The organism is Streptomyces sp. KLMMK, assembly GCF_036961605.1.
Lineage (GTDB): Bacteria > Actinomycetota > Actinomycetes > Streptomycetales > Streptomycetaceae > Streptomyces > Streptomyces telluris.
Genome location: NZ_JBAMDC010000020.1, coordinates 1 through 53,400, shown reverse-complemented (window position 1 = coordinate 53,400; position 53,400 = coordinate 1). Strand labels below are relative to the sequence as shown.

Here is a 53,400-nt window from a genome sequence, read left to right as displayed (position 1 = left end):
AAGGAGTGGCCGTCCGGTTCCCCGGGCCTGTCCGGCACGTCCTCCGCGCTGCTGCCGCCCCTGGTCTCCGGTGAGACCCAGCAGCCGGAGACTCAGCTCTGTGTGTCAGCTGACCTGCAGTGTCAGGTTGGGCCAGTGGTTCTCCAGGCGGGAGAACAGGTCCTTGATGTGGTCGGGGTGCAGCTTGACGCAGCCGTTGGACCTGTAGTCGCCGTCGCCGTCCCACCGGGTGGACTCGGTGGAGCCGCGGCCGCCGCCCTTGGTCATCTCACTGTGGATGAACAGGGCACTGCGGGTGACGGCCTCCTTACCCGGCCCGGGATGACACTTCTTGTCGGAGAGCTGAATGGCGTAGCCCTTGATCTTGCTGTCGCGGTGGGTCTGGTGCCCCGTCACCTGATAGGTGCCGTCGGGCAGCCATCCCTTGTTGCTGCGGCAGTCGTCCGTGACCCCCAGGCCGGATCCGGCGCGCCAGGTCTTGACCGGGATGCCGTTGTGAACCAGGGCGAGGGTCGAGTGGTCCGGGTGGTTGCGGTTCTTGGTGAACGCCAGGGAGTACCCGTCCGAGGCGTGCTCGGCGCCGACGGACGCCCGTGAGGCGGGGGAGGCCTGCGCGGGCCCGTCCTGAGCGGTGGCGTGGCCGGGAGCCGCCAGGCCGATCACCGTGAGGGGTGCGAGGCAGGCCGCTGCGATGACAGCTTCACGGAGCCGAGAGCGAGTTGCGGTGTTCACGAGGTTTCATCCTTTTCGTGTCGTGCCGCCGAGGTCATCCGGACCGCCAGGGTATGGCGATGTCACGGGGTCCGGAGGCGGAACCGGTCGGGGACAGCGCAGGGTGAAATGAGACCGAGCGGGTGTGCGATGTCAGGGGCAGCCGAGTGCCTCGCGGGTCAGGGCTGCCACCTGTTCCAGGGTCGGCTCGCCCGCGATACGGGTCAGTTGCGCGACGAATGCCTTTTCCTGTTCCGGGGCCAGCAACTCTTGGCAGACGGCCCCGGCCATGGCGAGCAGCGAGAGCGAATCCCCGCCCAAGCGGTGGAAGTCGGCCTGGGCGTCCAGCCGGGAGCGTTCCACCCCGAGGGTGCGGGCCCAGATGTCCGCCACCGCTTCCTCGACTGGATCCGTCGCGTCCATCGGATCCGTCGCTTCGGCCCCGCGCCTGTCCGAATTGGCCGACTCGCCGTCGAACGGGTCCGGCAGTGCCTTCGTGTCCACCTTGCCGCTCACTGTGTAGGGCAGTTGCGGCACCGCCATGGTGGCGGCCGGGATCATGTAGGAGGGCAGCAATTCGGCCAGGTGCCCGGCCAGCTCCGCTTCCGTCACGGGGGAGGCGGTCAGTACGTAGCCGTACAGGGCTTTGCCCGGGTGGCCGGGCCGCGCCCTGGTGACCACGACGGCCCGTTCCACCGCGGGGTGCTGCTCCAGGGCCTGGGCCACCTCGGCGGGCTCCACGCGGTGCCCGCGTACCTTGACCTGGTCGTCGATGCGTCCCACGTACTCGATCTCGCCCGACGGCAGGATCCGGGCGAGGTCGCCGGTGCGGTAGACGCGGCTCTCGTCGGCGAGGTGGACGAACCGCTCCCGGTCGAGATCGGGGCGGCCCAGGTAGCCACGGGCGAGCTGCGCCCCGCCGAGGTACATCTCGCCGGTCTCGCCGGGGGCGACGAACCGGCGCTCGGAGTCCAGCAGGAACACGGTCGTGTTGTCCGCGGGGAGCCCGATCGGTACCACGGAGCCCGCGCCGTCCACTTCGGGGTCGAAGGTGTGGGCGGTGCACCCGATGGTGGCCTCGGTCGGACCGTAGAGGTTGATGATGCGGCACTCCGGCCCGAACATCTCCTGGGCCCGTGCGGCCACTTCCACCCGCAGCTGCTCACCGACCACGACCACCGTCCGGTATCCGGTGGGCGACAGGTCGAGCCGTCCGATCAGGTCGAGGTGGGCCGGAGTGAGGTTCAGAGTGTTGGCGCCCGAGTGCTGCAACAGCTCGCGCAGCGAGAGGTGGTTGGGGTCGTCCGGCATCAGCACCACGCGACCGCCGGCCAGCAGCGGCAGGAAGACGGACGTACCCGAGACGTCGAAGGAGGGTGAGGTGAGCAGGGGCATCCGGGTGTCCGTGTCCACGTCGAACGCGCGGGTCGCCCAGTGGACGTAGTTGAGCAGGTTCCGGTGCTCGATCTGCACACCCTTCGGCCGGCCGGTGGAGCCCGAGGTGTAGATGACGTAGGCCAGGTCCTCGGGACTGACGGCAGCGTCCTCGTGGGGCCCGGAAGCGGGATCGGGGTCCGGATCGGGATCCGGATCGAGGCCGGGATAGGGGCCGGGATCGGGATCGCTCACCACGAGGTCGTCCAGAATCAGCGCCTTGCGGCCTGATCGGACACATTCGCGCTGGTCATAGGGTCGTTCCACCAGGCAGAAGGTGACGTCGGCGTCGTCCAGCAGGTCGGTGAGGCGGGCGTCCGGGTGCCGGACGTCCAGCGGGAGGTAGCACGCCCCTGCTCGGAGCACGCCCCACAGCCCGGCCAGTGCGGCCACGGTGCGGCCCGCCAGCAGTCCCACCACGCTGCCGGAGCCGACGCCTTGACGGCGCAGTTCGGCGGCGACGGAATCCGCACGGATGCTCAACTCCCGGTAACTTACGTCGCCTTCGGGGCCGCTGACCGCGATGCGGTCCGGCGTGCGCTCGACCTGCGCACGGAAGAGTTCGACGACCGAGCGGTCGGACGGCAGCGGGCGTTCGGTGCGGTTGCCCTCCCACTGCCGGTACTTTCCAGGGGACAGGGCCTCCTCGATGGTGTCCAGCACGGCGTCCGCGCGCTCCGCCATGCCGGGGCCGTCATGCCAGGCCACGGTCAGCTCCGTGTGCCCGCCGGTTTCCACCAGGTTGACCTCCAGGGGGCTGCCGGGGCTGGTGGTGCCCAGCGTGTAGACCGTGCGGGCGTGGAACTCCCCGGCACAGTAGTCGGCCAGGTCGACGCTGCCCATGTGGGAGAGGTAGGCCAGGCTGTTGTAACGGTTCTTCCGGGTCGCGAAGTGGTCGATCCCGGTGTTGACGGCCCGCAGCAGCGGCAGTGGCATGCGCAGCGTCGATTTGGCGAACGGCGGGGCCAGTTCGGCGTTTTCGGCCAGGGCGGTGAGTATCCGCTGGTGTACCTCCTGCCAGGTGTCACCATCGCTGACGTCCAGCCGCAGCGCGCGGACGAGTGAGGCGGTGGAGCGCGGTTCCGGGAGGTGGCGACGCAGGTCCACCGGTACGAAGAACCGTCCGCGCCCGGACCCGTACGTGCCGGCCAGCACCGCGGCGATCCTGGCCGTCGCCGCCGGGTGGCGGCCGTCCACGGTGCGGCGGCGCCAGAGCAGGCCGGGTGAGGCAGCCGGACGGCGGCCGAGCAGCGACGGCCACTCCATCTTGGGGGTGGGCAGGGCCGTCGGCGGGCCGCCGGGCCGGACGATCTGCTCGATCAGCTCCTCGTCGTTGAGCCGGGACGGCGCGCCGAGCGGATCCTCGCCGCGCAGCGCCCGGAACACGTCCGCGGCCCAGAGCAGGAGGCCGCGCCCGTCGGTGACGCCGTGGAAGGCGCGGAACACCACGGTGGAAGGCGTTCCGGGTATCAGTACCACTTCGCAGGTGGCACCGGAGCCGTCCAGCGTGCGGTGCAGGTAGGGCGCGCCGAGGCGGTCGTGGTCGCCAGGCGTACGGTCATGGTCGTCGGGCGTACCGGCAGCCACGGTGACGGTGGGAGGTGTTCCGCTGTCCACCCAGCGGCGGCCCCGGCGCATCAGCCGCATCCCGGGCGATGCCGCGGCGGCGACGGCCACCGCCTTGGCGAGGGCTTCGGCAGGCAGGTCGCCGTTGCCCTCCACCACGTGGACCACGCAGTGCCCCGGTCTCATGCCCAGGAACACCCATTCCATAGGGGATACGGCGCGGGTGTAGGGCCGGGAGCCGGCGGGGCCGGTGTGAGCGGTGACGTCGAGCGGCCCGGATGCGGAGCCGCTGTTGCGTTGATTTCTCAAGATTGATCGCAATCGTTGTGGCGTTACATCGACTCTCGCCGTGGGAGTCGCCGGCTTTCCGGCGGGCTCTCCGCCCGGCGAGTTCCGCACCGGTGGTGCGGCCGGGATTTCGGCGCGGTTCACCGCGCATGGTGCGGGGCGGGCTGGGCAGTGGGCCGGGCCCTGCCGCGGAATGGCTGCCCTGGTTCTTCGGCTGAGCTCGGTGGCCACCCCTCTGACCGGGAAGGCCGCCCGTCCGCCCCGGTGCGAGCCGTCAGCTCTGGCCGGCGCTCCGGCCGTTGCTCCGATCGCTGCTCCGATGGCTGCTCCGGCCCTGCGCGGGCGCGGCCGCCAGGACAGTGGCCTCCCGGGGCCCGGCGCCGGTGCTGGCGGCGGCCGTGGCCGGGGTGTCGTTCGGCGCGGCGTCAATGACCGGGACCTCGGATGAGCAACCGTCGGCGGACGGAGAGCCGACGACGTCCTGGGCGTCGGCCTCAGCCCGGTCCGGCTTCGCCTCCAGGGACGGGGGAGGGGCGCTTGCCGGGAGGTGGCGCATCAGGCGACCCCCCAGCAGTGCCGCGCCGACCATGAAGACCAGGCCGGCCAGCGCCGCCAGATGCATCCCGTCCGCGAACGCCGCCCGGGAGGCGGCGGCCAGCTCGTTGCGGGCCAGGTCCGGCAGCCGTGCTGCCACGGCGACCGCGCCGCCGAGCGTGTCACGCGCGGCGTCCGCCGCCTCCCTCGGCAGTCCGGACGGCATCGAGCCGGTCAACTGCGACCTGTAGACCGCCGCGCCGACCGCGCCGAGCACGGCGATCCCCAGCGAACTGCCCAGCTCGGTGGCGGTCTCCGAGGTCGCGGCGGCGGCACCGGCCCGCTCGGCCGGAGCAGCCGAGATCGCCAGGTCGGCGGTGAGCGTCATGGTCCCGACCGTGCCCGCGCACAGCACACCGGCCGCGGTGAGCACCAGCGCCACCGGGGAGCCGGGTCCCACCAGGGTCATCAGCCCGAAGCCGAGCGCACCCACCAGCAGTCCGCCGGCCATCTGATGGGCAGGGCGGACCCTGCCGGAGAGCACCGAGGACAGGCCGACCGCCACCCCCACCCCGGCACTCGGCACCAGAGACCAGAGCGACGCCGCGAGCGGGCTCATGCCCTTGATCAGTTGCAGGTACTGCGAGGTGAAGAGGGTGAAACCCATCATGGCGAACATGGCGACCGTATTGACGGTGAGCGCACCGCTGAAGGTCCTGATCCTGAAGAGGCCCAGGTCGATGAGCGGATGTGCCGCCGTACGCTGGCGCCGGACGAAGAGGGCACCCAGCACCAGGCCGGCGACCAGGATCAGCGCCGGAGCCGGGCTCCAGCCCTCGATCGCCAGCGTCTTGACGCCGTAGACGACGGGCAGGACCGTCGCCAGCGAGAGCCCGGCGCCCAGCAGGTCGAAGCGGCCGTCGCGGGGGGCGCGGTACTCGGGGAGCAGGAACGGGCCCGCGAGCAGCAGCAGCGCCATGACCGGTATGGAGAGCAGGAATGTCGATCCCCACCAGAAGTGGTTCAGCAGCAGCCCGCCGGCCACCGGCCCCAGTGTGGCACCGGCGGTGCTCGCGGCGGTCCAGGCGGTGATGGCGGTCTGCCGTTGCCTGGGGTCGTGGAACATGTTGCGGATCAGCGCGAGCGTGGAGGGCATCAGGGTGGCGCCGGTGATGCCCAGCAGCGCGCGGGCCGCGATCAGCTGGGTAACCCCGTGGGAGTACGCGCCCAGCAGGGAGGCCGCGGCGAACCCGGCCGCGCCGTAGAGCAGGAGCCGTCGGCGGCCGATGCGGTCTCCGAAGGCCCCCATCGGGATCAGCAGCCCGGCCAGCAGGAACGAGTAGCTGTCCATGATCCACAGCTGCTGGGTGCCGCTGGGCTGCAGGTCGCTGCTGATGAACGGCACGGCGAAGAACAGCACACCCATGTCCATCGAAAGGACCAGGGTGGGAAGCAGGAGGACGAAGAGCCCCGTCCAGGTACGACGATCGGCGAGGCCGTTTGGGGCGGCGGTCATGGAGGCGACGGTACGTATGTTCCATATGGCTGCATAGGAAGAACGTCCAACTCCATGGCGTAGGAGCATCGTTTAGGGGGGATTAGGGGGGCCGGTTACGGCTTGGTGCGTTCGTGCGGCTACGCAGCGTTGGCCGACTGGCCAGTTCCGTCTTGCTGCCCGTCGCCAACCTTGAGCACACATCACGCCCCCCCCAGCCGGTCCCAGCCGGTCCCGGTCGTGCCTGCCGTCGGCCTGGCCGGACTACCCCCGCGGGCGCGGGGGTGGCCTCCGGATGACGGGGAGCTCGCTCGCGCTGTGGCGCTGTTCCTTGTTTCAGAACGGCGGGTTGATCGCCGAGGAGTGGTTCACTGATGTCTCCTCCACTCCGAGCTTGTCCAGCCGTGACCGGATCGCGCTCGGCTGTCGCGCGAACCGCTCAGCGAGAGCCTCGATGCTGTCGCCGGCGGCACGTCTTTCCAGGAGGAGTTTTTCGTCCTCCTCCGACCAGCGCTGATAGGCGTTCCCGTATTGCTTCCTGATCTCCTCGACCGCATAGGCGCGAGAATCCGGTGGGGAGGCCGAGGGAAGCTCAACTGCACTGAGGTAACCGACCGGGAAGGTGCCGACCTCGGTTCCCTCGAGCCAGAGCGTGACCGCGCCTTCTGCGAAGGTCAGTACGTCTGCCCTGAGTTCCACGACCTTGCGCATGACATCCGGGTCCGCCGGGTCGAGCACGAAATCGGTGAACGTTAAACGGACTTGATGGTTGGGTATGGCGGTCATGAGCCGATCATGCCCAGCATGCGGCAGCAGAACAAGCGCAATCGATTCTACGTGCGCGACCCCTTGAGGCAGGCAACTGCGGGACCTGCGGATGCCCACTGGCGTGGTCGGCCACGGTTGCCTGTTGCGGGGGAGGGTCCCGCGATCAGATGTGGAGTTCGGGCGGGAAGCCGGTCCAGCGTAGTTCTGCGGGTAGGTGCCGCATGTCGTTGTAGAACAGCACGGAGGACGGCTTGCCGGGTGCGTAGCGGATGACCGTCAGAGCTGCGTTGCCGTGGTTGAGACCCATCCAGCGCCACTCGGGCGCGTCGAGGGCGGCTCGGATCAGCCAGCCGATGAGAAAGTTGTGTGTGACGACCAGTTCATGGCGGGGGCGATCCCCGTCGACCGGACCGGTGAATTCTGCGAGTGCTTCCCGGGCCAGCGCTGGACCACGGTTACGCTCCTCTTCCGGAACCTGAGCGAGGAAGCTGAGCATGGCGTCGGCTGAATCCGGCGGCAGCTCCGTCTCCGTAGGCAGGTAGGGGATGTAGTCGCCGGCCGGTTCCGACTGGTGCAGGGGGACGGCGTCAAGCTGTGTGCTGATCAGCCGGGCCGTCTGCTGCGCCCGGGGCAGTGGCCCGTGGTGCACAGCCGAAAGCGGGGTGTTCCGGAGTCGTTCGCCGAGCAGAACGGCTTGGCGCCGGCCGCGTTCCGTCAGGGTCGTCTCATCCGCAGACGCTTCACCGTGCCGAGCGAGGTAGAGGAATCGAGCGGCTGTGTTGGTCATGGTCCGGGTCTCCGTCGCCATCCGTGATCTTGTATGCCAGGGATGGACGCTGAGCTCTATGTGCGTAGTTCCGCCGCGGCTGCTCTGTTTCGGAGCGGCGTCGGTTCGGATGTCTGGGGTCTCCGGGGCTGTCCGGCTGCCGGTACTGTCCGGACACGGAGACAGGGCAAGTCCGTGCACCTCGCTTGTGCGTGGCGACCGGGACCGGGACCGGGACCGGGGCCCGGACGGCGATGCGCGGTCCCTCGAAAGGGTTAATGTGAAGGTTAAATCCATTCCCCGTGGTGAGGGTAAAGGTTGATAGGGTCCGGGGTGGAGGATGGAGGGACATGGCAACCGAGGAAGAGCTGTTCGCGTCCGTCGACGCCCTGCTGGCGGAGGAGCCGCAGCTGCCGCCCCCGGCGGAGCGGGCCCGGCTGCGCGAGGCCGCCGGTATCACCCAGGCCCGCCTTGCGCAGGCTTTGCGGTCGACGACGCAGACGGTGAAGAACTGGGAGAACGGCCGGAGCGAGCCGAAGCCGCCGCGCCTGGAGGCGTACCAGCGGCTGCTTCAGGGCTGGGCGGAGAAGTACCCGAAGCACGGCACCACCCCGACCTCAACCCCTGCCTCTGTGCCTGCCCCGGCGGCGGCGCCGAACCCGCGGCCGGTCCCCGGGACGTCCACCGCCCCGGCTACCCCTGCTACTCCCGCTACCCCCGCTACCCCCGAGACCGAGACAGCACCACAGTCTCCCGGCAACGGCAACGGCAACGGGAGCGGCACCGGTATCACCCCCGTCACCCCGCCCGCGCCGGAACCGGAACGCCCGGCCACCGCCCGCCCGGAGACGTCGCGCCGTCCGGTGAGAAAGCCTGCTGCCCAGGCCGCCGGCACTGACCCGCGCTTCCCGCACGGTCCCCTCGCTGTCCTGGACGGCGACGGTCGCGCCTACGGTGTGGACGGCCTCGTGCTGGACTGCCCGGCGTCCACTGTCCCGCAGTTGGTGGAGTGGGCACTGGCCGAGTCGGGTCTCGGGGCCCCGCGCCTGCACCGCAACGGCAAGGATGCCGACCCGCTGATCGTTCTCACTGCGGCCGCCGCGGTGAAACTCGGGCTCCCGGAGCGGCTGGAGGGCCCTGAGCAGCGCCGCTCCCTGCGCCTGGACGACGAGCATCCCGTGGTCAGGCAGATCACCCGGGCGAAGTGGAAGCTCACCCAGCGCGGGTTCGGTCCCTGGGCCCGGATCTACCGCCCCGCCCAGGCCGGGCAGCGCCAGTGCGTACAGCTCGCCATCCTCTCCTGGGACGCACTCGACACCCGATCGTGGCCGGGCATCACACAGAGGGAAGCGGCCGACATCGCCCACGCCCTCGGCATCTACGCAAACCGGGTCATCACCCCGCGCGGCAGCACAGCCGTCTCCGGGCTGGAACTCATGACAGCACTGCGCCCACCGACCCGGGCCGTGCAGGACCGCAGCACCGGCAACTGGGTCGCGGGCCACAACCCCGGCAGTCTCGGGACCGAGCCGGTGGACCCGGCGCCGCCGGAGGCCACCCCCGAGCACCCCGTGGTCGTGGGCAGCGGCTGGACCGGTGGCTTCCTGGACGAGGAGGCGTACCAGTGGGTGCGCAACATCGATCTGCTCTCGGATGAGGAGTGCCTGCTGCCGTTCGCGGTCGGCCTGGACCTGAACACGGCCTTCCTCGCCGCGGCCGCCCGGCTCACCGTGGGCCTGTCCGGCCCCGAGCACTTCGTGAACCCGCCCTTCAATCCGAAGATCCCCGGATCCTGGCTGGTGGACCTGTCCCGCATCGAGCTGGACCCCCGCCTGCCCAGCCCGTTCACGCCGACCGGGGAACGACCGACGGGCCCGGCCTGGTACCAGACGCACACCGTCGCCTACGCCCAGGAGCTCGGCTGCAACGTCGCCCCGATCGAGGCGTACCTGCGGCGGGAGACCGGCGCCTACCTCGACCCCTGGCACGACCGCCTCAAGACCGCCTACATCGACACCCTCGCCGATCTCGGCGTCACCAAGGACCTGGACGACCAAGCGTTCCTGGCCGCGATGGAGCGGCACAAGCAGAACGACCCGGGCCTGGTAGCCGTCCTCTCCGCCATCAAGGCCACGATCAAGGGCGGCGTGGGCAAGCTGCGCGAGCGCCCGCAGGGCCGTCACTACAGGGAAGGCGAGAGGTGGCCGGCCTTGGAGCGTCCGACCTGGCGCCCGGACATCCGCGCCGCCGTCATCTCCAAGGCGCGGGTCAACATGCACCGCAAGCTGCTCAACATGGCCCGGATGACGGGCTTGTATCCGCTGGCCGTGCTGTCCGACTGCGTCGTCTACCCCAGCCCGGGCCGCTCGCCGCTGGACTTCCTGCCGTACAGCGCCTCCGGCAAGCCGCAGCCCGGCGCGTTCCGCCTCGGGCCGACCCCGGGTCTGGCGAAGGTGGAGGGCGTGCAGGAGATGTCCTGGGCGGTCGACCTGATGGAGCAGGGCTTCAACCCGGCCCGCCACATCAAGGGCGACGGCCACGACGCATCGCTGGACGAGGGGGAGTAGGCCGTGGGAGACATCGATGAGGCCATCGAGCGCGCCGACCAGGAGGCGTTCACCCGCGAGCCGCCCAAATCCGTCCAGGCTCGCGTGAATTTCCTGATCAGGCAGCTCAAGACGACCAAGGCCGTCGCCCGGGAGCTCGGGGTCACCCAGCGGTCGGTGGAGCGCTACCGCACCGGCGAGCGCAAGAATCCGCCGAAGCCCATCGTCGACCGCATGGACGCGGCCGTCCGCGCCCGCTGGCAGCCGCAGGTCCGCAAACGGCGCCGCCGCAAGGCCGCCACCGCCACCGGCATCACGGTCGAGACCCGGGCGCAGTTCGGCTACACCGCACCGATCGGCACGACCGACGACGGCCGCTTCCGCCGCCTGACCGTCCACCTTCCCCCGGCCTATGCGCAGCGCCTCTTCGACGCCAAGCAGCAAGGAGCAGGCGACCAGCGGTTGCGCGAGATCGTCGCCGAGGGACTGCAAGAGGTGTACTTCAAGGACGGCGGTCGCCGCGCCGGCGACCTTGAAGTCGCGTTCACGAATATCGACTATTTCGACGTCTCGTTCTGACCGCACCGGGCCTTTGCAGCTGGTCTTTGACCCTTGAGGCATCGATGCCGGATCGGATTCAGCGAGGCGTGGAACACCGGACCTGTCTGATCGAGCTTGTCGCAACCGGTTGAACCGGTCGAACCGGGCGGACGGCTCGCCTGTCCCGAGCACCTGATTCGACGATCTGTACCACAGTGCCCCGATAGGTCGGGGGCGATTCCTCGTCTTGGCCCATGGGGACAGGGCCAGGGACCAGGGGCCAGGATGAGGACACCTTCGCGGTCGCTCAGTCGAGACAGAACTCGTTGCCCTCGATGTCCTGCATCACGAGGCACGACTCGTCGTACTCATCGGCAAGCAGTAGCCGTACGCGTACAGCGCCGAGCGCGACCAGCCGTGCGCATTCGGCCTCAAGTGCGGCGAGGCGCTCTTCACCCACGAGCCCGGTGCCGACCCGCACGTCGAGGTGCAGCCGATTCTTGACGACTTTGCCTTCGGGAACGTGCTGGAAGAACAGTCGCGGGCCCACACCTGAGGGATCGATGCATGCGAACGCTGAACCCTGACGTTCAGGCGGCAGTGCGCGATTGAAATCGTCCCAGGTGGCAAACCCCTCCGGTGGCGGCGGTACGACGTACCCCAACACCTCGCACCAGAAACGAGCGACGCGCTCAGGTTCTGCGCAGTCGAAGGTGACTTGGAACTGCTTGATCGACGCCATCGTTCCACCATAGTGGCGCGTGCTGTTCGCCGGGACCCGTGGGTGTCATCGCCGCGGCGGGAACCCGGTCACACGTCGCCGAGGAACCCGGGATCAGACGGCCCCACCTGCTGGGCGAAGTCCGCTGCGATTCCGATGACCTCGCCCATCGGCACAGGGCGTCGGCTCGTCGCCGCGAGATCGCCATGGGCCTCCTCGGACCACAGGAACGGATGTAGGGAAATGCCCTGTGAGAAGGCCAGGGCTGCAGCCTCCTCACGCCAGCCGGACCCATCCTGCCTCCAGGGTCTTACTTGTCCATGTTCAGCCCGATCGCCACCATCACGCCGAGCACCACGATGACGAGGCCCACGATCCAGGCCAGGCAGCCGGCGGTCGTCTTCACCGTCTTTCGTGCTTCCGCCCGACGGCCCAGTTCCTCCGGTGTCACGGCCGGCCCGAAGGCCCGCCACAGTGCGCGGACGGACCAGAAGGGGCTCATGGCGATTCCGTAGACCAGCAGGCAGAGGTAGTAGAGCAGCTCCAGGAACTGGGCGATGAACGCAACGGCCGCCAGAAAGGGAAGCAGCAGCAGGCCGACCAGCAGGCCCTTGTCGTCGAGGACCCTGCCGAGCTGCGGCTTGGGTATACGACGTCGAGGTCGGTGCACACCAGTCCTCGCGTCAGTGGCTGAGGGGAGGTCCGTGGTTGGTGCGGTGGCTGGTGGTGCTGGGTACATGTGCTGCTGATCCATAGCGGGCGAGCCTACCCGGCCGTCCGCTCCGCTCCTTGACCATCACAAGGACCCTGGGGGCAGCGCTGACCTGCCTGGTCCGGGTGGCGGCGGTCTCGGCGCCCTGGTGGGCGATTTGCAGTGTGCCGACGCCGACCGAGGCACTGGAGGCGCTCGTGGCAGTCAGCTATGACCGGACGCAGCCCGGTAGACGAGAGCGTGGCGGACGTCGCACGTCGCAAAGGCTGGGCGGAGTGATCACTGGCTGTGCTCCAGGACGACCCTTTGGAGCTCAGCTGCGGAGTCAGCGGCGAGCCGGTAGATGCCCTGGAGGCTCGCCGACCTCATGAGTCGTCCTTCATCAACATGCTTGAGCTTGCGCTCGCCCCGGCGCGAGGTGAAGGTCAGACGCTCCAGGACGTCGGCAGGGACGACTGCACTGAAAGTCAGGGGAGAGCCTGGCGGCCCGAGAAGCACTTCCGTCACACAGCCGGCCTTCAGCAGCCGCCAGTCCAGAAGCTTCGTGTAGTCGTCATCATGGAGCTCCGACCCGGCATGCTCGTACGGGATGATCCGCGACACTTCCATCGCTCCCAGGACGTGGAGACGTGTGCGGAAAGCCCGGACGGGATAGATCGTGTCACCGGGCTGAACACCTGCACGCTGGAAGCTCGGGAGCGACTGGTGCGGACCGCCGAACAGCATCGTCAGGCGCTGTCCGGCGTACCCGGATCGCTCAAGCTCTCGGCAGAGATCGTTGGTCCACAGGGCCGTGTAGGAGTTTGGCATGGCAGAACCGTAGACGCCCCCGCTGACAGTGCCCCTGTGCCCGCGGATGGCCGGGGTCGGGGGACACCGGCTCCTCGTCATCCGAGGCCGGCTCGACCGGGCCTCATCGCGCTGACCACCGGGGATGACCGGCCTGAGGACCTCGTCGCCGATCCCCGGGACACGGGCGCCGGGAACTACTTGGCCGCCCCGGAGCAGTTGGACGCCTGGTACCGGACCCACTGGACCTTCCGAGCAGAGGGCGAACCCTTCGACGCCGCCGGGACGGTGGACGGCTGGATCAAGGGCATCTACACGGGCAACAGCTATGGCTTCATCGCACACAGCGGCATTCTGTCCGAGGAGAAGAGCCCCGGCGGGGTGCACCTGTACACGGTCAAGGCAGGCATCGACGGTGTCACCGACCTCGAACAACACCGCACCGACCTGCTGCCCAAGCCGTAGCCGAGACCCTGGGGCCGGGCTCGTGGGCTCAAGCCGCAGCGGGGGAGGAGGCCTCCGCGCAGCGCGCTCGCAGACAGCCGGCACGGGTTCCGGCACTGAAGGACACGGCGTCGACGAGCGTCACAACAGAGGACTTGGCGAATGGCGCCGGCAGCGTCATGTCCAGCAACGTGCCGCCCGTCCGCGGTTGCTGCCGCTTGGCCGGCGGTAGACCGCCGATTGTTGCTGCGCCCCCTCCATCGCTGCCCGGGCCGGGTCGATGCCGGCTGTACCGGGCGTGGTTGGGGGCGCCGACCGTCAGCGGCAGGGCCGCAGCCCGCGGCAGCGGGAGTCCGACCAGCGTCCAACGCACGTAATCTCTTCCCGTGTCTGCACCCCGCCTGCATCGTGTCGCCGTCCTTGTACTCGAGGGTGCGAAGCCGCTCGATGTCGGAATTCCTGCGCAGGTTTTCCCGACCCGCGCGAGCATGCCGTACGAAGTGCGGGTGTGCGGGGCGACACCCGGTCCCGTGGCCGGCGGCGACGGCCTCGCGTACTACGTCGCCCACGGCCTCGACGCACTTGCGTGGGCCGACATCGTCTTCGTCCCCGGCTACCGGTTCCCGGACCGCGACGACCCGCCGCAGGCTGTCGTCGAAGCGCTGATCGCCGCTCACGACCGGGGCGCGCGGCTCGCCGCCATCTCGACGGGCGCCTTCGCGCTCGCCGCCACGGGTCTGCTCGACGGCAGGCGCGCCACGACGCACTGGCACTACACGCGGGCACTCGTGGCCAGGCATCCGCTCGTCCAGGTCGACGAGAACGTGCTGTTCGTCGACGAGGGCAGCGTGCTCACCTCGGCCGGCGCCGCCTCCGGCATCGACTTGTGCCTGCACATCCTGCGCGGCGACATGGGAGTGGCCGCGTCCAACCATGCGGCCCGGCGTCTGGTTGCGGCGCCCTATCGCAGCGGCGGCCAGGCCCAGTACGTGCCGCGCAGCGTCCCCGAACCGCTCGGCGAGCGGTTCGCCGCCACCCGCGAGTGGGCGCTGCACCGGCTCGGCGAGCCCCTCACCCTCGACACACTGGCGCGGCAGGCGGGAGTCTCGCCGCGCACGTTCTCCCGGCGCTTCGTCGAGGAGACCGGCTACACGCCGATGCAGTGGGTGATGCGCGCCCGCATCGACCTGGCCCGCGAACTGCTCGAGCGTTCGCAGCGCGGCGTCGAACAGATCGCCGCCGACATCGGGCTCGGCACCGGCGCGAACCTGCGCCTGCACTTCCAGCGCATCCTCGGCACCACACCGAGCGAGTACCGGCGCACCTTCACCCGGGGCGAATAACACGCCCGGCACCGCGTGGCGAGATCCTTTTGAACCGTGGCGATACCGCCACTGTCAGCGGCGCCGGCCGCGGACGAGCATGGTGGCGAAGGGAAGGGACATCACTCATGACTCGCATCGCCATCAACGGATTCGGCCGCATCGGACGCAATGTGCTGCGCGCACTGCTGGAGCGCGACAGCGCCCTCGAGGTCGTCGCCGTCAACGACCTGACGGAGCCCGCCACTCTCGCCCGGCTGCTCGCCTACGACAGCACGGCCGGCCGGCTGGGGCGCCCGGTGACCGTCGACGGGGACGCTCTCGTCGTCGACGGCCGCCGGATCAGGGTGCTGGCCGAGCGCGAACCGGCTCAGCTGCCGTGGGCCGAACTCGGTATCGACGTCGTCCTGGAAGCCACCGGCCGCTTCACCTCGGCCAAGGCCGCCCGGGCCCACCTCGACGCGGGCGCGAAGAAGGTACTCGTCAGCGCGCCGTCGGACGGCGCCGACGTCACGCTCGCGTTCGGGGTCAACACCGACGCCTACGACCCGGCCGTGCACACGATCGTCTCGAACGCCTCCTGCACCACCAACGCGCTCGCGCCGCTGGCCGCGGTCCTCGACGAACTCGCCGGTATCGAGCACGGGTTCATGACGACGGTGCACGCCTACACGCAGGAGCAGAACCTGCAGGACGGTCCGCACCGCGACGCCCGTCGCGCCCGGGCCGCCGGCGTCAACATCGTGCCGACCACGACCGGCGCCGCCAAGGCGATCGGCCTGGTGCTGCCGAACCTCGACGGCAAGCTGTCGGGCGACTCGATCCGTGTGCCGGTGCCGGTGGGCTCGATCGTCGAACTCAACACGACCGTCGCCCGCGACGTGACGCGCGACGACGTGCTGGCGGCGTACCGCGCCGCAGCGGAGGGGCCGCTCGCCGGCGTCCTCGAGTACTCGGACGACCCGCTCGTGTCGTCCGACATCACGGGCAATCCCGCCTCGTCGATCTTCGACTCGGCCCTCACCCGCGTCGAAGGCCGCCATGTCAAGGTGGTCGCGTGGTACGACAACGAGTGGGGCTTCTCGAACCGCGTGATCGACACGCTCGAACTCCTCGCCACCCGCTGACCGGACGCCGGGGGTGATGTCCCGCCTCCGGCGACCGCACCGGCCAGCACTACCTTTGAAATTTAATGAAATGGATCAGCTGGGAAGCCGCGGGTAGGCTGAAATGCTTTTCAGGGGTTCGTAACCCAGGATTTGACTGCAAAAACCTGGAAGTCTCCCTCGAGGCTGTTGGCGACCAATTCGGTCATCTTGAGCAGGGTATGGAAGTATCTGCACGCCTCGGGAAAGTTCGACGGGTAGCTCAGCTGGGACAGATGCCGGCGCAGTTGAGGCACCCCCTCGGTGACAACGCGTCGACGGTGAGCGTCGAGGCTCCCGTCGTTTGAGAGGTACGTCGAGATGCACCCGGCCAGCCACGTGTCCAGCTCGGCCAGGACGCTCTTGTCCTCGCGCGGCATGTCGGGAAACGGTGCCCGGGCGAATTCGGTCCACAGCCGCCCGACCTCTCCGAGCATCACGGCCCTGCCCTGGGGGCCGGGCCACCGGGGCCCGTACACGTAACGCACCTGCGCCCGTGGCGGGGTGCGCCGGTGCCGGGCCTTCTCCCCGCGTCGGTGCTCAGCGAACGCCTCGGTCTCCCGAATCCATACTGCCCGGCTGGCCTCCAGTATCTCCAGAGCGCGCAGCAGCGCCCCTTCGTCGTTGCGCAGGTCCCCCGCCGTGCCGAGGTGGGCCCAGGTGCCGTGGAAGCCGAGCGGGCAGTAGAGCCCCACAACGTCCCGCAGGGCACGGTGGCGGCGGACGAGAGGGAGACTGCGGTCACGGACGCGCTTGGCATGTACGGAGAAGCTCACACGCTGATCATCCCCCAGGTCCTGGGCATAGCTTTACCCGGGAGTATCCGGAAGGCGGCATTCGTCTGATCCTGTGCTCCGGTGTGCGTCGGCGCCGGCGCGATATCGACGTCAGCCTCGCCTGCCGCGCCTCCACTGACCCAGCGAAAGGAACTGCCCGATGAAGGTCCTCGGTTTCCACGAAGAGACCTGGCCGGCAACCCCTGGCTCCGTGGGCAGCACCACGTATCACCTTGCTCTGCCGGACGAGTTCGTAGGCCGGGCCCGTGCAGCGGGCTTCCAGGTGCCCGCAGTCGGGCAGGAGCGCCTCGTGGAGCTTACGGACGAGGTGCAGGCACTCCGGTCGACGACGTAGGCGCGGTAGATGCGATGCGGCGCCCCTAATGCGTCCTACCGTGGGAGGCTGAGGAGTGCGTCGGCAGTCACCACACCACGCGCATCGAGTGAGGCACGTCGCCGTCGGTGGTGGATCCGTCGGGAGCGGCGCCCAGTGAACCGGTCGTTCATCCGAGAGTAACGGCCCGGCGGGCTGGTTGATTTCCGGGCAGAAGGCAGCGTTGAAGAGGCGACCGACCCCGTACGCCCGCCCGCCCGGCCGAGTCGTTGTGGCGGCGACCGGGTGTTCAGTGGCCCAGCGCGGCGCGCAGGGTGATCCCGTGGCGGATGCGCAGGCGGCGCACCTCCCAGACCGAGAGCGCGGTCACGGACAGGGGGCCGCCGAGCATGAACGTGTAGAGCACTTCCGGTGGCGCGGCGACGTCGGGACCGTTGAACATCTGGAATGCGAAGAGCGACCAGACCAGCAGCGGTGAGATGAGCGCCGGGAGCAGTTGGTGCACGTCCCTGGCCAGGAAGCATGTGAAGACGCAGAGGTAGGTGGCCAGGAGTGTGTAGACGCTCGAGCCGAGGAGTACGGCGAGGGCCGCGAGCCAGCCGATGGCCAGGGTCAGGAAGGCCAGCACGGTGCAGATGATTCCGGGGCCGGTGACAGTGGAGAAGATGTCCTTCAGGTCCTCCCCGTCGATGAGGTCACCCTTGAGGGTCTCGACGGACAGCCAGATGCAGAGGGGGCCCGCGGCCAGCAGGAGGGCGGCCGAGATCGGCCCGCGCAGGCGCCCGGCGAAGTCACGCCGCCTGTCAGGGGTGCTCGCGACGAGGAAGGCGGTGATGCCGATGATGCTTCCCACCGCCAGGATGCCGCAGGAGAAGGCCAGTTCGAGGAGCTTGCCGAGGACGAATTTCTGCCCGCCACCGCTCAGCGGATAGGCCGCGACCAGCCAGACGGCGGCGGCCAGGCCGAGTATCGTACGCGCGAGCTGCATCCCGACGATGAGCTTGTCCTCTACGCGATCGGCCGTGGGGGTATGCGCGCGACCTGCCCAGGAGCGGAAGAACACCTTCAGCGCACCGCTGGGGGCCGCACCGTTGCCGTATGTCGTTCTGGACCCGCTCACTTACTCTCTCCCCGTGACGCGTGCGTTCCCTGCGTTCCGTGGGTCACGCGCATGCCGCCACGAACGTCGAACACTTTATCGGGTCGCGTCAGGGGCTCTGCGCTGCAAGGCTCCCGAGGTTCTGCCTCGCCGACGTCTTCGACTCCGTCCCCGGCTACCGTCGGACCGCTCCCGAACGACCCGTAGGCTCCTGCGTAGTGGCGGTATGAGGGCGCCACGGGGTGGGCGGCTGGGCCGGGGCGTCACTCGAATCCGTGGCCGACCGTCCTTGGGGGAGCTGAGCTCAGGGCAGGCTGGCAGGAGGGGAGGGGGCGTGACCGGCCAGGAACTGTCGACGCAGTTGTGCAGAACCCACTCACTCCGCTCCGCGGCAGCGGCTCAGCCCGGCTGCCCGGGACGCTGCCGAGGGCGGCGGAGGCGGGGATTGGCAGCCGCCGACAATCACCGAGCTCTCTGTGGAGGGATTTCGCCCCCGGCCGGAGCTTGGGAGCGGGCGAGTGTCCCGCTCGTCGGTGGGCCGGAGTGGGGATCGGCCTCGCCGACGGGTCGTCCTGCCCGCCGCGCTCGGCCTCGGCTGTTGGCTCCGGGGTCATGCGGTGACGGGCAGGCAGACAGGCAGGCAGACGGACAGGCCGGCAGACTGGGGAGGAAGGACGCTGGGTTATCTGCGGGTTGCGGTGTCGGAGGGCAGTTCGGCGAAGCGGTCGCGGTAGTCGCCGGCGAAGCGGCCGAGGTGGGAGATGCCCCACCGGTAGGCGATCGTGCCGATGGGGTCGCTGGAGGCGAGGATGTCTTCCCGGATCCGGTCGAGTCGCAGGTTGCGGACGTACGACATGGGCGGGAGGCCGAGCCGGTCGCGGAATACGGAGGTGAGGGTCCGCGGGCTGCAGCCTGCGGCACCGGCGATGCCGTCGAGGGTGATGTGCTCGGCGAGGTTCGCTTCGACGAACGCGAGGGCTGCCCGTAAGTGGGGCGGGTAACCGGGTTGCGGATTGTCGTGGAGCTCGCTGGTGTGTGAGTGCGGCTGGGCCAGGAGCAGGGCAGTGACGAGGCAACGCAGCTGGCTGCGCTGCAACTCCGCGTGCTGGAACAGGGGGTCCGGTGAGTCCAGCTGTTCGAGGAGGGAACGGATCAGCAGCTGCACCGTCCGGCCCTTGGGGTCGGCCAGGTCGAGGGCGAAATCGAAGCGCACGGTGGACACCGGCGGATGTCCGGTCAGCGTGGCGAATTCCTGGTCGACCAGGGCGGCGTCGATCCGCAGGCCCAGGAACCGTGTCCTGCGGCCGGGCAGGGGCCGCAGTTCCTGGGTGTCTCCGGGGTTGGCGACTCCGGCCGTCGCTTCGTCGAGGGTTGCCTGCAGGTCGCCGCGCGATGCCGTGATGGCTCCGGAGAGGCCGACGTTGATGAAGTAGGAGCCGCGGTTGCGGCCCTGGGCCGAGGTGACGCTTACATCGAGTGGTGAGGCGAAGTAGCCCACCGCGAAGTCGCGTGCGGCGATGCCGCGCAGTTCGTGGTCGCCACCGCGCAGTTCGTCCAGGGGCGATGTGGCGATGGAGCCGCCGAACAGGCGGGTGGTGGCGTTGAGCAGGTCGGCGGGGTTCTGGGACCTGGTGATGAGGTGGTTGCGCAGCGGTGTCGGCACGATGGTGGGGTCACCTCCTCAGGGGCCCATTGTCAGCCAGGGCGGGTCTCGGCGGGTTGCGTCGCGGGCGTACACATCAGGCTGTACGCCGTGGCGCCGCGGATTTCTCCTACGGACTGCCGCCGCCGGGCGAGGCGTCGGTGAAGCGCGCTTGGCCCGTCAGCGTCAGGCGGGTGCTCATCACCCCTGCTGGGGTGTAGGTGAGCGGGCCGGTGCAGAGCGCAGGCCGCGGTGAAGGCCTGTCCATCGGGCCGGCGGGCCTTGCCCAGGCGGCCGCAGCTGGCAGCCGGCGCCTGGGGGGGCCTTGCCCCCAGTCGGCCCCCGGCTGATGACAAGCCGGGTGCGCAGAGGCTCCACGCGGTCTTCCGCTCACATCGGCGGGGCCGTGAACAGCCCCGGGTCGACGTCGTTGTGTGACTCGGCGGCGATGAACTCGTCCATCTCCTCGGCCGTGCCCCACTGGTCCGCGTTCGCGGGATCGCGCAGGTCGTAGAGGTGAGGGCGCCAGGTGTCCTCGTCCAGGATTTCCAGCTCGGTGGTGTACTCGACGGTGTTACCGGCCTGGTCGAGAAAGTAGCTGAAGGAGTTGTCACCGGCCCGGTGCCGCCCCGGCCCCCACAGCCGCTCGACGCCCAGGCGCCGCATCCGGCCCGTGCCGCGCATGAACTCATCGATTCCGCGCATCTCGAAGGAGGCGTGGTGGAAGGCCGCGTGCGGCCCGCGCACGATCCCGAAGCTGTGGTGAAAGGTGTTGCACCGCAGAAACCACATGATCTCGCCGCGGTCGCCCAGGCACATCGTGTCCGAGAGACGGAACCCCAGGTGCCTGATGTACCAGGCGACCGTGGCCTCGGGGGTGGGAGAGTTCACCAGCACGTGGGAGAGGCGTACGGGGATCGGCTCGCGGGCCTCGATCTTGCGGTGCCGGCGGGCGGAGACGTTGGCGGAGACCTCGACCACGCGGCCCTCGTTGTCGAAGAAGCGGACCGCGTAGCCGCCCCCTGGGGTGTCCAGCATTGTCGGCTCGTGGACCAGCCGCACGCCCTGAGTGATCAGCTGTGCCGCCAGGGTGTCGACGTCGTCAGCGCCGGCGGCGCCGAAGGCGATGAGGTCGGTGCGCTTGTGGGCGTCCTCGCGCAACCGCACCACGTACTGCTCCGGGGAGCCTTCGGCCGCCAGGAACGAGACACCGGTGTCGCCGGCGGCCTCTGTCAGCCCCCACAGCTCGGTGTAGAACCGGCGCTGCTCGGCGAAGTTGGGCATGGCGATATCGATGTGCCGCAGGTGGGTGATCAGACTGCTGTTGCTCATGGTGCACTCCCTTAAGCAGCGCAGCTGCGCAGCTGCTCTGCTGCACGGCTGCGTTGGCCAGCTCAGTCGTTCGGCCAGCCCAGTCGTTCGGTCGGCTCAGTCGTTCTGTCAGCCAGTCGAGGACGGTGGGCAGTACGGGTCCCTCGCCCATGTGGCCGCCGGGGAACATCCGGGCCGTCTTGGGGTCCCGTGGTCAAGGGCCAGGCAGAGGCCGGCCGAGGCGTTCTGCTGGTCGTCCTTGCCGTTGACCAGCAGCAGCGGGCAGCACGGCGTGTCCAGGATGCCCTGGTCGAGCAGGGACAGCTCAGGGCAGCGCTCGACGTAGTCCTCGAAGGTGCTGCCGCCGAAGATGCGGGCCCTGGCCGGCATCAGGTCCGTCAGGTAGGACGGCGGGCGCACCGCTCCCGCGGGCGGGCGTGCCACGAAGAACCGCAGCACTTTCCCCTCTACCGCACGCCCGAAGAAGGGCACCGCCACGTGCTGGATGGGCACGCGCTCCAGCGCGGACACTCGCCGAAGTACTCCACAGCCGGTCATACGCGCGGACCTTTGCCGGCTGCATTGGGGAGGGGTAACGGCCCAGGAACGCGAACTGGTACGCCTGCCACCAGTTCTCCAGGGCTTCCTCGCGGTCGCCGCTCTCCTCGGCCCGGCGCGCCCGGGTCGCGAAGTCTTCCGCCCCCGCCAGCCAGTGCCCGGCCCAGGACCGGGGATCGGTGCCCGGAAGCGTTTCGATGTGCCGCGCGGCGGCGTCGTGACCGATGGCGTTGAAAGGGTTCTTACGCTGCTCCAGGTGCTCGCGCAGCGCAGCCACGGCTGCGCCTCAGGAAGAGTTCGTGTCCGGGAACTTGCAGCGGGCATCTGTCTCTCCTCGTCCTCTCCTCGTCCGTTGCGCGATCGGCAGGCCGGACCGCCCTTCGCACCGGGTGGTTACGCGGGCCCGGCCATGAGCCAGTGGCAGGAATCGACCAGCGCATACGCCTCGTGGTGGCGCTGCGCCTGCTCCAGGCCGGCGATCACCATCGAGGTCTCCACGAGCGTCCGGCACCGCTGCGCGCGCCGGCTGACGAACGCCTGGAGCCCCGCGCCGACAGACTCGTGCCGCCCGATTTCCTGGGCCAGTACGAGCCCGTCCTCGATGGCCAGGGCGGCGCCACTGGCCATCTGCGGTGCGGGGGCATGCGCGGCGTCACCGATGACCACGCCGCTGCCCCGCCTCCAGGCGCCCTCCAGAAGCGCCGTCAGCACCGGGCGGCGCACGACCGATTCCGACTCGGCTACCAGGGGGCGGATCTCCGCCACCCGCCCCGGGAAGGCCTCCAGGAGTTGCTGCAGACGCGGGGCGAGTTCGGCATCGGGCAGGACACTCTGCTCCACGCCGTTCTCCGTCAGGAACACGTACGCCTGCCTGCCCGAGAGGGGCACGAGGCCGGCCGTGCCGGTCTTCCCTGCGAACTGATGGATCCCGGTGGCCCACGACGGGCGGGGCACCAGAGCCCGCCAGACCATCTGCCCGTGAAAGCCGAGCGAGGCCTCAAGCCTCAGCAGCCCCCGCACCGACGAACGGATCCCGTCCGCGCCCACCAGCAGCGCGACCCTTCGGACCGCCCCGTCCGACATCCGGACGCGGACCAGCTCCCCCTCCTGGTCCACCGCGGCAACGGTCACTTGGTGGCGTACCGCTACGCCGCACCGCTCGGCTTCCGCATAGAGGATGCGGTGCAGTACAGGACGCGCGATACCGACCACCGCCGGCCGCCGCGTACCGATCAGGCGCGGCAAGCGGACCTCCTCCGCGGGCACGCCGTTCACGTCCACGTGCGTGATCGTGCTCATGCCGTAACCCTCGGCTAGACATGCGGCCGCAAGCCCGAGCTCGTCCAGCGCGCGCAGCGAAGGGCCGGTCAGGCACAACCCCCATCCGGAAGGCGCCTCCGCCGGGCCGGCCTCGGCGATCTCAACCTGCCATCCGCCGCGCGCCAGGGCAGTGGCCGCTGTCAGACCCGCCACGCCTGCACCCACGATCACGGCCGTCCGCGCACCGCGATAGCTTCCCATGTACGCCTCCAGAGCGCCGATTTCTCCGAAACCGTAGGACGCGCCGGCGCTCCGCCCTATCCGGATCCGGCGACGGCTATCCGCTGTCGGCAAGCGGTCATCCGAGAAGACTCCGAGGGGAACTCCGAGAAGAACTCCGAGAAGAACACCGGAGCCGAACCTGCACCACCTCGTCACCGGGCAGTCCCGCCCGTGCCTGCTCCGGGAGCGCCGCGCGCACTGGTTCCCGCACTGACCTCGACCTGCCCGGATTGCCCGTATGGAATTCGTGCAGTGCGTATACCTGCGCGTGGCTGCCCGGTTGCGGCGTGGCCACTACTGGTCGAACGTGGCTGTACCGTTGCGCCCAGAGCGGCTTGCCATCACGCGCCGACCGACGCCCCGCGGTCACTCATCACAGCCTGACCAGCGACGAAACATGGTCAGCCATGCGTCACGGCTGACCATGCACGAGTCCGTTAGTGCACCCGGTACACCTGCCCCGTCTGTGCCCCCTCGATCGAGCGGACGTACGCCGTCGCGATGCGTGCCGCCGGGACGGGCTCCATGCCTGCGAAGAACGGACCGTAGGCGGGCAGGGATTCCTCTGCCACCGTCGGGCTGACGGCGTTGATCCGCTGCGGCGGGAGCTCGATCGCGGCAGCGCGCACGAACGCCTCGACCGCGCCGTTGGCGGCGGACGCGGCGGCCCCGGCCACGATCGGCTCCTGCGTGAGGATCCCGCTGACCAGCGTGAACGAGCCGGTCGCGGTCACGTGCCGGGCGCCCTGGCGGACGAGCTCCAACTGGCCGAGGGCCTTGCCGCGGAACGTCGCCGCGAAGTCGTCCGCGGCCAGTTCGGCCAGCGGCTTGAACACGGCGTCGCCCGCCGCGACGGCCACCGCGTCCAGCGGACCGGCCTGCGCGTACATCCGGGCGACGGCCTGCGGATCGGTGACGTCGCAGAGCAGGTCGCCGCCCGTGCGGCCCACGCCGATCACCTCGTGGCCGCGCTCCGCGAGCGTCTTGTGTACCGCGGAGCCCAGCGTGCCGCCCGCGCCGACCATAAGAATCCTCACAGCTCACCATCCAATGCCTGAAATAACCGATGCCCCGGGAAATACCGGGCGATCCCTGGGAGTGATTGCCCCAGGGAAGGAAGCCGGGCGAATCACCCGGCGCATCCGACGCTACGGATCGCGCTCCGCACCCGGAAATGCCATCTGGGCAGCGACTATGCTTCCCATGCATGGATGTGGAGCTGCGTCATCTCAAGGCCCTGGCCGCCATCGCCGAGGCGGGTACTGTCACCGCTGCGGCCGCTCTGCTGCACATGACGCAGCCCGCCCTCTCCCGCACGCTCGCCCAGCTGGAGGCCCGCGTGGGGGTAAGGCTGGTCGACCGCTCCTCCCGGCATCTGCACCTCACCCCGGCCGGGACCACCCTCCTCGGGCACGGGCGCGCCATCCTCGCCCACCTCGACGCGGCACTCGCCGACACCCGGGCCGTCGACCGGCCGCTGCGGCTCGGCTACACGTGCGCGGTCCTCGGGCAGCAGACCGTCCCCCTGCTGCGCTCATGGCGGCGGGCGCACCCGCACGCGCCGCTCGAAGTGGTCCGGCAGGACAACAGCACCGCGGGGCTGGCCACCGGCGACACCGACGTGGCGGTGCTCCGCACTGTCCCCGCCGACCCGCGCATCCGCACCGAGGCCCTCTACACCGAGGACCGCGTCGCCGCCCTGCCCGACGACCACCCGCTCGCGGCCCGCGACCGGGTGCGCCTGGCGGAGCTCACCGCCGGCCCGGGCCCGGCCCTCCCACTGGCCCTGTGGCCGGGCACCGGCACCGCCTCGGTCGGCCTGTGGCCCCCGGCACAGCGCCCGGACCGCACGGTCGAGGTGCGCAACGTCGACGAGTGGCTGAACCTCATCGCCACGGGCGGCGCGTTCGGCGTCGGCGCCGCGGGCACGGCGGAGAGCCACGGTCACCCGGGGGTGCGCTTCGTCCCGGTCGCCGACGCGCCCGCCGCCACGGTCTACCTCGCCCGCCCGGCCCACCCCACGCACCCGCGCACGCAAGAGTTCCTCGCAGCAGTGCGGGAGGTGGTCAGCGCCTGAGGACCATCCGGCGGGCGACGAACGGAGCGGCCCGCTACAGCATGAACGCCGGGCGCATGCTCGCCCCCGAGACCCACCCGCGCCGAAGCCCACCCATCACACCGGCCACGCCCATCTCGCCATCGGCGGCACGGCATGGGAGACACAGATCCTGTTCCTTTCCCCGACGCCGAAGTCCGCAAGCGGGGCCACCACCGGCCCGACCACCACCGCGAAACACCACGCCGCCGCTCTGCCGGTCCCGGGCCCGGTACAGCTGCAGGGGCCGGCCGACCACCTCAGCAGACCTTCCCGCCCACGCCCGCCACCGAGCCGGCACCGGCCGACGACACCGGCGGCTTCCTCACCGGCACCTGGGACACCACACCCGCACCGTCGGCTCCACCCACCGAATCAGCCGGCACCACCACAGCGGAGACCTCGCCGACACACTCCACCCCCGGTCGGCGACGACCAGACGACCAGACGACGACCAGACGATGGGGCCTGCGCGAAGCCCACGAACGAACACGACCTGCCGGACGTCACCCCCACCGCCCTGCGCTACGCCCGCGCCAACGACCGCCTTTTTCCCGGCCTGGGCCGGCAAACGCGGCGCGCCGGGCTCTCTACCGGGACGGCGACCTCAAGCCATGAGCCCGCAGTCGGCCCCGCACCGCCGTCGGCACCACGGACGTGAGCTGATCATCGATTGACGCCGACGTCAGTCTGCTGGGCAGCGTATGGCTAACGGGCCTGGAAAGAGGACGCCCCGGAGGTCCGGGGCGATGCGGTCCGCGTGCTTCTGGTCTGCCCCGCCGGCACTTCCCGGCTGCCTGGCCCGGTTACGTTTGCGTGGTGTGCATGTCCGGGGGGAGTGCGATCACGCGGAACTGGCCGTGGGCAGCGAGGTTCGCTTCCACCGGTGCCGTGCCCCTTCGATGAGCCCCGCCTGGACGGCGCACAGCTCGAAGCCTTGTGGAAGGCGATGCATGACCGGCATGAACGGTGTAACCGGCATGCCCGCTGGCCGGCGGAGGGACGGGCAGTGTCGGGCCGAGGGAGACCCGAGGCGAGGCTTCCCCGGCCCGACGCCATGGGAAGTGCACTGCTCTTGAGGGGGCACTTCGCCTCGCCAGGGCCGTGGCGATCAGCCTTCCGAAGGCGGAGCAACTCGGGCGTTCCCAAGTTGACGGGCGACGGCCGGTCCCCACCTCGGAGGTCCGGCCGTCGTCGTTCGTGGGTGAGGCACGGACCGGTGAAGGTGTCGTGCTCGCCGATGCGTCGTCAGACGATGTGCTGCGTGCCCCGTATCCGCTCCGTCCCGTGCGACCAGGTCGCACGCCTGCCCCCGGGCCGGGTGAGCTCGTCGGTGACGGCCGCTCGGCTGAGTGCCACCCCTCGCTGCCCTCCGGTCAGGAGGTCTTCTGCAGCAGCCAGGCGTTCGGTGTGAAGGAGGAGTTGACGAAGACCACGCAGCCGCCGCTGTAGTAGGTCTGGACCTTGGTCCAGCCGCTCGGCGGTTGCGCGGAGGCGCAGGCGTTGACCTTGGTGCCGACGGGAAGGCCGTCCAGCTGCTTGATCATCTTGATGTTCGAGCCGCTCATCGCGCGGCACGAGGCGCTGGTGCCCCAGTTCACGTCGACCCAGCCGTCCGGGGTCATCGAGTCGGCGCACACCGTGCGGGTCTCGCCCGGCGACGCCTGGGCCGGGCTCGCCGTGACGGCGGCGACGAGCGTCGCGCCGAGAAGTGCCAGACCCGCGGTGCGGAGTCGTCTCATAGGGTGTCTCCCAAACGTGAAGAGTGCACTGATGCGCTGATGAGGGATCAGCGTTGGCCATGGGCATTCAATGGCCTGTGTGAAGGGCTTGTGGAGAGCGTTTTCGGCCATGGAAGGTCGCGAAGGGCCTTCTCGAGGTTTTCTCAAGGCTTTCTCGAGGCTTCGAGGAAGCCGCGGAAGAAGCCGTTGTGCCGCATGGGTGCGGGCCCGTGCGGCACAGCCGTGGGCGGGGCCTCGTACGTGGAGACAGCGAACTCCTCAGGTGCATCATTCTTGTCACCTTGAGATCGTTTGTGGTCTTGACCTCGACACAGACAGCCCCGAGGAGACGAGTTGATCACGGAGTACCAGCAGAAGCTGCGCGAGCGCTACATCGCCGCCACCGTCATGCCGGCCCCGGCGCCGTGGCAGCCGGTGCTGGACCACAGGACCCCCATCGGAGGCCTGCTCGGCATTGGCTTCGCCGTCCATCCCGAAAGCGGGCACGACCTCGTCATGGCCGTGTCCGGCGACGGCCATGGACTCTTCGACGCGGTCACCGGCGAAAAGGTCGCCCGCGACCGGGACCCAGACCCCGACACCAGCACTCCGGACGCGTCGCCGGAGCTGACCTGCCCCGGGCTCGGCCCGATCGAGGGCGTGCCGGTGCGTATCGCAGGGCTCTTCGGCGGAGGCCTGCACAGCACCACACCGGACGGCTGGACCCTGGACGTCGTCAGCCCCGAGTGGCCCCACGACCGCGTCATCCTCTCCGCCGACGGCGGGTCCCACAAAGGCCCGGCGGGAGGCACGTGGTGGCACATCTTCCACTCCGAGTACTCAGAACTCCGCGCAGCCGGTTTCTCCCCCTCCGGCCTGACCCTGGCGGTCGCGACCAGCAGCGACCTCACCCTCTGGACCCGACCTGACCTCCACTTTGACGACTGAGCGGACAGAGAGACAGCGGGCCAGCGGGCCAGCGGGGCAGCGGGGCATCAAACGAAAGGCGGCAGACGGACCGGGCGGAACTCGCCGGGATGCCGGGATCCCAGGCCAGAGCCTGTGAACCCGCCGGAGCGGCGGTTCTCGGACGGAGGCGAGTTCGTCATATGGGACGACAGCGTTCCCAGCCAGCAGCCTGCCGACGCCGCGCCCCCTTCGCCCAGTTCCCGGCGCCGCCCGACGACGTCAAGGAAGTCGACGTCCAGCTGCCGACCATGACATCCGTCCGCATCAAGATCTCGAGGTGAGGCCCGATGCGTCGACGATCCTCCACGGCGCGGCGCGGCGCGGCACGGTCACGGCCCTGGCCACGTTCCTCCTGGCCACCACGGCCGCTCACGCGGGCGGCGTTCCCCGACACCCCGCGAACAACACCCCCCTGGTGAAGATCGACGCCAGCGCGCCCGGCCTCAAAGGCGTGATGCTCGCGCCCGGCCGCGTCCTCGACATCAAGTCCCTCGTCGAAACGGACGGCGGCGAGTACCACGGCGTGGCCCTCTCCAAGGAGAGCGCCAACGCGGTGCAGAGGCAGCTCGCAAAGGACCTGGCTCGTCGGCGATCCGCTACGAGATCCGCGGATACGGCGAGCAGTACCCGATCTCCGACGGCCGGTCCAACGGGACGGAGGAGGGGCGCAGGAAGAACCGCCGGGTGGAGGTCAGTTTTTTCCCCCGGAGGTAGGAGGCCTTGGGGCCGGGCCGGATGTTCTGCCTCCGCCCATGAGCCCCCGGCCGCCCCGGGCAGTGGTCAGTGCGGCAGGCCCAGGCGGCGGGCGTGGAGTTCGGCCCGGGTCGCTTCCAGGAGGCGGCCCATCCAGTTGCGGCCGGCGCCCTCGTGGCCCCAGAAGGCGATCTCGGAGAGGGTGAAGGAGTTCGCCCGGTAGAGGATGCGGGCCGATCCGGTGGCGGTCAGGATGTCGGCGAGTTCGGGGTGCCGGTCGTACTTGGCCCGCAGGAGCGCGGCCATCACCGCGGTCCGCGCCTCCGGGGCCGGATCGACGGCCAGCCACGCCTCGTGAACGTGCCGATAGGCGACGCCGCCGATGCGGATCGGGGCCGGATACTCGTTGCGGAGCGCTGCCGACGGGCTCGCGTCCTCGGGCCAGTCTTCCGGCGCGTGCCACTCGTGGAGCAGGACGGTCCCGTCCGCCGACCCCGGCTCCGGTTCCTGGTCCCGCCGGGCGAGCCACTCCAGCGGATCGCCCCACTCCTCGTCGAAGTAGTCCAGCGACTCCTGGTACTCCTCCGCCGTCACGTCCCCGCCCGGGCCCATGGCCAGGTCGTACAGCGGGCCGTCCCCCACGGAGTGGTCCGCAAGCGCCGCGTGCCGCTCGTGCTCGGGGATCTCCTCGTACGCGGCGCGCAGGACTGTCCGCCGCTCCTGCGTCGGGTCCGCGCGGAACTCCTGCAGGGCGCGCCAGGCCCGGGCGGTGGAGTCGGGCCGGCCGTTCAGGTCATCGATGTCGTCGCGGATCTCTGCGTACAGCGACTCCGGCGTGAGACGGCCGTTGACCTTGCTGAACTCCCACTCGACCGTCTCGTGGACCGCTGCCCGTGCCCCCTCCTCGAACGTGGTCACGATCCTGCCCCGGCGCAGGTCGGCGGCGAAGTCCTCAAGTGTGAGCAGCCCCCAGCAGTCGATCAGTCCGTCGGCGTAGATCCCGAGCTGTACGAGGTAATGGTGGTCGCCGTTGCGCACGAACGCGGGCCGGGAGAGCCCCGGTATCCGCTCGCCGTCGACGATTCGGAAGGTCGGCTGTTTGCTCACGCGGGGAGTCTAGGCCGGGATGGTGTTTCGGCTGCCAGCGACGGCGCAGATCGCGTGGGTGCTGCCGGCGGCTGATCGGCTGGCAGTCCACCCGCCGTCAGCAGGTCGCGGACGCGCTGCCCGTCCTCGTAGCCGACTAGGAAGAGAGGCAGGGGCGGCACCCGCCGGGGGAGCGGGCCGCCTACGCGCTTGACCGGCAGGCCGCCTACCGGACGCGCCCGCCGAAGTCCAAGGCGGTGCGTTCGCTGTCCGAGCTGCGCGAGCGATGGAGAGCCTCAGCGGTCCGGGCGTTCGGCGCCTGCACCGTCTACCGTCTACCGTCTCGCGGATCGGGCGCGTGCTGTGGCCGCGGCGGTGTGGGCCCGGGTGCGGCCGGCCGTCGGCATAGCGCTGACCGCCGTCGACACTGTCGCCGTGGTGTACGTGATGCGCGGCGCGTTCAAGCGCCGGCACCTGCTCGCCGAAGCCCGCCGCCACCTCGCCTACGCCCTGCGCGGCCACCTTCACCAGCCCGGCCTGGACGAACAGATCGTGCAGACCGTCGTCGACGGCTACACCCGGCCGGCCGGCTGACAAATGATGACCGCCGACCTGCGCGCCCTGTATCCCCGCGACCCCGGGCGCCGAAGAGCGACCGGGAGAAGAAGCGGGAGCTGCGCAAGCAGCACTGGCGGTTCCAGGACGCGGGACGTCGCCGCTTCGCCGCCGGGCAGTCCCGCCGGCCCCAGCCCTGGTCCCGGCCCCGGCCCCGGCAGAACCGCATCGGCGCAACGCAGCCGCGAGCCGCGATGCGCGCGCCCTGTTCCGTGCGGCGGCACTCCACCGCCTGGCTGTGGTGAGATGCCGGGCCGTCGTCCACCGAGTGGATCCCACGAAGTTCCGCATCCAGTGCACGATGCCCGGCATCGGGTGCTGTGCATCGAGTGAGCCCCCGCCAACTTGAAGCCGCTGGTCAAAGGGCTGGTGTGCCGGGTTGCCCGGGCCGCTCATGCTGGTCATGGGCGGTAGTCTGCGGAGAAGATCGTCTGGCGGACCGGTCCGTTCGCCGGTTTCCGCTCGGTTTGATTCCTTCGCGCGGCCTTCCTGGATCCTGCACACGCTGGGTCCCGAGCTGCTGGTACGCGAGCGCACCTCGGCCGCGCCGACGCCCGGACCGTTGGGCGGACGCTGGTGATTCCTCCGCCCGCGACAGGATTCACCCCTCACCCGTATGAAATCTCTGCAGGTCACCCCATATAGGACGTGCTCTGCCCTATATGGAGGGCATGCTTCCGCTAGGGCTTCTCGCGGCGGGCTGTGTGCCCCTGAGGAGCTCCGGCCCTTCTGCTCACATCCCCTCTTCGAGGAGTGATCCCTGATGAAACCCCCTGCCATCTCTCCGTGCCTGGGAGTCTCCGAAACCCAGGCGACTGTCGACTTCTACGAGAAGCTCGGCTTCACCGCCCTGCCTGCCGGCAACGACCCGGACGACGACCTCCGCATCCTGCTCTTCGACGGCGAGTTCGCGCTGATGGTCTACCGGGACGAGCACCTGCGCGGCTGGCTGCCCGTTCTCAAGGACACCCCGGTCGGCGCGTTCGGCATGTTCTATCTGGCCGTCGACGACTTCGACACTTACGTCGAGCGCATCCGCCCCCTGGTCACCGTCCAGAAGGACGTCATGGAGCACCAGGGCCAGAAGCTCTTCTACTTCACCGACCCCGACGGCTACGTCATCGCCGTCACCCAGAAGCAGACCTGGTGACCGCCATGACCGGGAACGACGCAGCCGCTACCGGCGCGGTGAAGTGCGCGGCCTCGACCTGACCTTCGCCGACGTGGAGGCCGCTGAGCGGTGTCTGGTCGGCCTCGGCGCCGCCAAGCCTGCCCACCAGCCCGGCGGCAACCACTGGACGGTGCTGCTCGACCCCTCCGGCCAGCCCTTCTGCATCAGCGCCGCCGGCAAGAGCGGGTGAAACGTCCATCCGGTCCGCTACCTGATCCGCGCAGTCCGCAGTGACAGCGGATCCGGACGGGGATCGACGCATCGGGGTACGGACCGTGCTCCGGACATCATCTTTGAGCGACAGAGGAATGACCCACATGAACCACGACGAAGGTAAGGCGCTGGGGGGGGGAAGGTGGCGCTGGTCACCGGAGCGAGCCGCGGCGGGGCCCGGGCGATCGCCGTCGAGCTGGGCCGGGCCGGGGCTACGGTCTACGTGACCGGCCGCAGCACCCGCCGCAAGGCGGGGGAGTCGGGCCGCCCGGCCGGGACCGTCGAGGAGACCGCCGAGCTGGTCACCGCCGCCGGCGGCGAGGGCATCCCCGCCGTGGTCGATCACCTCCAGGCGGAGCAGGTGCAGGCACTGGCCGAGCGCATCGACGGCGAACAGGGCCGGCTGGACATCCTCGTCAACGCCATCTGGGGCGCGGAGCATCTCGTCGAGCGCGGCAAGAAGATGTGGGACTGCGATCTGGACAACGGCCGACGCATGCTGCAGCTCGGCATCGAGACCTACTACGTCACCGGCCACTACCTCCTGCCCCTGCTGATCCGCCGCCCCGGCGGACTGGTGGTGGAGCTCACCGACGGCACCGAGGAGTTCAACCGCGCCCACTACCGTGCCCCGTTCGCCTTCGACCTCGCCAAGTTCGCCCCCTTCCGGATGACATGGGCACTGGCCGAGGAGATCAAGGAGTACGGCTGTACGGCGCTGGGCCTGGCTCCGGGCTGGATGCGCACCGAGGCGATGCTCGACGCGTTCCGCATCACCGAGGAGAACTGGCGCGACGGCTGCAAGGTGGACCCCACGTTCGCCATCTCCGAGTCCCCGCTCTTCACCGCCCGGGCCGTCACCGCGCTCGCCACCGACCCGGACATCGCCCGCTTCACCGGCAGCTCCCTGTCCGTCGGCACCCTGGCCAAGGAGTACGGCTTCACCGACGCCGACGGATCGGCCCCCGACTCCGTCCGCTACTTCCAGGAGTACATGAGTACCGGACAGGCACCCAACCCCGACGACTACCGCTGACCGCACCCCCTGGGAACCCGGCCGGACGAAGGACATCACATCACCATGACTCCCGAGGACGTGACGGAGCTCGCCCTGGCGTTGCCGGAGGTGACGGAGGAGGAGCCGTACGGTCCCAACAGGCCCGTCTACAAGGTCGGCGGCAGCATCTTCGCCATGCTCGCGGCGGCCACCAGAACCCACCCCGACCAGGTCACCGTCAAGTGTGAACCCCAGCTCGCCCTGCACCTGTGCGAGCAGCACACGGCGGTACGCCCGTGGTACCAGGGCCGCCGGTGGCACTGGCTCACCGTGCACCTGGACGACGACACGATGCCTGACGAAGACCTCACCGACATGCTCCACCACGCCTGGGACTGCGTCGTGGCCGGCCTGCCCGCCGCCACCCGCGAACGGCTGCGCACCCTTCGCCACGAACAGCGAGGGCCTTGAGGTCCTCGCTGTGAAGATCCATCCCATCAGTGACTGCTGTGTGCCGTCAGGGCCCGGACAAGGCGTGTCAGCGGTTGACTTCGAGGTTCATCAGTACGAGCAGGGCGCGCAGGAGGTGGGGTGGGTGGCGCGGGCGGGGTCGGTGCGGAGTTTGCTGAGGGCCCGCCAGTTCTTGAGGAGGGCGAAGCCATGTTCGTTCGGCGCGCGTCCGACGGCGAGGATGCAGCTGGCGGTCCTCTGAGCATGGGGTGAGCTTGTGGGTGCGGCCGGCGGTGAAGCCGGTGACGATCACGGGGTCGCGCACGTCGTTGTCCAGACCGCGGAATCCAAGGCCCGCCGGCGCCCGAGGCCGGCGGCGCGCAGGTGGGCCAGGATGTGGTCGTGGCGGGCAGCGATAACGTCGTGGGTGCGACCGGGCCGGGCAGCGGATACAGACCTCGCCCGGCTCCGTGGCCGCAGTGTCCGCCCGTACAGGCCCTGGACGACCGCGCGCGGTCGAGGGCGACGTCTGCCTTCTTCATCGTCCGGCGTACCGAGCCGCTGTCGCGCGCCCTGGACCGGCTGCAGGCCGAGGAGAGGGCGGGGTTCCTGGCGGGGCTCACCGCCTGGGGCCGCGAGGTGCAGAGGTAGGCTCCGTCGCCGCGGGACGCCGCGGGCGGAACGCGTTCCGCTCCTCACCACAGGAAGACGAAGCCACCATGCCCTTCGGGTACTTCATCCTCATACCCGGCTACGCCGTCACCGTGCTGAGCGCGGCGTACGGCTTGCTGATGCAGGCCCGCCCCCGCCGGGCCCGGCCCGCGCCCGCCCCCGCCCGGGGGCTCCCGCCCGTGACCACCGAGACTTGGTGGGGAGGACAGCCCGCGGCCGGTGGCGCTCCGCGTGACGTGCTCGAGATCGCCTGGCTCCAGGGAGGCGCCGCGCGGACCGCCGACACCGCGCTGCTCACCATGCAGCAGGACGGGCTGCTGCACATCGACCAGCAGGGGCACCTTTCCCTCGCCCCCGGGGCCCGGCCGCGCACCCCCGTCGAGCGGGCGATCACCACTGAGTACGTGGATGCCGGGCGCAGTGGGGCACCGGTGGCCCTGCGCGATCTGCGGAAGCGGCTGATCGGCCATCAGGAGACCGTGGCGATCGGCGCCTCGCTCACCGCGCGCGGACTGGCCTACGCTCCCGAGGACTGCCAACGACTGCGCGCCGGGCACCTCCTGCTGCGCCTGTGCGCCAAGGTGTATCCATGGCTGGCGGCCCTGACGATCGTCATGCTGGTGTTCTCCTTCGACACGACCGGATCCGAAGCCGGGTTTGCCGCCCACGGTCACGGCATGACCGTCGCCATCCTGCTGGTCCTCGCGGGCTTCGCGTGCCGGGCGGTCAGCGACAACGTGCTGCCCGGCCCGGCGCCCGCCACCGCGGCCGGCGAGGCCCTGGTGAAGGACGCCCAGCGCGTCCACAAGGCCCGGCGCCCCCGCTCCCCGTACACGACCGGCGTGACGACGGCGGCGGCTACGGCGGCCGGTGGAGTGGCCTTGGCGCTCGCGCTCGACGGAACCGGCGCCTTGGGCGACGCACCCCTCTGTGACCTGCTCACCCGGTGCGGCGTCGGCTCGGACCCCACGGACTCCACGTCGTGGATGTCCGACGTCATCGGCGCGCTCGACGGCGGCTCGGGATCGGGTGGCGGCTCGGACTCCGGCAGTTCGGACTCGGGCGGCTCCAGCGACTCCGGTGGCAGCAGCGACAGCGGATCGAGTTCCGACAGCAGCAGCGGGGGCGGGTTCTGACGAGACAACGGGCTTCGGTGCCGGGCCGCCCGCAGGCCCGCAGGCCCGCAGGCCCGCGGGCCCGGGGTGCGGGTGCCGGGTGCCGGCCGCTTGGATGTCAGACCCTTCCGGCATGATCGGGGCCTGCCCGGAGTTCCACGAGAGGGGTACGCCTTGCCCGCACCATCCGCCGAGTCCCTGATAGCCGAGGTGCCCGCTTTCGCGGCCCATGCCCGTACGGCGACGCTGCTGAGGCCGTCCGAGGGCTCTCCCGGTGTCCAGGACAGCTCCGTCGGCGGGCCCCTGCTCTGGCCCGAGGACGAGCCGTGGCCCCTGTGCCGGGCGCCGCACGCGGTGCAGGTCCACGAGAAGCTGACGGACGACGAGCGCGAAACCTGGCAGCGGATCGACCAAGCCATGAAGGAGCGGCGGCGCCTGAACCCCGGCCGGGGGTACGAGGTCACCGAAGAGGAGGCCCGGATCCAGCAGCAGATCATGGCAGGCGCCTCGGTGCTCGACATGGTCAGGTGGGAACGCACGCGCTGGGTGGAGGACACCTCGCGCCCGGGCGTGCCGATGGTGCCCGTCCTGCAGTTGTACGCCCGGGACGCCCCCGCAGCAGCCCCCTGGCGGGATGGCGCGGACGTCCTGCAGATGCTGTGGTGCCCGACCGAGCACAGCGACCCGCCGGGCCAGCCGCGCTACTGGGGGCCCATGGTCACCCTGCGGTACCGCTCGTCGTCCCGGGCCGGGGCGTTGCTCGACCCGCCGCGGCCGGACCGGGCCGACGACCGCTACCTGCCCCGGCCCTGCGTCCTCGACCCCGTGGAGGTCACCGACCTGCCCGACCAGGACGAGATCGCCGAAGACCTCCACGCCGAGGGCGACTGCTGGGCGGAGGCCCACGGTGTCGAGTACCACCGCACGCTGGCCTGCCGCCCCGGGTGGAAGGCTGGCGGCTGGCCCAGCTGGCACCTCACCGACCTCATGTCCATCGACTGCTCCTGCGGCGCCCGCATGCAGCTGTTCCTGACCGTGGACAGCAGCCACGACGGCCCGGACGTCAGCGTGGGGCGCCACGGCGAGCTCCGCGTCTTCACCTGCCCGGCGGACCCGGCCCACCCCATCAGGCTGAACATCCAGTAGCCGGCTCCGCTCGGAGCCCGTCCGCGGCCACCTGCCCGTCGAGCACGAGGATCCGTCCCCGGCCGTCCCGAGGAACACCCCCGCCCGTGACGGGGAAGGAGAAGTGGCACCGGGATTGCTGCTCGTAGAGGTACAGGACGCCCACGCGCGTGGTGGGCGACTGTGCGGTAGCCGGGCTGAACGCCCTGTGAGACGTTATCGAAGAACCGGATGCGTCGGCCGTCGACGGCGTGGGGTCGGGAAGAGACTCGCAGGAGGTACCGGTGACAGATGAGACAGGCCGGAAGTTCGTCATGATCTCGACGTTCCGGAGAAGGACTGCGGACGGATTCATGCTTGCGGCTTTCGTCATAGATGAGAGGGAGTGCGCTTCTCCTGCGGAAATGAAGTCGATCAGGAACGAAGCCCTCACCGAGATCCAGCGTCGGCGTATCGCCGGAGAGTTCGAGACCCGCAGGGCGAAGGCCGGCGAGCTGCCGTCGGCCCTGCCTCGGTGGGCGCAATACAAGAAGCAGCTGGAAGCTGCGGATCAGGAGCCGTCTTGACCCACCGGGTCTTCGGCGCGTGGCACGACTGGGACACCGCCTGCCGGTAGTTGGCGGCGGACGCTGGGGAAGGCTTTGGCACAGCGCCACGGGGAGGCTGTCACGTTCGCTCACGTTCGCTCACGTTCGCTGAAGAGGCCCATGGGGATCAGAAGAGGCCCGCCGGTGAGTCGGCCGTACTTGGAGCACCGCCTGGAGGCGATGGAGGTGCTCGTCTCGGGCGCGGGTGTCCACGACGAGGGCCTGCTGGTCGCAGCCGTCCTCCGCGACGTGGTGGAGGACACCGACTGCACGGCCGGGGAGGTCGGTGAGCGTTTCTGCCACCGGGTTGAGGAGTGGGTGGGCTGGGTGACGAAGCTGCACCCCGAGGCTCACGAGGATCCTGCGGAGGTGCGTGACCGCTGCCTTCTGAGCCTGCGTTCCGCCCCGCCGGGGTCCTGCTGCTCAAGCTGGCGGACCGGTAGCAGGCTGGGAAGGGGGGAATGAGGCCGGGGCGGCCCTCGTATGGATCCTGGCGGCCCCGGGTGGGACCTTAGCGCCGGACCAGGGCCAGCATGCTCAGGCCGAACATCAGGACGCCGAGGGGGAGATGGACCGAGGGGACGTGCGCGATGCCGAGTACGACCTGGACCGAGGCGAGTACGAGGAATCCTGACGCGTACCAGACGGCCCGGGGCGAGCCGCCGCCCGGTTTCCACGCCAGCACCGCCGCGAGCACGTACAGCATCGACGCCCCGTACATCACGCGGGCTCCGACGCTGTGCAGCGTCTCTCCGTAGGACGAGGTCAGCAGCAGTCCGGCGGAGACCGCCTGAAGGAAGATGGTCAGAGTCTGCAGGACGATCGTGATCTGCAGGAAGGTGGAGCTGCGCCGTGCGTTCGCCGTCGCCTCGGCCGTCACCTCTGTGGCCATGTCGTAGTCCTCTCTCAGTCCTCGGGCAGGGGGTCGATAAGGTCCCACCCAGTGCGACGACGCAGGCCTGCGAAAGGTAAGGCGAAGGGGGCGACCGGAAACATGGGGACTGCCAGGACTGGTGTGGACGGGACAGCCGGCGAGCGACGCCGGCTGATCAATGTTGCTTACCGGCTGCTCGGTTCGGTGACCGAGGCCGAGGACGCCGTGCAGGATGCCTACGCCCGCTGGTACGGGCTGCCGCGCAGCCGGCAGGAGGAGATCCTCTCTCCCGGCGCCTGGCTGACGACGGTGACCGGCCGCATCTGCCTGGACCTGCTCGGCTCGGCACGGGCCCGCCGTGAACGCTATGTCGGCGCGTGGCTGCCCGAGCCGCTGCCCGACCGCACCGAGTGGGAACGTACGGACGACCCCGGCGCCACCGGGCATGCGGACCCCGCCGACCAGATCGTTCTGGACGAGTCGGTGGCCATGGCCTTCCTCGTCGTCCTGGAGACGATGACGCCCGCCGAGCGGGTCGCCTTCGTCCTGCACGACGTCTTCCGGTACCCCTTCGCCGAGATCGCCGACGTTCTCCAGCGCACCCCTGCGGCCTGCAAGCAACTGGCGGCCTCCGCCCGGCGACGGGTGAGCGCCGCACGCGCCGCGGTGCCGTCGACCGGCCGGGCGGATGTGGTCAGACAGGTCAAAGAGGCATGGGAGACCAAGGACATCGCAGCCCTCGTCGGCCTCCTCAACCCGGCCGCCGTCATGACCGCCGACGGCGGCGGCCTCGCCGGCACCGTCCTACGACCGGTCGAGGGCGGTACGCGCATCGCCCAGTACATGATCGCCATCGCCGACAAGGCTCCCGGCCTGGAACTCCTGCAACGGTCCGTCAACGGTGCGCCGGGCCTGGTGGCCCGGCGTGCCGGCGTCGTCATGACCGTGGCCTCGTTCGACGTCTCCGACGGGCGCATCACCCGGATCTGGGCGATCCGCAACCCGCAGAAACTGCGACCCTGGACACGGGAGACCAACTAGCCCTTGGACATCGACACGGACGTGCCGGCAGAGACCGTTGCTGACTGCCCGGAGAAGAATGAGATCGGGAGGGCTGAACTTGGGCCTGGTCTGAAGCCTGGTCTGGGGTTGCCTGCCAGGTTGTCAGCTGTCCCCCCGCACACGCCGGACATCGTCGAACTCGCCTGCACCACCCGTCAGGGCCCGGTTCCGGCCGCGGGCCCCGAGGCCCGTATCCAGGTCTGAGGCGTACGCGCCGCCGCGCGGTTCCGCCGTGACAGCCATCGTCGCCACCAGCCGGAGGGATGGCTGGTCTGCCATGCCAAGATGAGCGGCACCTCCGCGGGAGACCGGGTCACGGTCTCCCCGAAACAAGGGAAGGCCGGAGGGTACCGCCAGTGGTACGGACACGACGCCCGCACCCGGATGGTCCCAGCGTTCACCCCTGGCGACGCCTGAGCCTGCGCGATCGTCGTCGGACGCGTCACCGTCTGCGCCGCCGATCCCGCCCGACGCTGACGCGCTGCTGCGGCGTCTCCATCGTCGGCCCCCCGTGATCGATTACCCCGTCCGGTCTGCCTGGGCCGCCGCGGTGCCTGTTTTTTCGCAAGCGATTGATCTCCGAGGTGTGGCTGGGGAACATGCACGTGGCCTGCTCCCCGCGCCCTCGGGGGTGGTGAGGCGCAGACGGGGCCGAGTTCGCGGGATGCCCCCTTCGGCGTGTACGGCGAGAGTGGGGGGCGCCGCGAAGACCGCGACCGCCGACTGCTCCTCGCGTACGCGAGGATGAGCTCAAGGGCCGGGCCCCGGGGTCGGCTTCGGCCCCACGCCCTCCCGGGCGCACCGGCGAGGAGGGGGGCGAGTCCGGCAGCCGTGTGCGTCCCCGACCTGCGGGAGGATTCCTGGCGGTCGAGCTCGTCGGGCTCACACGGCAGTACTTCCTTTAATGCTGGTACGGGAGTCTTGATGCGCAGTTGGCTCGATGCTGGGCTGCCTGGTGGTGGCCAGCAGCGCGGTGGCTGCTGCCCTGTGCACGACCGGGCCCGGGCCCCGCTTCCATGCTGTGCAACGCGTGAGGCGGGGCCTCGCTCGGGGCCTTGCAGTCGGCATCGTCGTCGACGCGGTCAACCCACTGGTGAGAGTGATGGCCTCGCACCGCCCTGGAGCCTGACGCCGTCCGCCGGGCCCTGGCCAACACCCACACCAGACGACGCCACACCGCCCCTCGACCACCGCATCGTGCGGCAAGCTGTCACGACGCCTCGCGCCCGTGGCGCCGGGTCGGCAGGACAGCTTGCGTGGGACTCAGCTCGTTGAGACGCCGTGGCGGCAAGGCCCCTCAGCTGCCTTCCGGTTCCAATGCCGTGCGCGTGTGTCACGGTGTGGGGCTTGGCTCCCGGGGGCTTCGTAGGTTTCCGCGGCCGCACGGCCGCTGGGTATTCCTGATCTCACCGCTCTTCAGGCACAGGTGTTCGGGTTATTCAAGATCGCGTACGGATGGCGGGAGGACCGGGCGATAGCCGGGATTGGTGTGGGAATGGCGGATGCGGCGGGCCCGTAGACGCATTCCACCGGACGCCAGTGCACGTACGGGGGCTGAAGGGTGGGGAGCCCCGAAGGCATGGCGCAGCGGCTCGTCAAGAAGTGCGTCGGCTGCAGCGCGGATGAAAGGACCCAGTAGGGAGGGGAAGCGGTTGGTGAGGAGGTCCCGGGTGGCAGCCCACAGTTCAGCTGCATCGGAGGTGGCTGTGAATCGGGCCTGCTCGAACTGGTCCATCCATGCCGCGAACTCACCCCATGCAGGTGGTACGTCGCGGATTCCCATCCGGTCGGCGAGAGCGCGGTAGAAGGTGTGGGAAGCCTCCTTCTCCTCCTCCGTCGTGGGCCGCCATGCGTAGGTGTCGCACCAGCGCATGGGGGCGATGTCGAAGCAGGCCAGAACGTAGAGGAACGCGTCATTGCTGATGCGCCAGCGGGCGTGTATCCGGTTGAGGGCGGCCACTGTCTCAGCCCCGCGGGCACCGTCCAGACCGTCGCGGAACAGCAGGTACATCATCTGCCCGGTCGCCTTGGCGCGGAGCTCTGTCCGCTTCGCCATCTTCCCGGTGGAGACCAGGACCTGGGCTATCTCAGGCACGGCGAAGGTCCGGTAGAAGCCGATGTTGAGCCCTAACGCAAGATCCTCGCTGAAGTCATGGAAGGCAAGGCTCCGGTAGACGGATTCAGCCCGCGACAACGCTGTGGCTGCCTCGGATACGGGTTTCATGGACAGCTTCTCCCCTCCAGGCGTTTCCGTTCCTCGTCGAGTCTCAGGCAGGATCTGGGCTGCGAACAGTCCCTGAAGGTGCCGGGCGACCAGGACCAGGTGCCGGCGTTCGTCTCCTGGGGCAAGGCCCCTGCTAGGGCACTGTGCTCACAATGGTGGGCCGGGGGCGCACAGATCCTGGGAAGTCTCGCCAGCCCACGTGTGCAGGGTGAACCGGAGCGAGCCGACAGCCACGACCTCGCCTGCGCTGCTTGCGCGCCTCCTTACTTTCGCTGTCCTCATCAGGGTCCCGAACCCCGGCCCCGCCCCTGCCCCGCTCTGGGGCGTGTCCGTCGAGCCGTGATCCCCGCCGGAACTTCTCGGCCTTGACCGCACCACCGGGCAGCACCCGGAGTTGGCATGGCGAGGCGGAGGAGCCCCGCCCGGCCAGCGACCTGTTCCGGGACCGGTGACTGGATCGGGGTGGTACTGTGGCGGAGGGATGTGCAGATGGACGTGCAGATGGACGGATGTGTCACGCCTGGGATGCGAACACTGGTGCGAGGTGGAAGGAGTCTGTAAGGTTGCGCTCTTCGGCGGGCCGATGCCCGTGGGAGTCCTGAGAGCTGTACCTGAAAGATGAGCTGTGACACGGCTGCCGTGCGCTTGCGCCTCGATGCTGCCCTGGCCGGTGTGGCCATGTCCTTCTGCGGGATGACCGCACGGCCCGACGAGTCGAACTGCGAGTGCCACTGGGGTAGCGCGGAGGAGCTCGCGCTGCTGAAGACTCCGGACACGGAGCTCGATCCGGACCTCCTGTACCGGACCTGGTCTGCGTGCGACTGGAAGGACCACGCAGCGGTGCTCCGTCGTATCCTGCCCCAGCTCACCTGTGCCTTGGTCCGCGGTCATGTCGACGTCGGGCACTTCGCGGAGGAGGTGGGGCGCTCCTTCGCCCTAGGAGAGTGGCAGCAATGGCCCGCCCAGCAGAGGGCCGCCGTGCGCGAGTTCCTCTGCGCATGGTGGGCGCACACCCTGGTCGAGCCGGACCCGATGGCGCCCGCGCACGATGTCTTCGTCGTGTGCGCCGAGGCATCCGCCGGTGTCGGCCCCTGGCTCAGCGTCTGGCAAGCCACCGACCATCCTGCGGCCGACCGGCATCTGGCCGAAGCGGTCGATCGCTGGGAGTACGACCTGTTGTGCGACGAGCTGCCATGGAACGCGTGGGACAACAAGGACGACATGTGCCGCGAACTGGCGCAGTGGCTCGCCCAGCACGCCCCGGCCCGGCTCCGGTCGCACGGTGCCCCCGAGCCGCTGATCCACCGGATAGGGCTGCTCGGCCTCTCCCACCCCGACCGCTGGGAGGACCCGCTTCTGGATGCGTACCGCTTCTGATCGGGGTAGCCCGGTGAGCCCCGGCCGCGGGAGTGCTCCGACGTCGCGCACGACCGCCGCGCGCGGGTCGGAGGTGCAGGCGACGAATGCGCGTGAGCCGTTGGTCAGCCCGTTGTGCCAGCCGGTCTTGGTGCCACGTGCCACCGGCGTTCCACAGCTGCCAGCCCAAGCCCGATCCGCGCGTCACGGCCGGTGTGGTCGGCGACTGGGTCCCGCGGGGTGGGGGTCAGGGCGAGCGCGGCGGGCGGGTTCGGTGCGGTGTTGGTGGCGAGGTCGGCGCTGGCGGTCCAGGTGCCGGTACCGACCGCCGCCCACTTCGGGTTGGTCCGCGGGACGACGGGGGTGCCGGCGGTGCGGAACGGCAGGATGGCGCCGTCCGGGGTGCCGGGCGCGGTGTGGGCGGTGGTGTGCATCATGCCGAGCGGGGCGAGGACCCGCTCGCGCAGGGCGGTCGGGTCCCCGCGCCCGCCGGCCTTGGTCAGGGTTTCGTCCAGCGCCCCGAGCTGTGCGCTGCGTCCTCTGCCGGAGTCGGGACCGGCGGCCCGGGCTAATGGACGTCGCCGTCCGCCGATTCCGCTGAGCCCGGGGTGGTCCAGGGCAGAGTGCAGGCGCCCTGGACCGGAGGTGCCCGCGGAACGGGATCTGCTGCCGGCCGTGCGCAGGTACGACGTCATGCGCTCATGCGCTCATGTGCTTATGCAGCGCCCCTGGTCGCCGTCCCCGGACGCTGTCCCCCGTTTCAGCACTTGGAGGATGAGGAGATGCGTACCGCGTTCAGCTGTCCGCCGGTGATGTAGTTCGTGGTCTTGGGCGGTATGCAATCGACGCTGCCATTGGTGAACCGGACGCGCACGACGTCGTCGTGGCGCGTGTTGACCACGGCCAGAGGAGCCGATGGCTTGGAGGGCAGGGGCTGCCAGCCGGAGGTGACGTCCTGGAATTTACCGATGATCTTGTCGTTCTTGATGAAGCATACGTACGGGTAGGGGCAGCTGGGCGCGGCGGCCGCCCGCGCGGGGGAAGCGGCGGTGGCCGACGCGGGGCCGAGGGCCGTTGCCAGTCCCACGGCGGCTGTGAGACACAGTGCCGAAGTCAGGGTCGAACGAGATCTCCGCATGAGTTCCCCTCTGCTGTGTGTCGCGCACCGGATCGGGGGGCGGGGCGGGCTACGGGAAGGGCGTTGCGACACGCAAGACGGCGATGATCATGACAATGTGAGTCTAGGGAGCGAACCACCGCCTCAGGAGCACTCTTCCGGCCAAGCTGTGTCTCGCACCGCTTACGCGCCGCCGTAGTCATCCCTGGGGCGCGTGCCTCCGTACGGTCATGCGGCCCCGCCGTATCCGAAGGCGGCGAGCTGTCCAGGGGCGCTGCTCGCGGCGCTGTTTGTGATCAGTTTGCCGGTGGCGAAGGTGATGGCGCGCGGGCCGGGGCGGGGGCAGGCTGGGAGGAAGGGCAACCGGTGGGGGAGGCGGGCCGGGCTTGTGGCCATTTCGGCATTCCGTGCGGCGACGCAGTTGTCGGTGCGGTGCCATGCGGCAGGTGATGAGGCGGCGGTGCTCGACCTGGTGGGTGCCGACCGGCTGCCCGGGAAGCCGCTGGGCCACGCCCATCATGCTTGCCGAGGCGGTGGCCGGCCGTTCGCCGGTGTACGGCGGCTGGTGGGCTGAGCTGGAGCCGCCCACGACCGAGGCGATCCACGACGAGGCGGGCACGGTGCTCGTGCTCGGCGTCGTCTCCTGCGCGGGGCGCCCCACTGACGGGGCCGGGTTCGTTCCGTGGATGCACTGCCGCGGGGCCCGTATCCTCGCTGAGGGGCCTGATCGCCCGCGCGCTCGGCCGGCTCGGTGAGCACACGGTGCACGCCTTCGAGTTCGCCTCCGCTCTCACTTTCGGCTTGGAAGGCCTGCCGGCCCGTCACCGACCGGCGACGCGACGGGCCCTGAAGTCCGCCGGGTTCACCGGCCGTGACTTGTGGCGCTACATGCGCGCGGATCTACCGGTGGCCGGGCTGCCGCACGCCGCCCACGTCACCGTCAACGAGTGCGAGGACCGTCCGGGCAAGCACCTGGGGGTCCGCGAGGGCGGGGAACTCTCGCGGAGACCGCGACCGGCCGCCCGGTCGCGGGGATCGGGGTGCTGTGATGGATCAGCGTCGCCCCGCCCCAGTCTGCCTGCGGGGCGGGGCGGGGCCTGACCCTGCTCGGCTCCGCTCTGGACCTGCCGGCTCTGGACCTGCTGGCCGGGCTCGGTGCCCGCCACACCGGGACGTACCTGCGAATCTCACCGGCTGACGCACGGCCAGGGCTCCGCGAGTGCCTTGTCCACGGTGAGCTTGATGCGCATGGCCTTGGTGATTGGCTGCATCGGGCACCTCGACCAGGGTGACCGAGTCCTCGCCGGTGGCTTGGTCGTCCTGCCCTCGTAGACCGTGGGTCATTGCTTAACTGTTCTGGTGGCCGTTGAACTGATGTTGTTGTGCCGGGTTTCCTACCGTGGCCAGGAGGTCACCGCGCCCAGGCTGCGCGGCCTGCTCGCGCTCCTGGCGGGCGAGCTGCGCGCGGGGTGCAGTACGACGTTCCTGGTGGACGGCCTCTGGCCGGACGAGAGGCCGCAGAACCCGGTGAAGGCGCTGCAGACTGTGGTCGCGCGTGCCCGCGGCGTGCTCGGTGCCGATGTGATCGCCAGTACCCCGACCGGTTACCGTCTTGCACTGGGGGAGGAGCAGGTCGACAGCTCTGCCGCCCTGCTCCGCGCCGCGGCGGGAGGGGAGCGGCTGCGAGCAGGGGATCCGGCAGCAGCGCTTGCAGAGGCTGAGGCGGGCCTGGCGTTGTGGGGTGCCAATGCCGGTGCCGATGCCGGTGCCGGTGCAGGTGGCGTGCGGTGTGAAAGGGACGGCCCGGGCGATCCGGTGTCCGCGCTGCGCGCGGAACGGGCCCCGGCATACCGGTCGCTGATGCGGATCCGTGCGCTGGCTCTCGCGCGGCTCGCCCGCGTGGCCGAGGCGGCCGAATCGCTCACGCACCTGGTGCGGGAACTGCCGCGGGACGAGGAAGTGCTCCTCGAACTGGTGCGTTGCCAGGCAGCCACCGCGGGCCCCGCCACTGCTCTGGCCACGTACGACGGTTACCGCTGCCAGCTGCGCGAGGAGCTCGGGGCCGACCCCGGGCCCGCACTGCAGGACATGCATCAGGAGCTGCTGCGGGGGACGGCGCCCGCCATACGCCGCGGGCTCTCGCACGACCCCAATCCCTTGCTCGGCCGTGACGCGGACACCGTCGCGGTGGCGGGGCTGATGAGGACCTCCCGGGTCACCTCGATCATCGGCCCGGGGGGCTTGGGCAAGACCCGGCTCGCGCACGTGGTGAGCCGCCAGGCGGAGCAGCGGGTGGTGTATCTGGTCGGGCTTGCCGGGATCACCAGCGATGCGGAGGTGGCCGGCGAGGTGGCCTCGGCCCTGGGGGTCGGTGAGTCACTGCGCTTGCACGCGCTCTCGCCGGCTGTCCCCGCCGATGTGCTCACCGGCATCGTGGGAGCGCTCGGGCCGGGTCCCGCGCTGCTGGTCCTCGACAATTGCGAGCACGTGATCGGCGGCGTTGCGCAGCTGGTGCAGGCCCTGGTGTCGGTGGCCGGTGACCTGCGGGTCCTCACGACCAGCCGGGCGCCGCTCGGTATCTCCGCCGAGTCGGTGTATCCGCTGCCGGAGCTGGATCTGCCGACGATCGTCGAACTGTTCCGGCAGCGGGCCCGGGCCGCTCGCCCCGGTGCCGAGCTGCCCACCGGCACGGTGATCGAGCTGTGCCGCCGTCTGGACGGTCTGCCGCTCGCCGCCGAACTGGCAGCGGCGCGAGTACGCGTCATGACGGTCGGTGAGATCAGCCACCGCCTGGCGGACCGGTTCGCCCTGCTGCAGGGCGGGGCGCGGGACGCCCCGCAGCGTCACCGTACCCTGCATGCCGTCGTCGACTGGAGCTGGAACCTCCTGGATGCGGCAGGGCAGGCGGCGCTGCGCGCGCTGTCGGTCTTCCCCAACGGCTTCACGGCGGACGCCGCCCAGCGCCTGCTCGTCGACGAGGAGCTCTTCGGCGGCCTTTTCTGCGACGGCGAGGTGCTGGAGGTGCTCACGGATCTGGTTGACCAGTCGCTGGTCAAGGTGGTGGACACCGCCTCGGGCGCGCGCTTTGCCATGTTGGAGACGATCCGGGAGTTCTGCACGGCCCAGCGGGCGCGGGCCGGGGAGGACGACTGCGTGACCCGCCAGTACCTGGCATGGGCGCGCGACTTCGGGATGCGGCATCACGACGCGCTCTTCAAAGCCGACCCCTTCGGGGCCTGGGAGCGGATCAGAGCCGAGCAGGACAACCTCGTCCAGGCGCTGCGCCTCGGCCTCGCCCAGGAGGACGGCGCCACCGTCGCGGCCACCACCGCGGTGCTCGCCACCCTGTGGACCACCGAAGCGAACTACGCCCGCCTCCTCCCGCTCGCCCAGGACGTCGGACCGCTGCTCTCCCACTTCCGGCCCCGGCCCGGCTTCGTCGAGGTCACCCGGACCGCCGCGGCCATGTGCGCCACGAGCCTGTTCCTCGGGTTCGGCCCCGGGCCGGCGCGCACCCTCGTCGCCCTGCGCCGGCTGCCCCCGGCCTCACCCGACACCCTGGTCGGAGCCGTCTCGACCGTACTGTGCGCCATACCCGAAATCCTTGGGCCCGATCACTCGGTGCTGAAAGCCCTGTGTGACCGGGACGAGCCCCTGCTCGCCGGCGCAGCCAACTGCGCGGCCAGCCTCGTGTGGGAGAACGCCTACGACCCCGACCGTGCCCTGTCGGCGGCCCAGCGGATGCTCGACGCCTTCAAAGGGCTGCGTATCCCGTGGATACAGGTCCTGGCCCCCGCCCGGATGGCCAGACTGTGCCTCCGGGCCGAACAGGGACGCCAAGCACTGCACCACCTGCAGTCAGCACTGCAGACCCTGGAGAAGCTCGGCGTGCGCGGTGACCCGGTCGGGATCCGCTGGGGCATGGCACTCGCCCACCTGCACACCGGTGACCTCGACGAGGCCGAGCACTGGGTGACACAGGCGATCCTGACCGAACCCCAGGAGACACCGGACATCCGCTCACCCGGCCTCGGTATACGCGCCGAGATCGCACTCGCCCGCGGCGACACCGAAGCCGGGCTGCGCCTGTGGCGCCGGGCCGCCGAAGGAGCACGAAGCAGCACCGGCCCGGTCTTCGACCTCGAAACGGACCTGGAGCCCTGGGCCCTGGAGGTTCAGGCCGCCGCCGTGACCGCCCACGCGCGATACGGCCGGCTCGACCTCGTCGAGGCCCTCACCCTCACCCTCCAGGACCGGCTTCCGGCACTCCTGGCACCCCGCGCCACCGCGCCGCCCCGCCCGGACAGGGACCTGGCGAACCTTCCGCTCTGCGGTGCGCTGCTGCTCGCGCTCGGCATGGCCGACCTCGACCACGGCCTGCGCACCGGCAACGCGAGCCGCACCAGGTCGGGAACGCGGCTGGTCGCCCTGGCCGAACGCTTCCGCTACCTGCGCATCTTCCAGCCGACCATGTCCGGTGAGCTGTCCCGGCAGACAGCCGAACAAGCCGACAGGACCGCATACACCGAGGCGGTACCGGCGTACGCAGCCCTGGCCCCGGACGCCCTGCGGGCCGCCGCGCTGACAGCGCTGCGGAAACGGGACCGTGATCTGAAGCCGCTCTGAAGCCGCTCTGAAACTCACTGACGGCACGCTCTGCGCAGACGTCGCCAGACGTCTCGATCTCACGTGGACAGATCCCAGGAATACCGAGGGAGCGGAGGCGCACTACACGCCACCCCCCTTGGACAACGTCGCAGGAGGGCGAATCAGATGAACGCCAGGAAATGGGCCTTAGCGGTTTCCGCGCTCACCGCCGCTGTCGCGGTCGGTGTCCCCCCGGCCATCGCGCAGGCCGCCGCAACCCGGCACGTGGGCGACCGGTGCACCAGCGACAACTACACAACGTGTGCCGGGTCGGCGTCCTTCATCAAGGCGGGGGACCACATGCTGATCTGGGACAACAAGGCTGACGGGCACTCGGTCGTTGTCATCGGCGACCGGTCCGACGGGCTGCCGCTGAAGTTGTGGAACCACTCCGGCTCCGACGGCGACGGCAAGGTCGACCACAACCTCAACCTCCCCGAGAACGGGTGGATCCGCTACAAGGTCTGCCTGGGCGAGTACAGCTCCAAGAAGGTCATCGCAAACACCTGCTCCGCCAGCAAGACGGAGAACGCCTCGTGACGAGGTGAAAGCGCCCGATAGAGAGAAGTGAGAACCGGCTGGTGGCGACCTCGGCCGTCACCAGCCGGCACAGGCGAAAGGCAAGGTGCGGGCCGCAGGAGACTTCCGTCACCGGGCGCCCTCCGCTCCGGCGGGCGTGAGGTTCGGCCGTGACGCTGTTTGGCGTCGTGACGCTGTCCGGCGCGGGTCCATGTGAACCCCCGCGTGCCGGTGCCCGAGGGCAAGCCCGGGGCGCCGACCCATGGTTCAGGCGGCCAAGCCGAGCCCGAGTGCGGCGAGCACGGCGATGACGCTGGAGGGGGGGGGTGGTAGTTGGTGTACGGGGTGTTGGCTGATCTGGTGTGTTGCTGGTGTATGGATCGCACCCATCTGCTCGCGCCGGCCAGCGCCGCGGCGAACAAGCCCTACGTACTCCTGCGCGAGACCTCCGGCAGACCGACCGTGTCGCCGTCGGCAAGATCACCTTGCGGACGAAGGAGTCCCTGGCCCTGCTCCGCGTCCACGGGGACCTGATGGCGGTCCACACGATGCTCTGGCCCGACGGGGCCTCGCGCCGCCCGCGTCGGTGAAGGTGCGCCCGCAGGAGATCGAGATGGCCTCCAGCCTGATGGACGGATGCGGAAGGACTTCGACCTCGATGCCTTGGAGGATTCCTACCAGGTGGCGCTGGGTGAGCAGGTGCTGTCGAATGTCGAGGACCGGCCCCGTGAAGGAGCCGGTGGCCACGGCCGCCGCGCCGTCGCACGTCGTGGACCTGATGGCTGCGCTGCAGGCGTCCATCGACCGGGCCGACGGGGACGGGAAGCAGCCCGCGGCACCGGCAGCCGGGAAGGCCGGAATGAAGCGCGCCCCGGCGAAGAAGAATGCGGCGAAGAAGACAAGCAGCGGACGCAAACGTCACACCGGCTGAGGAAGCCTCCTCAGCCGGTGTGGAGCCCCTTGTAGCCCTTTGTAGCCGGGCTCGAGGCCGCAGCGACGCCCGGTACGGGAGCCCGTGGAGGGGCGGCTGCCGAGCGCGGTGACGATGCTCCGCGTGGTGCCTGGCGTCAGCCCTGCGCTGACCTGTTCGTCGGCGAGTACGCGGGCGTAGGCGCTGGGTCCGTGGACGGCAAGGGCACCTGCGAGCGCGGCGGCTGCGGTCTCGGCCGGCCCTTCACCCCGCCCCTGATCGTCGCGCAGCGCCTGACTTGGGATCTCGCCGCGCTGTACGAGAAGCGTGGCCAGGGCCTGCGCCTCGGTGGCGTCCAGGGTCACGGTGACCAGCGCCGCCCCGAGCTGGTGGACGCGGGCCGGGTGATGCCGTGCGCGGTCAGTGCCTGACGCAGCGCCGTGGTCGTCCCGACGGCACTGCGGCCGTCGTCCTGCGGACCGTCGCCGGTCCGGGCGTGCAGCAGTCTAGACGCTGGTGCGGCCAATGCGGCTGTCGAGGATGTGCGCACGATGGCAGAGCGTCAGTAGGCACCGTCGGCCTTGCAGGCAGGTCCGCGCGGCACTCAGCTGCGTAGCCTCGGCCGGAGGATCGGTAGCCTGCGTCAGAAGACCATGGTGATCTTGCCTGTCAGGCCGCCCTGGAGAAACCGCTCGTGGGCGGCTTGGATCTCTTGGAGGCCGAAGGTGGAGTCCACCCGCACCTGCAACGAGCCGCTGTCGACGAGCTTGGTCAGCTCGTGCAGCCCCGCGCCATCCTCACGTACCTGGTTGACAGTGGTACGTACACCGCGGGAGGACAGATCGGGGACCGGGCCTGCTTGGGTGGCGATCGACGCGTACCGGCCGCCATCGGCCACTGCCTCGGTCACGAACGCCCCGAAGGTGTCGAAGACTGCGTCATAGGTGCGCTCCTCGAGAGCATGCCTGTCGGTGGTGACGAGATCGGCACCGCGATCGCGGGCGAAGGCGACCTGAGCATCCCGGGAGACCAGGGCATCGACCTTGGCGCCGCGGGCACGCGCGATCTGCAGCGCGAGACCACCTACGGCACCAGCGGCACCGGCGATGAGCAGCCTCTCGCCGGCTTTGACCGCCAGCCAGTCGAGCGTCTGCCAGGCCGTCAGCCCGGGAAGCGGCAAGGCGGCCGCCGTTACCAGGCTGATCGAACGGGGCGCAGCGGCGACTGCATGTGCGGGAAGCGCGACCAGATCGGCCCAGGTCCCTCGGCCGGAGCCGAGTTGGTGCGACATGGCGATCACGCGCTCACCGGCACGCAGTCCGCTGTCACCGCCGTCGACCACGATGCCGGCCAGGTCCCAGCCGAGGGTCATCGGCAAGGGCGGCGTTCCTTCGCCGATGGCGCCTTCCCGTGTCTTGTCATCGACGGGATTGATGCTGGTCGCCACGGTCCGGATCAGCACCTCTCCGGCGCCCGGTTCGGGCTCGGGAGCCTCGACGATGCCGAGGACATCAGGGGTGCCGAAGCGATCGATCTGTATGGCGCGCACGAAAAGCCCTTCACATCTACGGATACTGACAGCAGGGCCCAACACCATTAATGATCCAGAGATTCCCGTTGCCGCGACGGCTCGCACATCGGCCCCTCAGCGGTCGCCGTCGTTGTCCACGACTCCGCAGCGCCCCACCAAGAGGGAGCGTGCCGCCGGTAGGGGAGTGCGGTGCATCGTGCACTGTGCATCGCACCGGTGCGCACCAGGGCGTGGATCAGGGCGCGGCTGGTGGTGTCGCGTACGACGGCGCCGGTCGCTGGGCCCTGGCCCTGGCTCTGGCCCTCGACCGTGGTCAGTCGAACGCTTTGCCAACGTCGTGGGGCAGCGGGAGCGATGGCCTGTGCGAGCCGTGCGCGGACGCGGCGCACGCTCGGGCCGAAGCCGAAGGCCTCGTGCGACGCCAGGCGGGAGAGGTCGCCGCCCGCGCCGCAGCTGAACCCCCGGCGGCCAAGAGCCGCAGCGTGTTCGGGATCGGGCGGCGCCGGTAGCCGCGGGCAAGCCCAGGAGAGCCTGGGTAAGCCACCGTCTCCGGCCGGCGGCTTGCCCACTTGCCCCGAGACACGCTGGGGTCGTGACCATGCTCGGCCGGACCATCCCGGCCGGGGCCGTGAGGGAGGCCATGCCCTGCGCTGATGCCGGCCGTTGAGCCGTCCGTGACGACTACTGGTGTTTCCGAGCTCCTGGCGGAGTACGAGACCCGTACGTGGGCGCCCGCCCAGGCCGAGCGCGAGTTCCTAGATGATTGAGCGTGTTCGAGCGTCAGGGGGAGGCGCCAGTTGAGCACGTGATCCTGTTCCGCGCCATCACCTGAGACCGCAGCCGCGGGGCTGTCCCACTCCCAAGGCCATCGACTCCCGCAGCACCCTCAGTACCCGCCAGCGGCACGCAGCCGGCCGGATCGTCCAGGCCCTCGGCCGCCGCTTAACCAAGCGGCTCTCCTGGGCCCGGAACGCCCAACAGACAGATCTCTCGGCAACACGAGCGCTGCCAGCGCCCCCCATCGCGGGCATTGATCAGCGGCTCATCGGTTGGCAGGCCACCCGCCGCCGGCAGATAGCGGACGCGACGCCCACTCTGGTGGCCGACTACGAAGAGAAGCAGGGGCACGCGCCGGGGCAGCAGGCCGTGTACGTGCTGGACGGCCAGGCCGCTGAGCGGACGCGCCGCCGAAGCCCAAGGGGGCCGGATCGCTGGCCGAGCTGCGCGAGGGCTGGAGGGAGTCGGCGATCCGGGCGCATGGCGTCGTTGTCGTCTCCCGGTTTGCAGTTCGGGCGAGGGCAGCGGCCGCGGCGGTGTGTGCGCGGGTACGGCCGGTGGGCGATGTCGTCCTGGCCGCCGTCGACACCGTCGCCGTGGTGTACGTGATGCGCAGCATCGTGCGCACCAGGTCGTGGAGTGGGCCTCCGCCCAACTTGAAGTCACAGGTCAAGGGGCTGGTGTGACCGGTGCTCAGGGTGCTCATGCTGGTCATGGGCGGCTGTCTGGGCAGTAGATCGTCCATCAGCGGTGGGTTGCCCGTTTTTCGGTGCTCGAATCGGTGGCGGACATGCGCTCCCGACCAGTGACAGGCGTGACTCCGACGCCGTGGTGTCCGGCCACAGAGCCTCCGCAAAAACCCGTTGGCGGAACCATGGCGGCCACTGCTACGTTTCCGGAGGCCGTGCAGGAGAGCGAGGAGGTGGTACCCGTGAACGTATCGACATGGGTGCTCCCCTCCGGGGTCACGGTCGGGCGATAGGCCGTCCGGGAGCGCCGTTCAATGGCACTCCCGAAAGGCACGGCCATGCAATTCACTTCTGAACATCGTCTCGACGACGCTGTCCTCGAGCGCGAATTCACCCTCGGCGAGATCCCCGGCATCCTGTGGACGCCCGCATCCGCATCCATATCCGCACCGGCGCCGCTGATCCTGCTCAGCCCCCCTCCTCTCGGACTGCGCAAGGTGTACCCCCGGTTGGTGGCCCGGGCCCGGCACTCCGCGGCGGACGGCTTCGCCACGGCCACCATCGAGCTCCCCGGAAGCGGCGACCGGCCCCGTTGGCCCGCCGCCGAGCACGCCCTCGCCGACCTGCGCCGGGCGATGGAGGCCGGCGAGCCGGTCAGCGGCGAGATCATCGACGCCCTCATCCTCCCCCTGGTCGGCAAGGCGGTCCCGGAATGGCAGGCCGCCCTGGACGCCCTCCTACCACTGCCCGAGATCGGCGGCCCGGTCGGGTACTCGGGGGGAGTGATTTCCATCGGGACGCGGCTGGCGGTGGTCGAGCCGCGCATCTCGGCCGCTGTTCTGTTCGCCGGGAGTTTCGTCCCTCGCGCCATGTTCGAGGAGGCCCGCCAGGTCACCATCCCTCTGCACGTCCTGCTGCAGTGGGACGACGAAGGCAACGACCGGCAGGCGGCCCTGGACCTGTTCGACGCCTTCGGCTCCAAGGAGAAGACGCTGCACGCCAATATGGGCGGGCACACCGGCGTCCCGCAGTTCGCGGGGGACGCCGCGGCCCAGTTCTTCACCCGGCACCTGAAGTGACGCCGGGCCGTCAGGCCACCAGCAGACGGTAGCCGTGTTGGCCAGGATGCTGCTCATCCAGGG

Annotated in this window: 50 protein-coding genes and 1 pseudogene; 28 read left to right on the top strand and 23 right to left on the bottom strand. The window is 70.1% G+C overall.

Translation table 11 applies throughout. The annotated features are described in order from the left end of the window. Positions 1–105 precede the first annotated feature (105 nt). The 5 genes from V7793_RS06530 to V7793_RS06510 all read right to left on the bottom strand — a co-directional run bounded on the left by V7793_RS06530 (position 106) and on the right by V7793_RS06510 (position 7,583). On the bottom strand, positions 106–732 hold the full coding sequence (locus V7793_RS06530) for a L,D-transpeptidase (RefSeq protein WP_335581946.1): 627 nt from the start codon (positions 730–732) through the stop codon (positions 106–108). A 132-nt stretch (positions 733–864) separates the two neighbouring features. Then, complete coding sequence (locus V7793_RS06525; protein ID WP_335581945.1) at positions 865–3,918, bottom strand: non-ribosomal peptide synthetase; 3,054 nt, start codon at positions 3,916–3,918, stop codon at positions 865–867. A gap of 355 nt (positions 3,919–4,273) precedes the next feature. After that, a complete protein-coding gene (locus V7793_RS06520; protein WP_335581944.1) occupies positions 4,274–6,049 on the bottom strand; it encodes an MFS transporter in 1,776 nt (591 codons plus the stop codon). Positions 6,050–6,364: 315 nt separating this feature from the next. Then, positions 6,365–6,814 (bottom strand): hypothetical protein, encoded by a 450-nt coding sequence (locus tag V7793_RS06515; protein ID WP_335581943.1) that lies wholly within the window; start codon positions 6,812–6,814, stop codon positions 6,365–6,367. A gap of 145 nt (positions 6,815–6,959) precedes the next feature. Further along, positions 6,960–7,583, bottom strand: a complete 624-nt coding sequence (locus tag V7793_RS06510) for a histidine phosphatase family protein (RefSeq protein ID WP_335581942.1) — start codon at positions 7,581–7,583, stop codon at positions 6,960–6,962. A gap of 329 nt (positions 7,584–7,912) precedes the next feature. On the opposite strand from V7793_RS06510, the gene tap reads away from it, so the two are divergent. Together tap and tpg are read left to right on the top strand one after the other, a co-directional pair. After that, on the top strand, positions 7,913–10,129 hold the full coding sequence (gene tap, locus V7793_RS06505) for a telomere-associated protein Tap (RefSeq protein WP_335581941.1): 2,217 nt from the start codon (positions 7,913–7,915) through the stop codon (positions 10,127–10,129). Between the two features lie 3 nt (positions 10,130–10,132). Continuing rightward, on the top strand, positions 10,133–10,687 hold the full coding sequence (gene tpg / locus V7793_RS06500; RefSeq protein WP_335581940.1) for a telomere-protecting terminal protein Tpg: 555 nt from the start codon (positions 10,133–10,135) through the stop codon (positions 10,685–10,687). A gap of 268 nt (positions 10,688–10,955) precedes the next feature. Here the strand turns inward: tpg and V7793_RS06495 are convergent, their stop codons facing one another. The 4 genes from V7793_RS06495 to V7793_RS06480 all read right to left on the bottom strand — a co-directional run bounded on the left by V7793_RS06495 (position 10,956) and on the right by V7793_RS06480 (position 12,891). Beyond that, the gene (locus tag V7793_RS06495) at positions 10,956–11,390 is read right to left on the bottom strand and encodes a VOC family protein (protein WP_335581939.1); all 435 of its coding nucleotides are present in this window, start codon (positions 11,388–11,390) and stop codon (positions 10,956–10,958) included. Between the two features lie 68 nt (positions 11,391–11,458). Then, positions 11,459–11,749 carry a DUF2625 family protein gene (locus V7793_RS06490; RefSeq protein ID WP_335581947.1) on the bottom strand — a complete coding sequence of 97 codons (291 nt, stop codon included), beginning with the start codon at positions 11,747–11,749 and terminating at the stop codon, positions 11,459–11,461. Beyond that, positions 11,680–12,039, bottom strand: coding sequence for a hypothetical protein (locus tag V7793_RS06485; RefSeq protein WP_335581938.1), 360 nt, complete (start codon positions 12,037–12,039; stop codon positions 11,680–11,682). Before V7793_RS06485 ends, V7793_RS06490 begins: the two co-directional genes overlap by 70 nt. Before the next feature lie 321 nt (positions 12,040–12,360). Then, complete coding sequence (locus V7793_RS06480; protein ID WP_335581937.1) at positions 12,361–12,891, bottom strand: hypothetical protein; 531 nt, start codon at positions 12,889–12,891, stop codon at positions 12,361–12,363. 180 nt (positions 12,892–13,071) lie between these two features. Between V7793_RS06480 and V7793_RS06475 the strand changes: the two genes are divergently transcribed. The 3 genes from V7793_RS06475 to gap all read left to right on the top strand — a co-directional run bounded on the left by V7793_RS06475 (position 13,072) and on the right by gap (position 15,763). Beyond that, entirely contained in the window at positions 13,072–13,335 is a 264-nt protein-coding gene (locus V7793_RS06475) for a hypothetical protein (protein ID WP_335581936.1), read from the top strand. A gap of 365 nt (positions 13,336–13,700) precedes the next feature. After that, positions 13,701–14,657: a GlxA family transcriptional regulator gene (locus tag V7793_RS06470; protein ID WP_335581935.1), complete on the top strand. Its 957-nt coding sequence runs from the start codon at positions 13,701–13,703 to the stop codon at positions 14,655–14,657. A 107-nt stretch (positions 14,658–14,764) separates the two neighbouring features. Then, positions 14,765–15,763 carry a type I glyceraldehyde-3-phosphate dehydrogenase gene (gene gap / locus V7793_RS06465; protein ID WP_335581934.1) on the top strand — a complete coding sequence of 333 codons (999 nt, stop codon included), beginning with the start codon at positions 14,765–14,767 and terminating at the stop codon, positions 15,761–15,763. Positions 15,764–15,873: 110 nt separating this feature from the next. On the opposite strand, the gene V7793_RS06460 is transcribed toward gap, so the two are convergent. Next, positions 15,874–16,557 carry a hypothetical protein gene (locus tag V7793_RS06460; RefSeq protein ID WP_335581933.1) on the bottom strand — a complete coding sequence of 228 codons (684 nt, stop codon included), beginning with the start codon at positions 16,555–16,557 and terminating at the stop codon, positions 15,874–15,876. A gap of 160 nt (positions 16,558–16,717) precedes the next feature. On the opposite strand from V7793_RS06460, the gene V7793_RS06455 reads away from it, so the two are divergent. Further along, positions 16,718–16,912: a hypothetical protein gene (locus V7793_RS06455; protein WP_335581932.1), complete on the top strand. Its 195-nt coding sequence runs from the start codon at positions 16,718–16,720 to the stop codon at positions 16,910–16,912. 268 nt (positions 16,913–17,180) lie between these two features. Here the strand turns inward: V7793_RS06455 and V7793_RS06450 are convergent, their stop codons facing one another. From V7793_RS06450 to V7793_RS06425, 6 genes are all read right to left on the bottom strand, one after another. Beyond that, the gene (locus tag V7793_RS06450) at positions 17,181–18,011 is read right to left on the bottom strand and encodes a hypothetical protein (protein WP_335581931.1); all 831 of its coding nucleotides are present in this window, start codon (positions 18,009–18,011) and stop codon (positions 17,181–17,183) included. Positions 18,012–18,672: 661 nt separating this feature from the next. Next, positions 18,673–19,653: a helix-turn-helix transcriptional regulator gene (locus tag V7793_RS06445; protein ID WP_335581930.1), complete on the bottom strand. Its 981-nt coding sequence runs from the start codon at positions 19,651–19,653 to the stop codon at positions 18,673–18,675. A 369-nt stretch (positions 19,654–20,022) separates the two neighbouring features. Further along, positions 20,023–20,964: a VOC family protein gene (locus V7793_RS06440; RefSeq protein ID WP_335581929.1), complete on the bottom strand. Its 942-nt coding sequence runs from the start codon at positions 20,962–20,964 to the stop codon at positions 20,023–20,025. A 108-nt stretch (positions 20,965–21,072) separates the two neighbouring features. Next, positions 21,073–21,474 carry a hypothetical protein gene (locus tag V7793_RS06435; protein ID WP_335581928.1) on the bottom strand — a complete coding sequence of 134 codons (402 nt, stop codon included), beginning with the start codon at positions 21,472–21,474 and terminating at the stop codon, positions 21,073–21,075. A 420-nt stretch (positions 21,475–21,894) separates the two neighbouring features. Then, entirely contained in the window at positions 21,895–23,022 is a 1,128-nt protein-coding gene (locus tag V7793_RS06430) for an FAD-dependent monooxygenase (RefSeq protein WP_335581927.1), read from the bottom strand. Between the two features lie 458 nt (positions 23,023–23,480). Beyond that, on the bottom strand, positions 23,481–24,080 hold the full coding sequence (locus V7793_RS06425; RefSeq protein WP_335581926.1) for a short chain dehydrogenase: 600 nt from the start codon (positions 24,078–24,080) through the stop codon (positions 23,481–23,483). A 170-nt stretch (positions 24,081–24,250) separates the two neighbouring features. Here V7793_RS06425 and V7793_RS06420 point away from each other — a divergent pair, with 170 nt between their 5' ends. Continuing rightward, positions 24,251–25,120 (top strand): LysR family transcriptional regulator, encoded by an 870-nt coding sequence (locus V7793_RS06420; protein ID WP_335581925.1) that lies wholly within the window; start codon positions 24,251–24,253, stop codon positions 25,118–25,120. Between the two features lie 1,394 nt (positions 25,121–26,514). Here the strand turns inward: V7793_RS06420 and V7793_RS06415 are convergent. Continuing rightward, positions 26,515–26,880, bottom strand: coding sequence for a hypothetical protein (locus V7793_RS06415; protein ID WP_335581924.1), 366 nt, complete (start codon positions 26,878–26,880; stop codon positions 26,515–26,517). Positions 26,881–27,213: 333 nt separating this feature from the next. Between V7793_RS06415 and V7793_RS06410 the strand changes: the two genes are divergently transcribed. Next, the gene (locus tag V7793_RS06410) at positions 27,214–27,807 is read left to right on the top strand and encodes a hypothetical protein (RefSeq protein ID WP_335581923.1); all 594 of its coding nucleotides are present in this window, start codon (positions 27,214–27,216) and stop codon (positions 27,805–27,807) included. Positions 27,808–27,968: 161 nt separating this feature from the next. Further along, the gene (locus V7793_RS06405) at positions 27,969–28,109 is read left to right on the top strand and encodes a hypothetical protein (protein ID WP_335581922.1); all 141 of its coding nucleotides are present in this window, start codon (positions 27,969–27,971) and stop codon (positions 28,107–28,109) included. A gap of 499 nt (positions 28,110–28,608) precedes the next feature. Here V7793_RS06405 and V7793_RS06395 read toward each other — a convergent pair whose 3' ends face one another. Then, on the bottom strand, positions 28,609–29,628 hold the full coding sequence (locus V7793_RS06395) for a DUF7638 domain-containing protein (RefSeq protein WP_335581921.1): 1,020 nt from the start codon (positions 29,626–29,628) through the stop codon (positions 28,609–28,611). A gap of 342 nt (positions 29,629–29,970) precedes the next feature. Here V7793_RS06395 and V7793_RS38150 point away from each other — a divergent pair, with 342 nt between their 5' ends. The 10 genes from V7793_RS38150 to V7793_RS06345 all read left to right on the top strand — a co-directional run bounded on the left by V7793_RS38150 (position 29,971) and on the right by V7793_RS06345 (position 37,017). Beyond that, entirely contained in the window at positions 29,971–30,201 is a 231-nt protein-coding gene (locus V7793_RS38150) for a hypothetical protein (RefSeq protein WP_443057853.1), read from the top strand. 784 nt (positions 30,202–30,985) lie between these two features. After that, complete coding sequence (locus V7793_RS06385; RefSeq protein WP_335581920.1) at positions 30,986–31,372, top strand: VOC family protein; 387 nt, start codon at positions 30,986–30,988, stop codon at positions 31,370–31,372. Between the two features lie 43 nt (positions 31,373–31,415). Beyond that, entirely contained in the window at positions 31,416–31,583 is a 168-nt protein-coding gene (locus V7793_RS06380) for a VOC family protein (protein WP_443057852.1), read from the top strand. Positions 31,584–31,748: 165 nt separating this feature from the next. Further along, positions 31,749–32,642: an SDR family oxidoreductase gene (locus V7793_RS06375; RefSeq protein WP_335581919.1), complete on the top strand. Its 894-nt coding sequence runs from the start codon at positions 31,749–31,751 to the stop codon at positions 32,640–32,642. Positions 32,643–32,687: 45 nt separating this feature from the next. Further along, positions 32,688–33,074, top strand: a complete 387-nt coding sequence (locus V7793_RS06370; protein WP_335581918.1) for an MmcQ/YjbR family DNA-binding protein — start codon at positions 32,688–32,690, stop codon at positions 33,072–33,074. 381 nt (positions 33,075–33,455) lie between these two features. Then, positions 33,456–33,704, top strand: coding sequence for a hypothetical protein (locus V7793_RS06365; protein ID WP_335581917.1), 249 nt, complete (start codon positions 33,456–33,458; stop codon positions 33,702–33,704). A 68-nt stretch (positions 33,705–33,772) separates the two neighbouring features. After that, on the top strand, positions 33,773–34,861 hold the full coding sequence (locus V7793_RS06360; protein ID WP_335581916.1) for a TIGR04222 domain-containing membrane protein: 1,089 nt from the start codon (positions 33,773–33,775) through the stop codon (positions 34,859–34,861). 153 nt (positions 34,862–35,014) lie between these two features. Beyond that, on the top strand, positions 35,015–35,986 hold the full coding sequence (locus V7793_RS06355) for a hypothetical protein (RefSeq protein ID WP_335581915.1): 972 nt from the start codon (positions 35,015–35,017) through the stop codon (positions 35,984–35,986). A 263-nt stretch (positions 35,987–36,249) separates the two neighbouring features. Further along, entirely contained in the window at positions 36,250–36,531 is a 282-nt protein-coding gene (locus V7793_RS06350; protein ID WP_335581914.1) for a hypothetical protein, read from the top strand. A gap of 165 nt (positions 36,532–36,696) precedes the next feature. After that, positions 36,697–37,017, top strand: coding sequence for a hypothetical protein (locus V7793_RS06345; protein ID WP_335581913.1), 321 nt, complete (start codon positions 36,697–36,699; stop codon positions 37,015–37,017). A 46-nt stretch (positions 37,018–37,063) separates the two neighbouring features. On the opposite strand, the gene V7793_RS06340 is transcribed toward V7793_RS06345, so the two are convergent. Then, complete coding sequence (locus V7793_RS06340) at positions 37,064–37,444, bottom strand: hypothetical protein (protein WP_335581912.1); 381 nt, start codon at positions 37,442–37,444, stop codon at positions 37,064–37,066. 102 nt (positions 37,445–37,546) lie between these two features. Between V7793_RS06340 and sigJ the strand changes: the two genes are divergently transcribed. After that, positions 37,547–38,467: an RNA polymerase sigma factor SigJ gene (gene sigJ / locus V7793_RS06335; protein WP_335581911.1), complete on the top strand. Its 921-nt coding sequence runs from the start codon at positions 37,547–37,549 to the stop codon at positions 38,465–38,467. Between the two features lie 1,456 nt (positions 38,468–39,923). Here sigJ and V7793_RS06330 read toward each other — a convergent pair. Continuing rightward, a complete protein-coding gene (locus tag V7793_RS06330; protein ID WP_335581910.1) occupies positions 39,924–40,712 on the bottom strand; it encodes an oxygenase MpaB family protein in 789 nt (262 codons plus the stop codon). 618 nt (positions 40,713–41,330) lie between these two features. On the opposite strand from V7793_RS06330, the gene V7793_RS06325 reads away from it, so the two are divergent. Further along, a complete protein-coding gene (locus V7793_RS06325; RefSeq protein WP_335581909.1) occupies positions 41,331–42,089 on the top strand; it encodes a hypothetical protein in 759 nt (252 codons plus the stop codon). Between the two features lie 104 nt (positions 42,090–42,193). On the opposite strand, the gene V7793_RS06320 is transcribed toward V7793_RS06325, so the two are convergent. Together V7793_RS06320 and V7793_RS06315 are read right to left on the bottom strand one after the other, a co-directional pair. Next, complete coding sequence (locus tag V7793_RS06320) at positions 42,194–42,763, bottom strand: hypothetical protein (RefSeq protein WP_335581908.1); 570 nt, start codon at positions 42,761–42,763, stop codon at positions 42,194–42,196. Positions 42,764–42,828: 65 nt separating this feature from the next. Further along, positions 42,829–43,155 carry a hypothetical protein gene (locus tag V7793_RS06315; RefSeq protein WP_335581907.1) on the bottom strand — a complete coding sequence of 109 codons (327 nt, stop codon included), beginning with the start codon at positions 43,153–43,155 and terminating at the stop codon, positions 42,829–42,831. Between the two features lie 1,404 nt (positions 43,156–44,559). Between V7793_RS06315 and V7793_RS38145 the strand changes: the two are divergent. From V7793_RS38145 to V7793_RS06295, 5 genes and pseudogenes are all read left to right on the top strand, one after another. Continuing rightward, positions 44,560–45,279: pseudogene (locus V7793_RS38145) on the top strand (AfsR/SARP family transcriptional regulator); the annotation flags it as partial. A gap of 2,679 nt (positions 45,280–47,958) precedes the next feature. Beyond that, positions 47,959–48,372, top strand: coding sequence for a hypothetical protein (locus V7793_RS06305; protein ID WP_335581905.1), 414 nt, complete (start codon positions 47,959–47,961; stop codon positions 48,370–48,372). A gap of 341 nt (positions 48,373–48,713) precedes the next feature. Further along, a complete protein-coding gene (locus V7793_RS38140) occupies positions 48,714–48,941 on the top strand; it encodes a Ku protein (protein WP_443057851.1) in 228 nt (75 codons plus the stop codon). A 137-nt stretch (positions 48,942–49,078) separates the two neighbouring features. Beyond that, a complete protein-coding gene (locus tag V7793_RS06300) occupies positions 49,079–49,282 on the top strand; it encodes a hypothetical protein (protein WP_335581904.1) in 204 nt (67 codons plus the stop codon). Between the two features lie 191 nt (positions 49,283–49,473). Then, entirely contained in the window at positions 49,474–49,692 is a 219-nt protein-coding gene (locus V7793_RS06295) for a hypothetical protein (protein WP_335581903.1), read from the top strand. Positions 49,693–49,904: 212 nt separating this feature from the next. On the opposite strand, the gene V7793_RS06290 is transcribed toward V7793_RS06295, so the two are convergent. After that, entirely contained in the window at positions 49,905–50,810 is a 906-nt protein-coding gene (locus tag V7793_RS06290; RefSeq protein ID WP_335581902.1) for an NADP-dependent oxidoreductase, read from the bottom strand. A 1,316-nt stretch (positions 50,811–52,126) separates the two neighbouring features. On the opposite strand from V7793_RS06290, the gene V7793_RS38135 reads away from it, so the two are divergent. Together V7793_RS38135 and V7793_RS06280 are read left to right on the top strand one after the other, a co-directional pair. Next, the gene (locus tag V7793_RS38135; protein ID WP_443057850.1) at positions 52,127–52,255 is read left to right on the top strand and encodes a hypothetical protein; all 129 of its coding nucleotides are present in this window, start codon (positions 52,127–52,129) and stop codon (positions 52,253–52,255) included. A 341-nt stretch (positions 52,256–52,596) separates the two neighbouring features. After that, positions 52,597–53,337 (top strand): alpha/beta hydrolase, encoded by a 741-nt coding sequence (locus tag V7793_RS06280; protein WP_335581901.1) that lies wholly within the window; start codon positions 52,597–52,599, stop codon positions 53,335–53,337. Positions 53,338–53,400: the final 63 nt, after the last annotated feature.

Bases quoted from the DNA above. Each gene is read 5' to 3' on its own strand.
- V7793_RS06520 (WP_335581944.1), bottom strand. From the start codon at position 6,049: ATGACCGCCGCCCCAAACGGCCTCGCCGATCGTCGTACCTGGACGGGG.
- V7793_RS06405 (WP_335581922.1), top strand. From the start codon at position 27,969: ATGGGACGACAGCGTTCCCAGCCAGCAGCCTGCCGACGCCGCGCCCCC.
- V7793_RS06455 (WP_335581932.1), top strand. From the start codon at position 16,718: ATGAAGGTCCTCGGTTTCCACGAAGAGACCTGGCCGGCAACCCCTGGC.
- V7793_RS06480 (WP_335581937.1), bottom strand. From the start codon at position 12,891: ATGCCAAACTCCTACACGGCCCTGTGGACCAACGATCTCTGCCGAGAG.
- V7793_RS06330 (WP_335581910.1), bottom strand. From the start codon at position 40,712: ATGAAACCCGTATCCGAGGCAGCCACAGCGTTGTCGCGGGCTGAATCC.
- V7793_RS06525 (WP_335581945.1), bottom strand. From the start codon at position 3,918: ATGGAATGGGTGTTCCTGGGCATGAGACCGGGGCACTGCGTGGTCCAC.
- V7793_RS06360 (WP_335581916.1), top strand. From the start codon at position 33,773: ATGCCCTTCGGGTACTTCATCCTCATACCCGGCTACGCCGTCACCGTG.
- sigJ (WP_335581911.1), top strand. From the start codon at position 37,547: ATGGGGACTGCCAGGACTGGTGTGGACGGGACAGCCGGCGAGCGACGC.
- V7793_RS06420 (WP_335581925.1), top strand. From the start codon at position 24,251: ATGGATGTGGAGCTGCGTCATCTCAAGGCCCTGGCCGCCATCGCCGAG.
- V7793_RS06370 (WP_335581918.1), top strand. From the start codon at position 32,688: ATGACTCCCGAGGACGTGACGGAGCTCGCCCTGGCGTTGCCGGAGGTG.
- V7793_RS06320 (WP_335581908.1), bottom strand. From the start codon at position 42,763: ATGACGTCGTACCTGCGCACGGCCGGCAGCAGATCCCGTTCCGCGGGC.
- V7793_RS06340 (WP_335581912.1), bottom strand. From the start codon at position 37,444: ATGGCCACAGAGGTGACGGCCGAGGCGACGGCGAACGCACGGCGCAGC.
- V7793_RS06385 (WP_335581920.1), top strand. From the start codon at position 30,986: ATGAAACCCCCTGCCATCTCTCCGTGCCTGGGAGTCTCCGAAACCCAG.
- V7793_RS06510 (WP_335581942.1), bottom strand. From the start codon at position 7,583: ATGACCAACACAGCCGCTCGATTCCTCTACCTCGCTCGGCACGGTGAA.
- V7793_RS06440 (WP_335581929.1), bottom strand. From the start codon at position 20,964: ATGAGCAACAGCAGTCTGATCACCCACCTGCGGCACATCGATATCGCC.
- V7793_RS06415 (WP_335581924.1), bottom strand. From the start codon at position 26,880: ATGAGACGACTCCGCACCGCGGGTCTGGCACTTCTCGGCGCGACGCTC.
- V7793_RS06515 (WP_335581943.1), bottom strand. From the start codon at position 6,814: ATGACCGCCATACCCAACCATCAAGTCCGTTTAACGTTCACCGATTTC.
- V7793_RS06280 (WP_335581901.1), top strand. From the start codon at position 52,597: ATGCAATTCACTTCTGAACATCGTCTCGACGACGCTGTCCTCGAGCGC.
- tap (WP_335581941.1), top strand. From the start codon at position 7,913: ATGGCAACCGAGGAAGAGCTGTTCGCGTCCGTCGACGCCCTGCTGGCG.
- V7793_RS06305 (WP_335581905.1), top strand. From the start codon at position 47,959: ATGAACGCCAGGAAATGGGCCTTAGCGGTTTCCGCGCTCACCGCCGCT.
- V7793_RS06495 (WP_335581939.1), bottom strand. From the start codon at position 11,390: ATGGCGTCGATCAAGCAGTTCCAAGTCACCTTCGACTGCGCAGAACCT.
- V7793_RS06430 (WP_335581927.1), bottom strand. From the start codon at position 23,022: ATGGGAAGCTATCGCGGTGCGCGGACGGCCGTGATCGTGGGTGCAGGC.
- V7793_RS06325 (WP_335581909.1), top strand. From the start codon at position 41,331: ATGAGCTGTGACACGGCTGCCGTGCGCTTGCGCCTCGATGCTGCCCTG.
- gap (WP_335581934.1), top strand. From the start codon at position 14,765: ATGACTCGCATCGCCATCAACGGATTCGGCCGCATCGGACGCAATGTG.